The organism is Chryseobacterium sp. ON_d1, assembly GCF_006829085.1.
Taxonomy (GTDB): domain Bacteria; phylum Bacteroidota; class Bacteroidia; order Flavobacteriales; family Weeksellaceae; genus Chryseobacterium.
The window spans coordinates 173,014-230,684 of the sequence record NZ_BJTC01000001.1; the positions used below are offsets into that span (position 1 = coordinate 173,014).

Here is a 57,671-nt window from a genome sequence, read left to right on the forward strand (position 1 = left end):
TCAGGATTGTCTTCAAAGTTAATGGTATAGGCATTTTCACGGCCATACAGGTTATAAATACCGAAGGTCCAGGACCCACGGAAACGTTTATTGGAACTGGGTTCATAGGTGGCACTTAAATCCATCCTGTGATAAGCCGGCATTCTGTCTGCATTTCTGTTGCTGTATTGGAAGACGGTCTGTCCGTTCAGCTCATATTTTCCGGTAGGGAAGGTCACTGCATTTCCTGTGCTGTACACAAACAATCCCGAGAAAGTCCATTTGGGATTAAGCTGATAAGTGGCAACAATGGAAAGATCATGAGTCTTATCCATTCTGGCATTATACCATTCATTGTTATTGATTCCGTTGATCTTTCTTTCCGTTTTAGAAAGAGTATAGGAGATCCACCCTGTAAGCTTTCCACTTTTCTTTTTGGCAATAAGTTCCAGGCCATAGGCTCTTCCTTTTCCAAACAAGAGCTCACTTTCTACATCGGCTCCGGTGTCAAAGCCAATCTGGGCTCCGTTTTTGAAGTCGATCTGATTTTTCATGTCTTTATAGTAAACTTCAGCATTCACTTCATAATTATTATTCTTGAAATTCCTGCTATAGCCAAGGCTGATCTGATCCGCAATTTCCGGTTTTACCGTATAGCTGCTTCCAATCCACTGATCGGTAGGGTTTCCACTGTTGCTGTTGCTCAGGAGGTGAAGATTCTGGGTATTTCTGGAATATCCCCCTTTCACACTGCTGACTTCATTGATCCGGTAATTGGCGCTGATACGCGGTTCAAGATTCACATAGGTTTTCCCGAATTTTCCCTTCTCTAAGAATTTACTGTCGGTAAGCACCCCATTCTCATAGGTATTGAATGTGTCACCTCCCAATACACTGAACATAGAAAGTCTTGCTCCATAATTGATGGTCAGTTTTTCCGTTGCCTTATAATCATCATTGATGTAAACCGCATTTTCCCACGAATATCTCGGGTTTCTTGCAAAACTGCTCACTGTAGTACCGGAAGCACTGCTCGGGGTAAGTGTATGATAAATAGACTGCAGACCGAATTTTACAGAGTGTTTGTTTCCTGCAAACCAGGTAAAGTCCTGCTTAAGGTTCCAGTCACGGATTTTTGAATTTAAGTCAAATACGGTATCATCATTTTTCAGACTGATTTTATAATCGTAATTGCTGTAGATGAAAGATGTATTGGAAAACAATTTACTGCTGATAATACTGTTCCATCTCAATGTTGCTGTAGTATTTCCCCAGTCTGTATTGAAAGTATCTCCCAGCCCCAAAACATCTCTTCCGAAATATCCGGAAAGGTAAATACGGTTGTTTTCATTGATCTGGTAGTTGGCCTTCAGGTTAAGATCATAAAAGTACAGCTTATTGTCTTTATAGTCTTTACTGGTCTTAAGGAACAAATCTGCATATGTTCTTCTTCCTGAAACAATGAATGAAGATTTTTCTTTCTGGATAGGACCTTCTACACTCAGTCTGCTGCTGATCAGGCCGATTCCTCCGTTGACATTATAATCTTTATTGTTTCCGTCTTTCATTTTGACATCGAGTACGGAGGACAGTCGGCCTCCATATTGGGCAGGGCTGTTTCCTTTAATAATGCTGGCATCTTTCAGGGCATCACTGTTGAAGGTGCTGAAAAAGCCAAGAAGGTGAGAGGCATTGTAAACAGGCGCTTCATCCAATAATATCAGGTTTTGGTCGGTAGCACCGCCTCTTACACTGAATCCGCTGCTTCCTTCACCATTACTTTTAATACCTGGGAGAAGCTGTATGGTTTTCATAACATCCTTTTCTCCAAAAAGGACAGGAAGTTTTTCTATATTTTTAATATTTAATGTCTCTGCTCCCATTTGAGCAGATGTTAGGTTTTTATCCTTTTTTATAGCGGTTACAACTACTTCGTCTATGGCTTTTGTAACTTCTTCCTGCGGAACAAGAGGAAGGTCAAGCTTTATATTCTGATCTACTTTGATCTGCTGTTCAAAATCTTTGTATCCGGGATTTGAAATAATGATGGTATAGTTGCCTTCAGGCAGTGAAAGTGAATAGAAGCCATACTCATTGGCAACCACGTTGATGGAAGGGGCTTCACTTACTTTTACAGAAACTCCGATGAGCAGTTCTCCGTTTTTTTTGTCTTTCACGGTTCCGCTTACAGAATAGGTTTGCTGGGCCATTGCCACCGTGCTGAAGCAGAGTGCAGCAGTGGCAGCGGTAATTTTTAAAAAGGATGTTTGCATTAGTTTATTTTAAAGTAGTAGATCTCCTGTATATGAATTAATGTTTTGGTGATGTACGATTAGTTGAATGAATATGGGGGTTCGTTACATGTAAAGGTTTAATTATGAAATAAATCCATTGAAAAACAAGGTTTGCAGAAAATGTAAGAGCAAGGATACAATAAGATTGTTACATAAAAGGTAATATTATGCAGTGTATATTGATTTTTATGTTTACTTTTCACTGGTTATGTTAAAAATTACATTATTAACGGGATTTAGATGGATTTTATTACTGTTTGCTGTGAAAGTTCCCGCTTAATGGTATTTAAGCCCAGGAATTAACTTTCTACTTTATAAACCATTCTTATGGATTTCTGATCAAAATATTAGTCTTATATTGGACGGGAATTAAGTGGAAGAATATGGAAAATCTGAAAATTTGGCTAAAGAAAAATGGTTCTGCTACAGTACTTACAGTGTTGTTTATTGTCATATTTGTGAATAAAGATGCAAAGGCATGGCTGATGAGACAGGTTGCTTCCACCGGAATTCTCAATTCCACTATATCAGCATCAAAAGAAACACAAGAGATCTCAACAAAAGCTTCCTACGCTGGTTTTATATTGAAAAATGAAGATGGACCTATTATAGACCCTTCTGCTTTACAGAATAAAGTCATCTTCATTAACTTTTGGGCCTCATGGTGCCCACCCTGCAGGGCAGAATTTCCGTCTGTCCAGAAATTGTATGATCGGTACAAAAACAATCCGGATATGATATTTCTTACGGTGAATCTTGATGATAATGTTGCTTCAGGAAAATCTTATTTAAAGGAAAAAGGCTTCACAGTTCCTTTTATCGTTCCGGCTGGCAATATTCCAGGTGTGCTTTACAGTGGATCATTACCTACAACTGTTGTATTGGATAAAAAAGGAGAAATCCGTTTGCATCATAAAGGACTTGCCGATTACAGTAAAGATTCATTTTATAGACAGATTGAAGAACTGCTGAAAGAAAAGCCTTAATTTAATTTAATGATGACATTCTTTAGGCTATATGCTCCTGCAGAAATAGAAACTGAAATTCTGAGAGAAAAATAATTCTACAGAATTTCCCGAAGGCCATAATATATCCTTTCTCTGAAAGATTCAGGGTTATAAGCAACAGAAATGTCTCGCTGAAAAAAGAGTACTTTTACAAAATAAGAAATTGAACATGCATGACCAGTTAAGGACTCATATCGAAAAAATACTCCCCCTAAATGATGATGAATTTGAATTCATATCATCCTGTTTTACGCATAAGAAATATAAAAAACATCAGTTTCTGGTACAGGAAGGAGAAGCAGCTTCCTATAATTATTTCGTTCTGAAAGGCCTTCTGAAGCTGGTTTACTCTGATGAAACCGGAAAAGAGCACATTGTCGGATTTGCCATGGAAGATTGGTGGGAAACAGATTTTCCAGCTTACTATCTGGAAACTTTGGCGACAATGTCACTGGAATGCATAGAAGATACAGAGGTATTGTGCCTTAATCTTGGCGATTATAAAAGACTCTGTACCCAACTTCCAAAACTGGAACATTTCTTTCTTGAAAAAGCCTATAGGGGATTCATTTCTGCCCAGCAACGTACCATTTCCATGATGACCGTCGGAATAAAGGAACGATATGAACAGCTTTTGGAAAAATATCCCTCCCTTGTTCAGAGGGTTCCGAAGTCTCTCCTGGCAGCTTACTTAGGGGTTTCAAGAGAAACGCTGAGCCGTTTGCCTCTGTAAATATTGATAAAGCTCACAGCATAATCGTGATCTCGGTCACGGAAATTTACAGTATCTGTTATGCAATTTTGTCCTGTAACCTATAACAAATTCAAGACAATGGAAAAAAGAACAGTCAACCCATGGAAATGGCAGGATGGAAGAAGTTATTCTCAGGCTGTAGAAGTTAAAAATGTTGAAAGTACTTTATACTGCTCCGGACAGGCAGCGGTTGATCCTGACGGGACCTCCAGTAATAAAGATATGAAATCTCAGCTGGAACAGGCTATTGCCAATCTGGAAGAAGTAATCACCTCAGCAGGATATGAATGTGAAGGTATTGTCAGATTAAATGTCTATACAACTTCAGCAGAAGAACTCTGGCCTTATTTTCCTGTTCTTCAGGAATGGATTGCCAGGCACAGCATCCGTCAGGCATTAACAATGCTGGAAGTAAAAGGTTTATTTGAAACGTTAAAAATTGAACTGGAGGCAACCGTGGTCAAATAGATTATCATTGAAAATTAAAAGAAACCTTCTTATATATTAAGGAGGTTTTTTTGTCTTGTTAGAAAATATTATCTGAAAGATTGATAAATCTGATTTTTTCAAAAAAAATACAGGTTTTATATAAGAATAACAATCTTATGAATATAAATAAAAATTCCTAAATAGCTATGCTCATTATATAATCTGTGAATGAAATGCTGATAATGAAAATTGAGTTCATTGAAAAATTAACAATTATTTTTTATGAAACCTAGTTCCCTTTTGTGTGAAATTTATTATATTTGTTTTAATATAAAGTGATTATTTAAGTCAAATATTTAATTTTATCGTAATAATCTTAGCTTTATGTTTCAAAAATCATTTTAATATTAATCGGAAATTATTTATTATGAAACGTAAACTCATCTATTTTTTATTTCTTTTGACGGGAAATTGTATTTTCGTGAGTGCTCAGGTAGGTATTCAGACTTCCAATCCACAGGGCGTTTTCAATATTGATGCAGCCAAAGACAATCCGGCTACAGGAACACCTTCAGCGGCACAACAGGCCAATGATGTAGCTGTTACTGCCGCTGGAAACATGGGAATCGGTACTACTGTTCCTACGAATAAGCTTCATATCAATGGAACCGATCCGTTGCGAGTACAGGGGCTTTCTGCAGGAAATACCACTACAGATCCTCTGCTGGTAGTGGATGCGACTGGTGTTGTTAAAAGTATCGGTACATTAGGCGCTTTATCTATTCCAAATCCTGCGGTTTTCAGGCTGGAAACTGCACAGGCCAATTTCTTGCAGGCACAAGGTGCAGGCGGATCACAGGTAGTCCCTATGTCTGTGGTTAAAAATACCATTCCCGGCATGAGCTTTAACGCAGGAACAAGTACTATTACATTTCCTGCAGGAACTTATCAGATGACTTTTGTGTATGAAGCAACTCATAATGTAACAGGATGTACTATCAGCTCATATTTTATAGATTTCCCTCTTAACACAGGTTCTACCCGAATTCACAGTACGGCTTCACACTCAGAAGGAGCCCTTTCCAATCACGGAGGTACCATAACCTATGCTACCACTGTTCCAGCCAACAGAACATGGACGATAACTCTTGGAAGAGGCCAATCCGGTAACTGTGGAGGAGCAGGAATGAGTCTGGCTGCAACCTCAACCCAATTACTTGTTTTCCGTATCGGAGATTAATTCCTTTATAGTTCCCATATCAGGCATTATTCTTTCAGCAAAAATTCTAATAACACAAATACTGAAACACCGGCTTACGCTGGTGTTTACTGTTGTATGAAATAGTGCCTGCTGTCCATTTAAATGATCATTAAAATAAAGATTCCTTATATTTATACAGATAATCAATACTCATTACAAGGATGAATATTCAACTTTTTTCAAAAAATGCTTTAGTAGGCGGAGCCACTCAGGGAATTGGAGCAGGAGTTGCCATAGAACTTGCAAAATGCGGAGCCAGTGTAACCGTAATGTCACGCAATGAAGAAAAACTGAAAGCCTTTGTTTCTTCACTGCCGGTAATTAATCCGGAACAGGAACATGAATATCTGGTGGCTGACTTTTCAGACTTTGAAAATTATAAAAAAATTATAACAGGATATTTTAACGACCATTCGGTAGACATTCTTGTTAATAATACAAACGGTCCGGAGCCGGGTTTAGCACTTGATAAAACCCCGGATGATTATCAGAAAGCATTTGATCTTCTTTTTAAAACGGTTTGCGAAACAACTTTATTGGCTTTACCTCATATGATCCGACAGAAAAATGGCCGCATTATCAATGTTTCATCTTTGTCAGTAAAAGAACCGATCGGGAATCTGGCATTGTCCAATTCGATCCGTTCTGCAGTAATCGCCTGGGCAAAAACTCTTTCCAATGAGATTGCACAGCATAATATCACAGTAAATAATGTTTTAACAGGATATTTCGATACTGAAAGAATTCAGAAGCTGGTGGCCCATGAAGCCCTGCAAACCGGTGTTTCTGCAGAAGAAATAAAAAAAGCAAGAGAAAATAAGATTCCCATGAAAAGATTCGGACAGCCGGAAGAATATGGTCATCTTGTAGCTTTTCTGGCCTCAGAATATTCAAATTATCTTACCGGAACAAGCATTCCTTTGGATGGAGGATTGAATAATACCTATTAAAAACGACTATTTAAGAAGCCAATAAGTTTCTTAACCACAGAAAAGTTCACATAAGGCTTGGTTCAGAAAAGCTTAAGGGTTTAAAACTTTTGTACCTTTTGTGGTTTTAAAAATAAACAAGGTCCATGTAATAAACCCTTTTCCCCAGTTGTCCTATCTATATTGGAAAATATAATATGAGAAACTGGTCTTTTAAAAAATGGAACACTGTAGTAGGGTGGTTCCTTTTCGCTGTTGCGCTTATCACTTATCTTTCTACAATAGAACATTCTTTAAGCTTTTGGGATTGTGGAGAATATATCTCTTCGGCTGTGAAACTAGAGGTAACCCATGCTCCGGGGGCTGCTTTATTTCAGATTGTAGGGGCGGTAGCGAGTATTTTTGCTTTGGGAAACTCAGAACATTATTCTATTGTGATCAATGCCATGTCTGCGCTGTTCAGTGCATTTACCATTCTGTTTCTGTTCTGGACAATTACTCATTTTTTAAGACGCCTTTTACATAAAGATTATGCAGAAATTACAAGACATCAGGAGATCTCTGTTCTTTTTGCCGGAGTCATCGGGGCTTTATGTTTTACCTTTTCAGATACCTTCTGGTTTTCAGCAGTAGAAGGTGAGGTGTATGCAATGGCTTCTCTGTTTATTGCATTGTTAGTTTGGCTGATCACCAAATGGGAGAATGAATCTAAAGCTGCTGACAGCGAAAGATGGATTATCCTTATTTTCTTCATCATAGGGCTCTCTGTGGGAGTACATATGATGTGTATGCTGGCTATTCCGGCTATTTGTCTGGTGTATTATGCCAGAAATTATACCTTTTCCTGGAAAAATTTTATCATAGCCAATCTGATTACTCTGGGAATTCTTGCATTTGTATTCAAGATTATTTTTCCTCTGATTATGACCCTATTCGGAAAGCTTGAAATTTTCTTTGTGAATGGTTTAGGGTTTCCTTTTCATTCAGGAACAATTGCTGCGTTTGTTCTCATGACCTTAGTAAGTTATCTTATGATTAAGTATGCCAGGAAAACCAAAAAGAAGGTATATCAAACTGTAGTTTTATCCCTTGTTTACATGATCATTGGTTTCTCCTGCTGGCTGGTCATTCCCATCAGGGCTAATGCCAATCCCCCGATGAACCTTAATGATCCGGATACCGCCATCGGAATGAGAGATTATTATAACAGGGTGCAATATGGTGACTGGCCTACCATTTACGGTCAGAATTACACTGCATTTCTGGACAAAAACGGGTTGGAAAAAGATGAAGAGGGAAGCTACAAAAGAGAGATCACCGGAGATATTTATGAAAAAGATGAAAAAACCGGAACCTACAGAAAGACCGGTGAAAGATTCAACTATGTTTTTAATAAATCCCATATAAGTTTCATGCCAAGGATGTTCAACGAGGACAAAGAGGTAATGGCTAATTATATCTCTTTGTACGGAGCTCCTGATTTTACTTTCAATTATGATAATGAAGACGTGGCAGACAATCCTGAAGCGCACCGTATTTTTGATGAACTGAGAGCAAAATATGAAGGCGATTCTATCACCGCAGAAGACTATCTGAAAGTACAACCGTATGATCTGATCAAGGTACAGCGTCCTTCCTTTATCAAGAATATGGATTATTTCATTTCTTTCCAGAACGGATATTACTTTGTCAGATATCTGCTATGGAATTTTGTTGGAAGACAGAACGATCTTCAGGGGCACATGGAAAATACCAATGGAAACTGGATATCAGGCTTTTCTTTCATTGATAATGGCTTACTGGGGGATCAGGACCATATGCCTGCCCAATTTAAAAATGAAAGCACCGTGAAATTTTTCTTTCTTCCATTGATTTTAGGTTTGATTGGATTCTTTTTCCAGCTTAGCAGGGATTTCGGACGGTTTTATGCGATTCTTTCACTGTTTATTCTGACCAGTGTGGGAATTGTTTTCTATACCGGAGTAAAACCTTTTGAAGTAAGGGAAAGAGACTATGCAATGGTGGGTTCATTCTATGCTTTTGCCGTCTGGATAGGTCTGGGAGCAGGGGCAGTACTTTGGCTGGTTCAGTCTAAAGTTAAATCCAGTGCAGCAACTATTGTTCTGGGAGTAGTACTGTTAGGAATACCCTTTATGATGGGGTTTCAGAACTATACTCCGCACGACAGAAGCAAAAAAACAGCAGCCCGTGATTATGCCTATTCATTGTTACGTTCGCTGCCCAAAGACGATATTATTTTCATTTATGGTGATAATGATACCTTTCCGGTATGGGCTATTCAGGAAACGGAAAGATTCAGGGATGATGTGAAAACGGTCAACTTTACACTTTTAGCTACCCCATGGAACATTGACCAGGTGAAGAGAAGAACCTATCATGCAAAAGGAATTCCCGGTGAATTAACACATGAAGAATACAGGGATGGCGTAAATGACCAGGTGTTTCTGATGAAAAAAGAAGATTGGGAAGGACTTTTCCAAATGCTGAAAGAGCAGGGAGCACCGGATACCGCTTTTCAGGATTTCAGGAAATATCTGACTCAGGATTCTCTGACACTCAAAGAGGCCATTAAATTCCTTAAACTGAAATCATCCGAAAAAGACGAATTACTGAAGATGTATTTCGGAGAAAAGCAATATGAAAAGTACAATATTCTTCCGGTGAGTAAATTTATTCTGCCCGTCAATAAAGGAAATGCTGTCAAAGCAGGAATTATTACTCAGAGTGACCTTCCCGATGCAGTGGATCAGATTATGATTAATTATGAAGCTAAAACCCTTTATAAAAGCAACCTGATGATGCTGGATATGCTTGCGAATTTTGATTGGAAACGCCCTGTAAATTTCTCGTCAGGCGGAATGTATGACAGTGAAAATATTTTTTATCTCGATGAATATCTGCAGTTTGACGGCTTCAGTTACAGATTGGTGCCTATCCATACTCCTCAGAGTCCCGGTGGAGATAAAGGAAGAGTAGAAGCCAACTCTCTTTACCAGATAGTAAAAAACTTCAGATGGGGGAATTTCAAAGACCAGAGTATTTATTATGATGAAACGGCTACGTCAAATATTTTAGGCTACAGAATGTCTGTGAGCAGAGCTGTATCTGCACTCGTTCTGAACGGACAAAAAGCAAAAGCGCTGGAATTAATTGATCTTGCGACAAAAGAAATTCCTGTAGAGAAATATAATGAACCGCGTTCATCAAGCGCTATGGTTACCGGATATATTGTTGCAGGGCAGGAGCAAAAAGGACTTCAGCTGGCGGAAATGCTCAAAAAAGGAATATTTGAAGAATACGACTATTATCAGAATCTTTCCCCTTCATTTAAAGCAGTGGCCAAAAGGCAGATGAGGTCAAAGCCGATGGAATATGCACTCGTTGTTTCAGCCGTTACAGAAGCGTACAAAACGCTGGGACAGGATGAGAAAGCACATGCATATATTCTGAGATCATTGGAGCCTGTTGACAAAAAGTTCAATGTTTTTATAAAAGGACTCCAGCTGATGGGGAAAGAGAAAGCGGTGGAGGAATCTGAAAATGTCCGTCAGATCGCTCCTTTTTATCAGTATTTATTCAATGTTATGGAACCTTTTGATTCCTCTTATTCCAGGAAAAAGGAAAATGAGATAACCAATGTAATGATAAAAGTGACGCAGTAAATAATAAGCGAAAAGCCTTTAGATCATTTGTTTAAGGGCTTTTTTATTGAATCCAGTGTTGTTTAATCGGTAAAGCTCCGGATGACTTTATTGCTCTTTCTCAAATCGGAAGGTCTGGATTGGGTGAACTCATGAAAGGTATCGCTAAAAGCACTGATAGAACTGTAGCCAACATCATCGGCTATCTCGTTGATGGGTTTATCAGTATTTAAAAGCAGTTCAATCGCTTTGATAATTCTTAATGTCTTCAGATACTGTAAAAAAGAAATGTCCATATCTGTCTTGAACAGGCGTGACAAAGTGCGTTCACTCAAACCAAATTTACTGCTTACATGAGCCAGGGTAAGTTTTTCCCCGATATTCCATTCCAGATAAGATACAATTTTCATCATCTGCTTATTGTGAGTAGCCGGGAGGATAATCGGTAATGGCTGATTGTGGGTTTTGGGAAGTATTTTTTTTAACGCTACCAGAAATTCGAAGTTTTCGTCTTTTATGGTAACATGTTTCTCATCCCATATTTCAGTATATTTTATCATCTGGATCAACAGTTCAGATGCCGGATATATTCCCAGTCTGCTGTAAAAGGGATCTGAAACATCATCATAGGCATAAAAATAAAGGGAGCGCAGTACCGTTGCAGTATGCCCGATTTCTAAAATATGCTCCATTCCCTGTGGAATCCAAAAGAAGTGCCTGGCCGGTACTACATAGGTTCTGTTATCGATAGTGATATAGGCAATACCACCTTCTACATAACTCAGCTGTCCTTTTGTGTGTTTGTGAAAGGGAATCAGTTTTTCCGATTTTTCATGCATGACAAATACACTTTTATCGTCTTTATCAATGTCCGGAAGCGCAGCAATTAATCCCATAAAAAATACAATATCAATGAAAGTGCAAATATAAACCATTTGGCCGGAATCATGTAAAAGTTGACTATTTTAGATAAAAATAATCTCAGGATTGCCAATAAATTTGCAGAGCAATAATTCAAAAATTCAAATGAAAATTTATGTCGCCGGACTGCTGATGCTGGGAGTTTCCTACACCATATCGGCCCAGACAGGCAGTCCAACCAAGGATACCCTACGACTCTCCTTAAAAGATGCTTGGCAGAGAGCTGAAGAAAACAGCCGTCATATCAGAATCAATACCATCAACGCAGACATTGCTGAAGCCGAAGTAAAAGATGCCAAAAGAGAGCGTCTTCCGGAAATAGAGATCAAAGGGTCAGCCGAAAAGGCTTCCAACATTCCCATTTATGAGAACGGAATCTTTTCCAAACCCACCCAGCATGAAGTCATCCATACGCTGTACAGAGCGGGGGCAGACTTTTACCTGAATATTTACAACGGGAACAAGCTGAATCTTAAAATTAAGGAAAGCCAGACCCTTCAGAAAATTAAGGACATCCTGAAAGAACAGTCGGTTTCTGATATTCATTATAAAACAGCTGCACTTTATCTGGAGTTGCAGAAAACATTAATCTTCAGAAATCTTATTAAGCAGGATATTGAAGATCAGAAAACCCAGCTGAAAGAAATACAGGCGCTTTATAAAAACGGAGTGGTTTTAAAAAGTGATGTTTTAAGGATTGAACTTGAGCTTTCAAAAAGGAAAATGGCCTTGGTGACTATAGAAAATGATATTCTCATCGCTACACAAAAGCTTAATATTATTCTTGGAATTCCAGATGACCAGATTGTTATTCCGGAAGCACCATCTGAACAGTGGAATGAGAATACTTCTTATCATGAGTATTTGAAAATGGCGCTGGATCATTCTTTTGACTACCACGTTTCTGAGCAGCAGACCGCATTAAGTGTAATTAAACTGAAGCAGGTAAAAGCCAATGTAAGACCTAAAGTCGGGATGTATGGTGAATTCTATTACGCCAATCCACAGATTTTCCTGTATCCTTACAATCCTTATTGGTATTCGTTGGGAATAGTGGGAATAAAAGCTTCGTTTTCCATCTCTTCCCTGTATCATAATACGCAAAAGGTAAAAGCCGCCCGGCTGGAGTTTGAAAAAGAAGAGGAGGCGCATAAAGATACAGAGGATAAAGTAAGACAGCAGGTAAAGGAAGCCTATCTGAGATATCAGGAAGCTCTGGAACAGATCAAAGTGGCGGAAGCCAATGTAGCCCAGGCAAAGGAAAATGCACGAATCATCAAAAATACTTACTTCAGCCAGACTTCCCTTATTACAGAACTTTTGGATGCAGATATACAGCTTCTTCAGACAAAATTTGAACTTGAAGCAGCAAAGATTATGGCACAGAACAATTATTATTTACTACAAAACATCACAGGCATTTTATAATACAATGAAAAAAAAATATACCCCAACAGACCGAATGATCACGAAGATCACAGGATGGATTTCTGTTGTAATCGTTGCCGCACTTGCTGTCTGGGGCGGTTTTACCTTAAAGAATTATTATGCATATGAACAGACCAACGATGCCCAGGTTCAGGAATATGTAAACCCTGTAATTTCGAGAGCCGGAGGATTCATTGTCGCAGTGAAATTTGAGGAAAATCAGGAGGTAAAGAAAGGCGATACCCTTTTAATCATAGATAACCGTGAATATATCCTGCAGGAAAAGCAAACTCAAGCCGCTCTTCAGAAGGCCCGGGCTCAGCTGAAAGTATTGGAAAGTACTACAGGTACCACAGAAAAGGAAGCCGCTGCAGCAATGGCTCAGATAGATGCCAATAAAGCAAAGGTTTGGAAACAACAGCTTGATTATAACCGGTATAAGAAACTGTATGATGAAGAATCTACTACCAGACAGCGATTGGAAGATGTGAAAGCAACCCTGGATGTGAATGAAAGTGATTATAAATCGTCACAGGATAATTATGCAGCTTCGGTATCTAAGATCAATGATATTAAAGCAGAAAAAACGGTTGTTCTTGCGGAAATTGCCAGACTTGAAGCATTGCTGGACCGTCACAAGCTGGATGTAAGTTATACAGCCGTTACTGCAGCCTATGACGGAAGAATGGGAAGAAGGACTGTTGAAGTAGGGCAGATGATTGATGCAGGAGAAACACTCGCATTTATCGTCAATAATGAAACCGATAAATGGGTAGTGGCCAATTATAAAGAAACACAGATCAGGGATATGCATATCGGAGATCATGTGAAGATTGTTGCAGATTCCTATCCTGACAGAGAATTCAAAGGAACCATTATTTCACTATCCCCTGCGACAGGATCAAGTTTTTCCTTGCTTCCTCCGGATAATTCCACAGGGAATTATGTGAAAATTGTACAGCGTATTCCTGTGAGAATCAGAGTGGACGGGCAAAGAAAAGATATCGATATTCTGAAAGTGGGAATGAATGTAAATGTATATGCCAATAAAAAGCATTCCAATGGCTAAAAGACAGATGCCTTACTTCAAAAAATGGGCTCCGGAATGGCTGGTTAAGATCATCCTTTTTTCAATGACCCTTCCGGGAATTATTATCTTTTTTCTTCCGCTGTCCAATGTGAACGCAGCAGCAGGATATTACGGATGTGAGCCGGCTGATATTCAGTTTTCAGTGGCATTATTTTATGCCGGATATGTAGGATTTTACAGTCTGGAAAGAAGATTTTTCAGTTTCCTGGCTGCGAAAGAATATTTTCTTCTTTTTACCACACTGCAAATATTAGCCTGCCTGATATGCTATCTGACCCGGGAGATTTACATTCTGTTTCCGGTGCGTTTCATACAGGGAATGTTGTTTGCAGGAAATGTGAATCTCTCACTGACGCTTATTTTTACAAGATTGAGCAGTGAAAGAGCGAGGGAGATCAGCTTTTCAGTATTCTTCGGAATTCTGATTTGTGCTTTGCCTTTTAATAACCTGATCACTGCAGATCTCATTGATTCCTATAATTTTAATATTGTATATAAAACGGCCATATTCTCATACCTTCCGGGACTTGTTTTCCTGACACTTACCATGAGCAATTACAGAACCCATGCCAGGTTTCACTTGTATAAACTTGACTGGCAAAGCTTTGGGTTATTCAGTGTTATGCTTGTACTTATTGGATATATAACCATTTTTGGACAGGAATATTATTGGCTGGAAGATAGCCGGATTCTGGGAAGTGCCATTGCAATTGTTGTGCTCGCAGGTATTTCAGTATTTCGTCAGCAAGCGATTAAAAGACCTTATATCGATCTGAAGGTTTTCAGATACAGGAACTTTAAAGTAGGTCTGCTGGTCCTCTTTGTGATGTATATCTGCCGGTTTGCCTCAGGAATTACAAACAGCTATTTTTCAACAGAGCTGCATCTGGATCCATTTTACATGTCTTATATTAATATTTTCAACCTTGGAGGATTGGTTATTGGAGTCATTGTCGCATGCTGTATGGTTTTGCAGAAGAAAAATATACGGTATATCTGGGGGGCGGGATTTTTGATGCTGCTTATCTTCCATGGGGTAATGTATTATTCTTTTGATGTTCAGGCCGATGAGTTTAATTATTATATCCCATTATTCATTCAGGGACTGGGGGTAGGACTGATCATGGTTCCGACGGTTATATTTATTATTTCTTCTGTTCCTGCTGCCATTGGCCCTTCAGCTGCTGCAACAGCCCTGGCAATACGATACCTCGGATTTTGTATCAGCATCGCCCTGATCAATTTTTTTGAACTGTTTGAGAAAAGTCGTCACTATAATGCATTTCAGGATCATTTAAGTGCTGTGGATCCGGCTGTTAAAAATTTTCTTCATGAGCAGACCGCTAAACTTATTTCAAAAGGAATGCCTGAAGATAAAGCGGTAAAAGCGGCCAATAAGCTGCTGGTAGGCAGAATGAATGTTCAGGATCATGTCCGCTTTGCAATGGACTATTATGAAATAATGGTGTGGCTTCTTGCTGCGTCACTGTTATTGATTTTTCTTTTCCCTTACCTGAACCGTACCGCCCTTTACTTAAAGTCCCGCAGACTTTCACCTGCGTAAGGAAATGGTTTAACAAAAAGTATAGCTTGTCAGCTAATTTTATAGTAGAGTGCTGAGACTGTCTGAGAGGACAGTCTCTTTGTTTTGATAAAGAATAGATGACCACTTCTGGCCGGAATTGTATGTTTTTTGTCATTGCAGACAAAATCCTTTCTCTCTACATTTGTACTCATATAGAACGAGAGATGAAGAAAGAATGGCAAACAGGAATGAAAAATATAGTACTCTTAGCATTGCCGGAGGTACAGCTGCTTGATATTGCCGGACCATGGGATGTCTTTACATCTGCAAACCGTTTTCTGAGTGACAAACAGGATTTTGGGTATCATGTTTATCTGGTTTCCGGAACTTCGGAAAAGGTAATATATTCCGGTTCAGGAATGCCTTTATCATGCAGCCATACTATTTATAATATTGATTTCCCCATAGATACTTTACTTGTGGCAGGGACTGCATTGAGTGTGCTGGATGAGATCAGTCCCGATATTTATCATTACCTTCAAAATATTGCTCCGGAGGTGAGACGAATGGGGTCTGTCTGTGTTGGGGCGTTTGTCCTTGCCAAAGCAGGGCTGTTGGATGGTAAACAGGTCACTACTCATTGGAAGTTTGCGGATGCTTTACAGAAATCTTATCCAAAACTGGATGTGAATGTTAATCCTTTCTTTATCCGTGACAAGCCGATTTATACTTCAGGAGGTGTTTCTTCAGGGATGGATCTTGCATTGGCTCTGCTGGAAGAAGATTTTGGGAAACCTCTGGCAGTGGAAGTTGCCCGTCATCTTGTTCTGCATTTAAAAAGATCGGGAGTACAGTCTCAGTTTGGAAATGCATTACCGGAATATGAAATGATGTCTCCTTTTACAAAGAACGTCTGTGATCTGTTGAAAGATAAGCTTGGTAAAGCCATTACGGTGGAGTATATGGCAGAGTCCCTGAACATGAGTGTCCGTAATTTTTCCAGGGTATTTGTAAAAGAATCAGGAATGACACCCGGTAGATTTCTTGAAAAAATGAGGCTGGATCAGGCTATGAATATGTTGGAATATACTGATATAAGTATTGATATGATAGCTGATAAATGTGGATTTGGTCATGCTGTTTCTCTTCGCCGTCTGTTTCTTAAACATATTTTTCTTTCTCCGGCACAATACCGGAAAGCATTCAAAACGACAGAATAATAGTTTTTCTTATTGATTTTAAATAAAACTGATGATCATTAATCGTCAGCAGGGAAGACTTATATCATCATCTGAAAAATAATCATCTTAAATATAAAATTATGAAGCACGTACAAAACAGTAAGACAATGAATGTTGCATTTTTAATCTATGACCAGGTTGAAGCTCTTGATTTAAATGGTCCTTTAGATGTTTTTGTTAAAGCCAATGTAATACAACCTGGCAGTTATCATTGTTTTACTGTCGGAAAAACAAAAGATCCGGTTTATATGGAAGCGAATACAATGGCTCTTATTCCCACTTATGATATCCATACATGCCCTCAGCCGGATATGATTGTTGTTCCGGGGGCCAATCCTGAATTCATTATGAAATATATTCAGGACAGGGATTTTCAGGAAACTGTCCTGAAATGGATTAAAACCCATTATGATGCCGGGACCGTTGTATTTACGGTATGTACAGGAAGTATGTTGCTCACCGGAACAGGCATGCTTACGGATTGTGTTATCACTACACATCATATGCTGTTGGATGCTTTAGAGCAACATAATCAGGAAGCTGATGTGGTCAGCAATGTACGGTATGTTGACCAGGGGCAATTGATAACTACCGCAGGAATTACAGCTGGGATTGATGCCGCTCTTTACCTTGTTGGAAAGCATCTTGGGCAGAAAACTGCTGATACGGTGATAGAGCTTTTTGAATATCAGAATGCCAAATCTGAAAATTGAGTGTAAAAAATAGACGGATTTGAAAATTTCGCCGATCGGAGATCGGCGAAATTTATTTTTTTAGATGATGGATATTTTCGTTACTGGCGAAAACTGAATAGTTTAATACAAAGAGGTATAAAACCTAATGATATAGCAATATAAACCGCTACCCGGATAAAATTAAGGGTTTTCCAAAGTGATATTCTGCTTATTATTTCTGCTGAAACAGTAGGTGCTGTTGCAAGATTTTGGAATTGAATAATATTGGGTGCGAAAAATATTAAAGTCCAGACTCTTACCGCTGCATGAATGACAAATAAAACCAAAAGCCAGTTTCTTACCGGATCAATTTTCCAGCAGAAAATAATAGCAAGAATGAATGCTATTTCATGTAAAGAATGAAGTATGATCCAGAAAAACTTCAGGCTTAATCCTTCTCCGTCCAGAAGAAATCTGAAGGTATAGGGTGGGGAAGAAGACCATTTGGGAACAAATAGTAAAGTCTCGAAAATCTGAGCACCATTCATAAGAAAATAAAGCAGTGTGGTAATGCAAAGCCAGATTTCTGCGCGGGTTATATAAGGGGCAGTTAAATTTTCCATGGTTTTATATTTATGGGTTGTTGTTTAAATGATCAGCCGTTTCTTTCATCAGTACAGTTGCTGCTCTGAAATAACGCTCAATGGTTTCTATTTCCTTTTTGGAAAAAGTAGAGATTAAACTAACTGTTTTTTGCTGCAGCTCATCGAAAATAGGACCCAGTAATTTTATGCTGTTCTCAACATTCGGGATAATGATTACTTTTCTTCGGTCTTCCCTGATGAACTGTCTTTTAAGAAGGTTCTTTTTCTCCAGGCGGTCTATCAATCCGGTTACAGCACCGGTGGTGAGACCTGTCAGCTTAGAAATTTCACCTGCGGTAATCGATTCATATTGCAGAATGAGTCCCAGATATTTATGATCAGTACTGGAAAGTCCTGCTTTTCTGGCAATGGCCTCGTGCATGAAAATACTGGCATCGGAATAGGCTCTGCTCGCATCTCTGAAGTTTTGGGCATTATATTTAGTCATTAATTTGCTTATTTAATAATTATCTTAGTTGCTAAGATATAATTTGTTTTTTATTCTGCCAAACATTTTCATTACCCTAAACGACACTTTATTTGTTAACTATGATTATTACTGAAAAAATTCAATAAAAAAATAAATAACGTAATTGATTTATAAACAGATGTTTGACTTTTTTGAGTTGAAATTTATTACAAAAAAGCGCCGGAAAATTTGGAATTAAGGAGGGTTTTCCTATCTTTGCAGTCCCTTAAACAAAGGGATTTACTTGAAAAAGTAAGCGGCCGACTCGGTAGCTCAGCTGGTAGAGCAATACACTTTTAATGTATGGGTCCTGGGTTCGAATCCCAGCCGGGTCACTTGTTGGGACAAATCTAAAAAAGCTAGGTTTGTCCCATTTTTTTTGCTGTTTAATTTGTTGCTATTCTGATAGATAAGATGAATAGCAGAATTTAACCTTGGAGTTCGATGTTTATTGCCATCAAATTCCAAATATTCGGGGAACATCGAACTTATTATTTGTCTCTTTTCTTCTGTGTTGCCTTTCTGATAACGGATATCAAGATTAGCAATCTGTTTTAATCCAGATTTAAATAGATCCCTTATTTCTGAATTGACAGAAGATAAATTATTCAGCCTATTTTCTAATTGTTCAATTTTCACAGTACAATCATTTTTCAGAAAAAAATATTCATCTTCTTCAATTTTTCCATCAACCTTTTCTATAAGAGCTTTCCTTTTACGATGAGTTAATTCTTCAATCTGATTTAGCAGATTCGTTCTTCCTGATTCTGCGTTTTTGTTTGGGTGTTAAAATCTTCAATGAATGCTTCTGTAAAAATATCAATCATACCTTCTTTAGGAATTAAATACTTAAGTTGCTTGATGAAGATATCATTTGTAATTTCTGCTTTAAATCGGACCCCACAAGAGCTTGAGCAATGATAATAGTTGTAATACACTCCCATTTTCCCTTTTGATGCACTTCCGGTAAGCATTTTACCGCATTTATGACATTTCAGGAACCCACGTAAAGGCAAATTGTCAATTGAAACTACCTTGGGCTTGATTTGTCTTTTTCTACCATCGAGTATTTGCTGGACTTCATTGAAAATACTTTCTGTTATAAGTGGTTCATGCTGATCCCAAACAAAATGTGCTTTTTCATCTTTATGGGCAGGAACAAAAATTTTCCCACAATACAATGGATTTCTAATAGCAACCCAAAAATTATTTTTACTGAATCTGTATTTACCACATGCTTTAAGGCGTACCATTTTCCATATTTGTTCGGTATTGTATTTGTTGAGAATAATCTGTTCAAAAGCCCATTTCAATAAAGGACCTTCCACTTCGTGTATACCGATGTATTTCTTTTTGTCTTCAGTTATTTTATTGGCATATCCTAGAGGAGCGGTTCCCATATATCGGCCTTCTTTTTTAGCACGGCGCATACCATAGAAGGTATTTAGTGACCTGCGGTCATTCTCTACTTCTGGAGTGGCGAGATAAAATGCAAGCATTATCTTGTTTTCCGGAATGTCAAAATCAAGTGGCTATTCAATGGCTTCCGGCTCTACGTTGAAGGACCGTAGTAAATTGATCATCTGGTATGCATCACCTGTCTTACGGCTAAACCTGTCCATTTTGTGAATAATAATAGTAAAGCTGTTGTATTCTTTTTTATTTTCCGTAGCGCCTCTAAATATTTTTGCCACTCTGGTCTATTAAAAGTCTTAGCAGAGTAGTCCTCGATATAAACATTTCTTATAGTAATGCTTTTAATTTCGCAATACTTTCTCAGACGATCTTCCTGATCTCGTTGAGAATATCCTTTATCTGCCTGTTCGTCTGTGTATACACGTACATATAAATCAGCCTGTCTCATACCATCAGCATTATTGTTAGGGGTAATTCAATTTAAATACATTTGGTAAGATACTGATTTACTGTAATATTGCAATTATCTTAATGAAGTTGAGTAGTGTCTCAGCCTCTTCAATAGTTACAATTGTTCCTTTTTTTTCCAGTATTTTAACTACTTTTTCAGGAGTTAGTTTCCCCGGCTCTGTTCTTTCCATGTTAACTCTATTTCCCCTTAATTTATAGAGTAAGAGGTTTTGGAAATTACAAAATGGTTTTGTTTGGCTGTAAAAGGTTCTGTTTGACTGTAAAAGGTTCTGTTTGACGTTTAGTGAGAATTATTGAGTGTTTTAAATTGAAAAATTAAAAGTATATACTGTATTGTTGTTCAATTACACCTCAATTATAATCAGCTTATGTCAGGAAATATAACATTAGTTCAGGCTTATACCACTCTATTTGTGATTTATGAATTTCTGTTATCTGTTGTTAACTTTTAGAATGTACTAAAAACATGTAGAGTTGTAAATTTTTATTTCGAAAGTAGTTTCAAGTTCATCATAAGAAAAAGCAATAATTTGAAATTATTTTAAGAAAAAATGCAGGTGATATTATTCATGTTAAATATAATTCATAAATATTTTTATAATGATATGAAAAGGATACTTTTGCACAGTTAAAAATTAATAACAATAACTCAAATATAAACACTGCGTATGACGAAGTTCTACAATAGTGCATTATTTCTATGCACTATTTTAAGCGTATCTGCTCAAGAGGTTGTTTGGCAGAAAGAGTTCAAATCCTCAACACAGGATTTTCTTTCTCAGATTACAACTACTATTGACGGACAATATGTGATTTCAGGAAGTTCAATTCAATCCAAAAAAATTTCTACAGAGAATAACCAAAATAATGGTTACGATTTTCATTTGATCAAACTCAATCAGCAAGGCGAAAAAGTTTGGGAGAAATATTTCTCTGGTCAAAACCATGATTTTTTATCAGCAACTGTGAATACCCAGGAAGGTGGATTTATTGTGACAGGTACTTCCTATTCAGGAAAAGGTTTGGATAAAAAACAAGAGTCAAGAGGTGGGTCAGACATTTGGTTGATAAGGATCAATGAATTCGGAGATGAATTGTGGCAAAAAACAATTGGAGGAAGTTCTGATGAAGAAGCAAGATCTGTTATTCAAACTACCGACTTGGGATTTTTTGTTGTAGGAAATATTCAAAATTCCGCAAAGACTTACGGTTCAAAAGATGTTTTAGTTGTAAAACTGGATAAAGATGGAAAAGAGTTATCCCAAATAATCTTGGGGGGAAAAGGATTGGATGAAGTCGAAAAAATGATACCGACGAAAGATGGCGGCGCTTTATTAGGTGTTTATTCTAGAAGCAATTCAGGAGGAACCAAGAAAACTGAAAATTTCGGCGAAGGTGACTACTGGATCATAAAACTAGACAAAAACGGAAAAATAGAATGGGAAAAGAATTTTGGAGGGAAAGGCGATGATCATATCAGAACGCTGGCCTTAACTTCCAATGGGTTCATCATTGGTGGAGAATCCAGATCAGAAAGATCAGGGAACAAAACAGTAGGATTAGAAGAAGGATCAGACCTTTGGTTGATTTCTTTAAATGAAAGAGGAGATGAGCAGTGGCAAAAATCTTATAACTTCAAAAACCGTGATATTCTGATGAGTATGAGCGTTCTTCATTCAGCTAATGACACATCTACGAAAGGAATCTTATTGGGGGGCTATACCCAAGCCGAAGGTAGAATAGAAACTAATGATGAAACATTCTGGATGTTATACCTTGATCAGAATGGAAATGAGCAGTGGAGAAAACATGTAAAAGGAGAATCCAGAAAGAAGGAAGAAAGGCTTTCTGATTTAAAATTAAACAGAGATGGTTCTATTGTTTTAGCAGGAACCAGCGCAGAAGAACTAGGTAAGGAAAACTGGAAAATTGTAAAGCTGGGGGATAAACAGGTAGATCAGTTGATAGAAAAATATGATATCAAAATTTATCCAAACCCTGTATCAGATTATGCTTACGTAGAAATAGGTTTTGATTTCAAGGATGCAGATATTCTGTTGTACGATATGGGAGGGAGGCAGTTGCAAAGCCTGAAAACAAAAAATAAGGTGACCAAAATAAATACCCAAAATCTGATTCAGGGAGCTTATCTTCTTGTCATTAAAACGGATACAAATAAAACTGCAAATGCAAAACTCATAAAAAAATAAATATGAAAAGAAATAAAATCTTGGCATTATTGCTGGTAATAAGCACTGGAACAGGTATAATTGCTCAGGATAGGCCATCAGAAAGCTTATTTTTAATTGATAAGGTTTCAACAACTAATGATCTATACAAAGGAACCGTAAATGTAGATATTCCTTTATTTGAGTTTGCAGTAGGAAATTTAAAGCTTAAGAATGAAATAACTAACAGCTTTAAAGGATTTGATCCCAAATCGGACGAGAGTATTTATGGATTAAATTGGTATGGTAATTTATTTGGGCAAATTACAAGAGAAGTAAAAGGAAATTATCTTCTAACAAATTATTTTGTTGCAGATGAAGCTAATTACAATTATGGTATCATTGCAGGAACAGAAGAAGAGAGGAAGGAAGCGACAACAGATTGTATATTGCCAAAATCTAATTTAACTAATGGTTATAGTAAAAAGCAATTATTATTTGGAGCAACAAATAGCAATGTATCATCAGACTTTGATCCGGATAAATTTTATTTTGATTTTTTTGGATACAGTGGTTATTTTACATTTGATAATAATAGAAATCCTATAGTCTATTGTGAAAATGCCAAGTTAAAAATACAGTTAGTCTACCCTGTTGTTTCTAATAACAGCAATTCAATGTGTTATTCAGTAAGATCACCTCTAAATAATTCTACTAACATTGTAAAGGAAATTATTATAACTGATGATAAAGGAAATAAATTCTATTTTGGTGGAACAAATGATGAGTTGGAAATAAATTATTCGCAATTCGATATCAATGGGAAATATTATCTTGGTTCTAATATACGTAATTTTTATAGTGGTACAAGAGCAAATTTTATTATTTCATGGCAACTAAAAAAAGTAGAAACTTATAATGGAGATACAATCGTTGGTAAATATGAACAGCAAGGTAATCTAAATATTTTAGATCCATTTTTTGAAAAAACACTTATAAACTCTAATAATACAAATCTTGTTTTTCCTACTAACTTTCCATCACAATCTCAGTTGGATCAAGCTGGAATATACGTAACAAGATCTAGATCTGTTGATTATAGAACCTTTGTAGTCTCGCCATTTTATGCTACGGCAGTTATTAATACTTATACTAAAAGATCAGTTTTAAAGGAAGTAGAGGTACTGGGTAAGAATATTAAAATTAATTATAATTATTTTAAAGATAGTAATAATTTAATACACCTTAGTAGTATCAATTTAAGCAGTTTTGGAAATAATAAAAGTTTTACATTTAATCAAATCCCTCTGGGGGGACAAAATTACAGATACTTTCTGAAATCGGTCGAGGAAAATAATGGCGAGAAGTATTATTTTGAATATAATAAAACAGAATCTTTCCCTGACAAAAGCACTAATTTTATAAATGATTTTGGCTATTGGACTGGAACTAACACAATTAATAATGACAATAATTTTTATGATGCTACATCTTTGAAAAAAATTGTGTATCCGACCAAGGGATTTACAAGGCTCTATTACGAACCAGCAGATTATAATGTCGTATCGAAATACTCTTCACAATTACAAAAAGATGTTTTCACAAATCCTACTAATACTACAACTCATGCGCTTTTGAGATTGAAAAGTAAAATTGAATACGATGGAAATAAGCAATACCAAACATCTTATACTTACAAACTGAACAATGGTTTGTCATCCGGAATTTTTGGAGCAGCTTCCAAAAAAAGCCCGATAGTATATAGCCAAGTTCAGGAAAAAGTAAGTAATAAAGGAATGGTAGAATATTTTTTTGCAGATTATTATACAAATCCTGATGATTTAACTTTAAAAAACTTCTCTAACACGGATTTCGATAAACGGAAAGGAATCACGCGAGTAAGTAAAGATAATGAAAGAGGAAAGATTTTAAAGAAAAAAATATTCGATTCGAATAATACAATATTACAGGAGCATATTTATGAATACGAAAATTTTTTACGCCCAGAAAGCGAGCTTTTAGATGTTGATCCGCTTACATGTACTACTTGTAAGTTATCTGACGTTAATTATTATGTTTATACTGATATTTCGAAAGTTTTTAGTACAAATCCAACTTCCGCTTTTTCAATGTATGTACCTGTAATACCTTATTTACTAAAAAAAGAAAAAATAATCAATTACCTGGGTAATAAACAGCTTACAAGCGAGAAAACTATTAAATATAGAGAATCTGGTAATTTTTGGCATCCATATCCGGAACAGATTGAAACAACAGCAGCAGAAGGGACAACTATTAAAAAGAACCTTTATGCTATTGATTTGTATAAGTCAGGCCTTGCAAATAATATTAACAATGTGGGAGAAGATTATACACTTTATAATAATATGATAAGCTCTAATATTTTACATCCTATTATTGAAATTGAGAAAAACAAAGATGCTAAATTCTCTTTACGGGAGAATCTATTCTATCCTGTTTCATTTACTCATAAAAAAAGGAGAGACTCAAAACTTAATGTCTCCTTAAATAATTTTACAGATTATAATATCCCGGTAAATCAAACATTAGAAAATATCAGCTATGATGTATTGGATAATAAAGCGAACTATCTTCAAGTTACAGATAAATCTGGTATATCAGTTGTCACACTATATGGATATAAGCAAACTTTACCAATAGCAAAAATCGAAGGGGTAACGTACTCACAACTTATGCAGTTATTAAACCAACCTACTACCCCTATAGGTTATTTAAACTTAGACATCGTGAGTAAGTCTGATGTAGATTACAATAGTACATCAGAACAGGAATTAAAAGATGCTTTAGATACATTTAAAAAGAATCCTCTATTAAAAGGGTATTCCATAACTACCTACACTTATGATCCATTAAAAGGTATTACAAGCACTACAAAACCTTCTGGTAAAAAGGAATTTTATAAATATGATAATTTAAATAGGCTAGAACGAATATTGGATAATGATTTAAATATCATACAAGAATTCAAATACAATTTTGCGCCGCTAAAATTTTACAGTTCCGAAAAAAGCCAGCCTTTTACAACAACGAACTGTGCCCCGGGAACACTTCCGGTATCTGGAATTTATACTGTTCCGGAATTCAAGTATTCTTCTACTATAAGTCAGGATGATGCAGAGCAAAAAGCACAAAATGAATTAAATACAGAAGGTCAGAACTATGTAAATACACATTATAATTGTACACCTTATGTATGTACGATTACGCCAACTTATCTAGCCGATATTTATTATTCTTCTTTTCAGGAAATTTCTTTCGGGCATATAAAAGCTATTTTAAGTCTTCCATTAACTAACTCTAGTGGAGGCTCTGCCCCAAATTGGTCAAGCGGTGTTTTTATAGGAACCTTGGGTTCTTTATGTACACCGAATTCTTATAAAAATATAAGTGTGTCCTCAACTAATGGCTCTTGGAATGTTTCGATAGCACCAAGTGGAGGTGTAACTTTAACATCTATGGGAGGAGGAAGTCCTTCGGGATCAACAACATTATATTTTGAATACGATAAATAACAAATCATGAAAGGAATAATTTTATCAATCATCACGCTATTAGTAAGCACTTTTTCTCTTGCACAGACAACTACTGAAAATTTTATACAAACTAAAACTTATCTTGAACCAGTAAAAGATTCAAGCCTTACGGCTAAACAATCACGGATAATAGAGTACTTTGATGGATTGGGGAAAACAAAACAAATTATTAATGTAAAATCAACACCGTTAGGTAAAGATTTAGTAACTATTATCCCATATGATGACTTTGGCAGACAAGTTGATAATTGGCTGCCAGTCCCCTTAAACAGTTTAGGTGGGGCTATTCAGGATGGAATTCAAGGTGCGGTACAAACCTATCATAATGACAGTAGACCTTTTTCACATACTAATTTAGAGACTTCTCCTTTAGATAGAACATTGTCTCAAGTGCGTCCAGGAACGATATGGCAAACACATCCTGTACAGTTTAAATATGAAGCAAATGAGGACGGCGAGGTAAAAAAATATATATCCTCAACGAATTGGGTAAATAATGAAACTTCTTCAGATGTTATTGAATCCGGTTTTTATCCAGCAGGAAAATTGTATAAAAATAGCGTAATTGATGAGGATGAAAATAAAACGATAGAATATAAAAATAGTAAAGGGCAGGTCATATTGATAAAAAAAATAATAAGTCCTACAGAAAGTGCAAATACTTATTATGTCTATAATGAATATGACCAACTCGTATTTGTAATTCCTCCAAAGGCTTCAATTGTTGCTGATGTAAATTCTGTACTAAGTCAACTTTGTTATCAATATAAATATGATAATAAAAATCGCTTGATTGAAAAGCAACTTCCTGGTAAGGGTAAAGAATATATGGTTTATGATAAGGCAGACAGATTAATTTTATACCAGGACACAAATTTAAAAGAAAAACAAAATAAATGGCTTATCACTAAATATGACCAATTAGGTAGAGTTGCTTATACTGGATTTTTGAACGGAGGTGATAGAATAGATAGGCAAAACGATATAAATAATTTAGTAATAACAGAAACTAGAAGTACAACTGGCTTTACAAGCAACGGCATTACAGTTTATTATACACAGAATTATTTTAATAATGAAATCCCTACAATTCTTTCTGTAAATTATTACGATGTATATCCACAATATGATTTTAATCCTACTTTTCCTGCGGATATCTTAGGGCAACCTACTTTGACAGAAGCCATAGATAATAAAGGGTTTAGTACAATAGGTCTGCCAGTAATGAACTTAGTTAAGAATATTGAAGATGACAATTGGACTAAGAAATATATTTACTACAACAAAAAAGGACAACTTATAAGGTCATACTCGATAAATCATTTAGGCGGGCGAACTCAGATCGATTCAAAATTAGATTTTACTGGAGCGGTACAGCAAACAGTAACTTGGCATAAACGATTGAATGCTGACCCTGACAAAGTGATAACAGAAAATTTTACTTATGATCACCAGAATAGATTATTAACACACACTCATCAGGTTGATAATAATAGTGTTGAATATTTGGCTCAGAATAAATATGATGAACTTTCTCAAATAGAAAGTAAGAAAGTAGGGGGAACTTCTCCAAACGCTCCCTTACAACAGATAAATTATCAATACAATATCCGAGGGTGGATGACCAAAATTAACGATCCGTCTAATCTTGGAGGAAAATTGTTCGGCTACGAAATGAAATTTACGAATCCAGTTAATTCAAATATAGCACCTGGAAAATTTAATAGCAATATTACAGAGATCGATTGGAAAATTTCATCAGAGGATGTATTAAAAAGATATAATTATGAGTACGATAATTTAAATAGACTAAAAAATGCTTTCTATAAAGAACCTACAACAGGGAATAACAATTTCTTTGATGAATATATGACCTATGATCTTAATGGAAATATCGAAACTTTAAAAAGAACTGCACCATTAGTATTTTCTCCGACAGCAACAACAGTTGACGACTTAGAATATAAATATACAGGAAATCGTCTAACGAAAGTAATTGAAAACGCGTTAAATGATGCAGGTTATGAGGGAGGAAATAATATAATTGATTATGATCCGAATGGCAACATGACTACTATGAAAGATAAAGGTATATATGAGATTGATTATAATTACATTAATCTGCCAAGTACTTTTTCTATCACACAAAATGATCCGTTTGGAACTTCCATTAGTTTTTTCCTAAATTATTTATATAGAGCAGATGGGACTAAAGTACGTAAAACTTACACAACAGGAGGAGGCAAGGGCCAGCCAACTGTTAATAAAATGACTGACTATTTAGATGGTTTTCAGTATAATGGTACGGAATCTATTGCACCCTGCCCATGGTGCAGAACAGAATTTGCGTATGAAGAACAAGCTTTTAAAGGTCCAATTTTAGATCCAGAAATAACAAAAGGATGGACGCTTGGTTTTGTGTCAACTGCTGAAGGTTTTTATAGCTTTACTGAAAAACGTTATATTTATCAATACAGAGATCATTTAGGAAATGTTAGGGTAAGTTATGCCAAAAATAATGAAGGTGCAGTTGAAATTACAGGTACAAATAATTATTATGCTTTTGGAGCAAATCACATTGGAGGAGTAAAAAGTTTACTGGGGGGGTATCAAAACTATAAATACAATGGTAAGGAACTTCAGGAAAGTGGTATGTATGATTATGGAGCACGATTTTATATGGCAGATTTGGGAAGATGGGGAGTTGTAGATCCCTTAGCAGAATCGTATAGAAGACACTCTCCATACAATTATACTGTTAATAACCCGATCAATTTTACTGATCCTGACGGAAGATGGGTCAGAGGGGCTGGATTTTGGAACAACCTTACCAAATCAGATGCTAGAATTTATGCAGAACAATGGTCTGAAAAATTAGGTTCAGGCTTTTATAATGTTGCTGTTAACAAAGGAGATAATGGTACTTGGAAAGTAAGTTCTCACACACTAAATGTGAGTTACACAGATAGTTTTAATTCTAAAGGCTATATAAATACTCTTGCCGTTGGCTATTCTGAAGGTGGTGGATTAGGTACTCGTCCCTCAGCAATTAACCCTTGGGGGCCTACAATTGGATCAGTACCTGAATCCCGTGGTAAAAGTGATATTCAAATGCTAGTTTCTGAAAATCCTTTGGTTCAAGGAGCTGCAATAGACCTTTTGACTGCGGGGACGGGAAAAGTTATTAGAGGGCTACTTCAAAGTGAAAAGGAAGCCGTAAGGGTTGGTCATCTTACTCCATGGGCTGAGATGGTAAAAGAAGAACGAAGAGCTTTTCAACACAGTTACAAAAAGGCTGCAGAACTTGATCTTCCTGTTTGGCATGAAAAAGAAGCGGATATTTTACAAGAATTATTTAATAATAAGGTTAGTAATATCAGAGAAGCAGGAGCAAATAGCTTTTTTAAATCAAACGAATGGGTGAGAGGTGTTAGGACAACTGTTAATAGAACAGAACCAATAATTGGTGGAGAAAAATATTATTATTATGAAACAATTCAAGGTAAATTTGTCAGTGCAGGAAAAATGCCTTAACTAAAAAAAAAGATATGTCACAATATATAGATTCATATTACTTGGTTGAAAACAGAACTTTGGAAGTTATAAATACTTTTTTTTCGAAGTATTTGCCTTCGGGAAAAGAGGAACTAGCAATGGATTATCCCTTTCCACAATATTCTGATACACCTCAAACAATATATCATTCAGTTAAAGAATTATTACTATATCTGGGAAACAATCCTGATTCTGAATATATTATTTATTTTAAAAATAAAGATGAATTATCAGAAATTAAGCAAATTGTTTTACAATATACTGATGATGGAAAATTAATATTCGGTGTATCAAGTATCGGAAATGATCCTTCATCAAGCAAAAGTATTCAACTTTTTAGAGAAATTAAAAACTTTTTAAACTCTCATAATGCCTGTGCTACAATTGAAGAACCACCGCCAACAAATTCATTGGATTTTGTTGACTTTTGTGATGAAAGATATAGGATTTAGGTATTAGTATAGATGTAAGATATACTATTTATTTATGACCAAAGAAATTTTTATCTTAAATAATTTTTATGGATTAAGATTTATAGTATCGAATGAAAGCGGACTGTTATACAAATAACAGTCTGTTTTTTTATTAGAAGATGGTAATTTGAGTGTTAAATCAAGATTAGATTATAGGAGCAATATTGACCACTAAATTCTAATTAAAAGTGAATTTAAATTGATCACCTTTGTTTTTGTAAATTATAAATTTGATGACAAAACTAATTTAATTTAATTGATGACAGCATCTTTTTTATCCTCTTCTAAATAATCAATTTTTTATAATCTATCAAAGATATTTAAGTCAAGGTAAATCGTCATGATTTTTGATTTTTGAAAATGTACAAAACTCTTTTCTTAAATTTTTACGGTTTTCTGTAAAAACAAAGAAATCTTAATTTTCTAAATGTTTGCTAAGTTTGCATTTTTTTATCTGATTTAAAATACAATCTCACTATTGTTTTTCTCTGTGGTAGTAAATTTTTCGGCAATAATATATGGTTGATTAAGGAAATAATTATCTGGAGATATAATTTCGTTCCCGAAAATTAAGACTTTCATATTGCTATAATTACTTTCGTATTCATCTTCGATCTGAAGCTGTAGATTTTCAGATTTACAAAGTGTTTCGAATGGGCTTACCAAAATTTTAGGTAAATTGATGTATTCTGCGTTACTTTCCACATCAGTTAAACCTTTAAACCTTTCAGGAATTTCTTTTTCTCCAAACAGATCTTCCGTATTCCAAAAAAAGTCTTCCACATATTTCCAAGAACCTATTTCCTTTTGTAGTAGTTGATAAAATTTCCCTAGAAACTGGAATTTATTTTCCGGTACACCAGTTATCTTGCATTGAATTTCTGTGCTTTCAATTATTTTTAGCAGCGGATGATCTTCGTAAAGATTTATTTTCAAATAAGGCATCAGATTTCCTGAATCAAAATTTTTAAAACCAAAAACATTTTCTGCATTTATAATCCATTCAACTTCTTTTTCTGTCTCATCAATCAAAGTGATTTGAAGTTGAAGCTGAGAATTCTCTACTTCAAAAATTAACTTTTTTAAATATATGAAACCTTGTGATGAAAAATTTTCTGAATTCGTTAAGGTAATTAGTTTTTCCATTATTTTATTATTGATTAAAATAAAAATATTAAAATATTGTAAGTCTTACAACCATTTCATATCGATGTAATAGTGAGAGGATCTTTGAAATAATAAATCCCAACTCCCGTCAGGATTTATTATCAGATCATCCCTTTACAGTGTGGTGGAAAGTTTCAAGAACCGTAATCCTTTAATTATTGGTATTTCTGTATTAATACTGATGATGATCACCGCCATATTATATATAAACCGATTTCTATATTCTTTAAAGTAACTGCGCTCAATATAAATGAATTGGGACTATCTATTTTTATAGCAGCGGTTTCTGTTTTATGATTTATAAATATGTCAAAAGAAGAAAAATAATCTTTTAAAAGAACGAGCTTTAAGACGGGGTGTTTATCTGGTAATATTATTTTTTTTAGTGACTGATATCATTTCCTGGAATTAATAATTTATTGCTGAATTGACGACCGGTGTAATCAGCAAGGCGCTATACAGGTATATTTTTCTCTCGCTCTTAATCATTTTTACAAAAAAAGTAAAATATTGAAAGTAACAATGCAATAAACAGGTGAAACTGTAAAATCGGGTGGCGAAAGAATAAATTCTGGAGACCATTCGATTTCAGGGTTTTTGAAAGAATATTCATAGTTATTAACTTTATTTTTTTTGTTTAAGCACTGAATAAATGGGTTGTAGCAATAGCTTTGAGAGATCAATATCCCATAAAGGCTGGCTTTTATTAACAACAACCCATGTTTTGCTGTGGATGTCAAATTGTTCAATAAAGCAGTGGTAAACCCATTTTGAAATGGTAATCCGGGTATTTTTTCCCTTGTGTCGCACTAAACAATAAAGTGAATAGGTTGATTCGGTATTGGGGGATATTATTTGAGAGAGAATCTGTTCTTTGAGGAAAACAGTTCTTCCCATAGCAGTCCATCCTGTCAATCGTTTGACTCGTCCTTTACTGGATATAACAAATCGGTTATCAAAGCCTGGGATGGTTTTCCAGTGTTCTCCGGGAAGATCTTTTAGAGACAAGTTCAGACATGCGGGAGGATTATCGTGATCAATAGTAGGTTTTCCTAATTTTTTCCACAGATCATTATTAAACAATTTGCGCGAAGGGTTTTGATTGTCAGTTACTATAAAGTCCTCTCTTGTAGGAGTATAAGATTTTAAAAACCAACGGTAGCTGCCTGCTGTTAAAAATTGTTTATTGATAACATCCATAATACTTTCCGGAGCAATACCCAGTTTTTTTCTGCAGCATACATAGTTTCAAAATCAGATAGTAGTTCCCCTTCAATACTGTACTGGCTCACGGCCTGACTGTAAATAACTTTTCGGTTTCTTGCTCTGTTTTTTTCAAACATACTGAGCCGCATCTCATGGGATGAAATTTTCTCTAGATTCTTGTAATATATATGAAGCCTGTTCTCATCTTTAGTGCTGATAAGAATGGATCGGTCACTGTACTCAAACTTTTCAATAAAATGATAATACACAAGACGTATTACGGATTTCCTGTACTTATGGCCGTCTGATTATAAAGTGCAGTGGACACTATAGTTATAATTCTGTAGGTACCTGTTAGAATGTTTTACAAAAATCAGTTTCATGATCAGTTCCGGCATTTTCCATTCTTTGCCGCTTGGAAGAGGAACAAAACGTTCTAGGCTTTTTACACGACCATAATTGGAAATCATATAGTTTTCATAATTCTCAATAGGCTTCCATTCTTCATTCGGAAGATTTTTTAAAGAAGTATTGTATAAAACTTCTTTTACATATTGGTCTTCAAATTCAGGAGGCAGTTTCATAAGTTCAATTGATGAAAAAAATTAATAATACTGAATAACAAAAATAGAAAACTCAGTTTAAAAAAATTTAGATATGGTATCTAGACCCTATATTGGATACGATAGATAATAACGAGCAATGGTCCTGTCATCATTACTATTATTACCACTATAAAAATAATTTCTATATGCTAAGGAAACTGAATATTCTATAAACGACATGTTTTGTCGTTTACGTAATATATTTTTGTTAAATAAATATAGATTATATGTTGTAAAAATAATTGTAATCATTTTAATTATAATAAAAGCAAATGTTTGTCGTTTCTTGAAAAATGTTAAATTTGCAACGTTTTAATAAAACTAATCACTAACTCAAAAAACAACAATACGGGAATGAGAAAAATCTATCTCGGAGTGCTTACCTTATGCGCTTTTATGGGCACTTCCGCCCAGGAAGTGGTATGGCAGAAAGATATTAAATCCTCTACTCAGGATTTTCTAAGCCAGGTTACCACAACCATCGACGGGCAGTATCTTATCACAGGAAGTTCTATACAGTCTAAAAGCCAATCGCAAGTGGCTGGCAGTCAAAAGCAAAATAACGGTTACGATTTTCATCTGGTAAAGCTAAATCAACAGGGAGAAGAGGTCTGGGAAAAGTATTTTTCAGGATCAAACCATGATTATTTGTCAGCAACTGTTACTACACAAGATGGTGGATTTTTAGTAGCAGGCACCAGCTATTCTTCCAAAGGGTTGGATAAGAAAGATGATACTAAAGGGGGCTCCGATATCTGGCTGATCCGGATCAATGAATTCGGTGATGAACTATGGCAGAAAACATTAGGTAGTTCTTCTGATGAAGAAGCAAGAGCAGTTATTCAGACTACTGATTTAGGATTTTTTGTTGCGGGTAACGTACAGAGTTCTTCAAAAGGTTATGGTTCTAAAGATGTCTTCATTACCCGACTGGATAAAGATGGAAAAGAGTTATCCCAAATAATCTTGGGGGGGAAAGGATTGGATGAAGTCGAGAAGATGATTCCAACGAGAGACGGAGGAGCACTACTTGGAATGTATTCCAGAAGTTTGCTGGGAGGAACAAAGAAAACTGAAAACTTTGGTGAGGGAGACTATTGGATCGTGAAATTGGACAAAAACGGAAGGGTAGAATGGGAAAAGAATTTTGGAGGGAAAGGAGACGATCATTTGAGAACCCTGGCTTTAACTTCCAATGGTTTCATTATCGGCGGAGAATCCAGATCTGAAAGATCAGGCAATAAAACTGTTGGATTAGAAGAAGGATCAGACCTATGGCTGATATCATTAAATGAAAGAGGCGAAGAACAGTGGCAGAAATCCTACAATTTTGCGAATCGTGATATTCTGATGGGTATGAGTGTTCTTCATTCAGCCGATGACAAATCTTCCAAAGGAATTTTATTGGGAGGCTATACCCAGGCAGAAGGAAGAGTAGAAAACGATGATGAAACTTTCTGGATGCTGTATTTGGATCAGAATGGTACTGAGCAGTGGAGAAAACATGTTAAAGGAGAATCCAGAAAGAAAGAAGAGAGGTTATCTGATTTAAAACTTAACAGGGATGGTTCAATTGTTTTGGCAGGAACCAGTGCTGAAGAACTGGGGAAAGAAAACTGGAAGATCATAAAGCTGGGAGACAAGCAGGTGGACCAGCTGATTGAGAAATACGATATCAAAATCTATCCAAACCCTGTATCTGATTATGCTTATGTAGAAATTGGCTTTGACTTCAAGGAAGCAGATATTCTTTTATATGATATGAGTGGAAGACAGCTTCAGAATATTAAAACCAAAAACAGAGTGACTAAGATCAACACCCAGTCACTTATTCAGGGAGCATATCTGGTGACGATAAAAACTGATACCAATAAAACAGGTAATGCAAAGCTGATCAAAAAATAAAAACTAATTATTTTCATGAAGAAAACTACAATAGCTATAATTTTATTATTAGCTACATTAAATAATGCTTCAGGGCAAACTACAGTCAACCAGTATGATCCAAGTGTGAAAAATGTTCCTACGTCTCCTGAAGTTGCATTGTTAGGACGATTTGGAGATATTCCAGTAGGTCATTATACCGGAACAGCAGAAGTTTCAATACCTCTTTATACTCTTAAAATAGACAATATTGAAATTCCATTAGCTTTAAGCTATCATACGTCAGGTATTAAAGTTGCTGACGAAGCTACATGGGTTGGCCTCGGGTGGAATTTTTTACCCGAAGGAACCATTACACAGGAAATTAGAGGAAGCGAAGACTTTGTAACAGGAGGAGATGGTTTTGCCAGCACATCGGGTTATAGTATTTTTAAAAGTAACTTTCCCACTGTACTTTCAGAAAATCCAATGTACAGACTTCAATACGGAGCAAACGACTACAATTCAGGCCTTCTTCCAGGAGGCTCACAGCCATCTACAGATGACTCTTATGATATTATAAGCAGTTTAAAAAATAAAAAAGGACAGCCAGATATTTTTTCTTATAATTTTTATGGATACTCAGGTAGATTTTTTTACAATCCGGAGAACAATAGTGAAATACTTTTTTTAGAAAGTAACGATGATGTGAAATTCTCCAGAAATACGGACGGCTGGATAGCGACTACCAACAAAGGTGATAAATTTTATTTTTACGCTATTGAAAAATCAACAACTGATCAGACCAGCACAGCTGACTTATCGTATACTTTTAAAGTTAGCCGAATTGAACTTGTAAGTGGTAAAGTTGTTACATTCGCATATCAGGATGAAAGTACCTATCAGCAATATCCTACACAAGTTGTACATCTCACTAATTTTACAATGAATCCTGCTTTAAACAGTAGCTCTAATGCTGTAATTAACGATAAAAAAACATTAATTAGGATAGAAACTGAGGATACTAAGATACAATTCAATTTGGATAACAGGGAAGACATTCGCCCCCATTTTACTGCTACGCCCATCAAAAAATTGAGTTCAGTCGATATTCTGTCAAAACACAGTAATAAGAAGATTAAAAGTTTTGTATTAAATCAAGATTATTTTCCAATTAATTCCATAAATAATACACCTGAAGAAGGTTATAGAAATAAGAGATTAAGATTAAATTCTATTCAGGAGGTCAACTATGATCAAATGGGTAATTCTGTCCCGACGTCTATTCCTCCTTATACATTTGAATATGACACATCCAAAATAATGCCTGATAAGATGAAAAGTTCAGATTTTTATGGGTATAGTAATGGTGAAGGGAGTGAAAATCTTCTTCCTGATTTAACCTATTTTGATTACTTTAAAACTGCCCCCTATAAAAATTACGGGCTAACACCAAGTTCATATTTAGGGACTATGAGATATACAAATGTCAGTTGTGTTACAACAAATATATTGAAGAAAATATCTTACCCTACTGGAGGCCGTACTGAATTTGAGTACGAATCCAATACATTTACCAACCAGTTTATACCCACTATTACTCAATTACAAACTGGTAATAAAGCTCAAAGTATAACGCACAGGGGGGCAAGTACAGAGCCAGGAGGATCTATTACAAAGCAAAGTACTTTATTTAAATTACCCAATAATATTATAAAATTTAATAATACCATATATGACGGCTATATGGGTCCCCTATATCCTGAGGTTCACTATGGTGACTGGACGGAGATCGCTAAATGTAAAATACAGTTTCGCAAAAGAAAGACCATCAATGGGCAGCCTGTTGATACTGTAATTAAAGAATGGAAAGTAGATGTTCCTGGAAGTGTATTTGAACAAACACATCAAATGACCTGGAGTGAAGAAATAACAGTGCCAGTAGATACTGATCCTACTACAGAATATTATGTATTTGTTGAGAATGGTATTAATTACCGAAGTACTGATGGAAGTCATAGAGCTGTAGTATCAAGTGATATTTCATATTTTGATAATACGAATATTGATACTTCTATATCTTATGGAATCGGTTTAAGGATAAAGTCATTAAAGAATTATGAAAATAATACATTATTGTCACATAAAGAATATACTTATAATGGTGGGAGATTAATTTATGCTTTTAATCCTATAAATCTTATCAGTGGTGCAACATCTAAATCCCAGCCTTCATCAACTACTGGGGGATGTCCTAGTGAATCTATTTCAATATTTAATGACATTTCAATCAATTCCAGTGATTTCGGAGTAGGGGGAAATAAATCTTTTGGCTATAGTGAGGTTATTGAGAAAGACATTAGTGTCATTGACGGAACAGCTAAAGGTTACACGAAATATTATTTTACCAATATCCAGGGAACTTACTTGAAGGGTATGCCGAAAGTAGATGTTCCTTCCAATGGAGAGAATACATTGATAGAAATATTTGACCAGAATCAAAATAAGCTGTCATCGAAAATAAATAATTATGATAATTTACCCAATACCTATGGGGTATACCCGTCATTTGGTATCGTTAAAACATCAACCGGTATCTATGACCCAAGTAATAATTTTTACCCCTATCAATTTAATTCAGGTTGTCCTGTGATTGGAGTATCCTACACGGGAGACAATTATCAAAATCCGTTGCCTGTCACTAAATATAAGTTTTTGGTGAGTCCTCTTATTACAGGTAAAAGAAGGCTTAAATCCACCATTGAAACTACATTTTTAGGAACCTCGGCTTTGGTGAAAAAAACAGAATTGACTTATAATGCCTCTGGAAATCTGGATATAAGTAAGCTTACAACCTCTGACAGCCAAATTATCTATACCGATTATGATTATGCCAATGATTGGGGAAATACCCGTTTGATTAATAAGAATATGACTGGTATTCCATTATCTACAAAGGTTACTTCGGATAATAAAACCCTAAGCTTTATACAAACCAAATATGATAGTCAGGACAACTACCTTCCGACTTCTGTCCAGTCGTATGATATCAAAGCTGGCAGCTGGGATACTGAAGTTAAATATGATAAATATGATGATAAAGGAAATCTCCTGCAGTATACTACAAAGAGTGGGGTTCCGGTTTCTTTAGTTTGGGGATATAATAAGACGTATCCTATTGCTAAAGTTGAAGGGCTTACCTATGAACAGATTGGAGAAGCAGCTTCGGCTCAGTTGGCAGATATTCTTACAGCTTCTGAAAAAGATGCTAATCCCGCATTTTATAACATGCAGCCAGAAGATGCAGAAAACCAGCTTGTTAATAAATTGGATGCTTTCCGTACTTATTTCAGGCTGTTAAACTATAATATTACTACGTACAGTTATGATCCTTTAGTAGGGGTAAGGAGTATTACTCCGCCATCAGGAATCAGAGAGCGCTATATTTATGATGCTGCTGGCAGGCTTGAAAAAGTTGTTGACATGGATGGCAAAGTGTTGAAAGAGATGAAATATAACTATAAAAACTAATACCGTTGAAGAAACTCATAATTCCAATCGGTGCTTTGATGATATCAGGTTTTGTACAAGCCCAGTTGAGCACTACAGAAAACTATACTTACAGTAAGACATATCTTGATTATGATACCAATAATCAACCCACTAAAACAACTGAAACTGTTCAGTATTTTGATGGATTGGGCAGACCCAAGCAAATTGTCAATATAAAAGCATCTCCTGCAGGAAAAGATGTCGTAACGACAATTCCTTATGATGGATTTGGAAGGCAGGTTGATACATGGCTTCCGGCGCCAATGAATACGTTAAACGGTGGAATTCAATCAGGAGTACAGGTGGCAGCCCAGACTTATTATGGTGATAATACACCTTTTGTTCACAAAAATTTAGAAAATTCCCCTCTGGACAGAATTTTTGAACAAAAACAAGTGGGTACGGCATGGAGTACAAAACCCGTGAAATTTGAATACAATGCAAATGCTGATGGCGAAGTAAAGAAATATAATGCGGTTTTTAATTATAGTACTTTCGAAACATTGATTACGGTTTCTGCTCCTTATACAGCCAATCAGTTATATAAAAGTACAGTAACGGATGAAGATGGAAATAAAACCATAGAATTTAAAAATGGTAAGGATCAGGTTGTGATGGTAAGAAAAATGATCAGTACAACCGAAAGTACCGACACATACTACGTTTATAATGATTATAATCAATTGGCTTATGTTTTATCTCCTAAGGCAGTAGATCTTATTAAAAACTTAAGCCCTGGAACACAGGTCCCAGATACTGTTTTAAATACACTTTGTTATCAGTATAAATACGACGGAAAGAATCGTTTGGTTGAGAAAAAACTTCCGGGAAAAGACGTGGAATACATGGTATATGATAAGGCAGACAGGCTGATACTGACCCAGGATGCTAATCAAAGAGCTGCTTTTAGTTGGCTTATCTACAAATATGACGTACGAGGCAGACTTATCTATACTGGAATTCTAAACTCAAACAACACTCGGACCGGAATGCAGAACCAGATTAATGATGTTGTTGTAGTTGAATCCCGAAATACAGCTGGTTTGACGGCAAACGGCATGGCATATTATTATACCAATACATACTTAGGTTTGGATACGCTTCTTTCGGTTAATTATTATGATTCTTGTCCATCTCAATACTTGTTTAATCCAACTGTTTCAAATATTCTGGGAGAACCTGTACTTACAGAAACTCTTAGTACAGATGGAAGAAGTACAAAAGGGCTCCCTGTGTTAAGTCTGATAAAGAATATTGAAGATGATGGCTGGACAAAGAATTATACGTATTATGACGTCAAAGGGCGAGTAATTGGAAAGCATTCTATCAACCATTTGGGAGGATATACCAGAACAGAATCTAAACTGGATTTTGCAGGGCTCCCGAAACAGACCATTACCAAACATAAGAGATTAGAAACAGATACCGAAAGAATTATCACAGAAAACTTTGAGTATGATAATCAGAATAGGCTTTTGGTACACAAACATCAGGTTGACAGTAACCCAGCAGAATATCTGGCTCAAAATACATATAACGAAATTTCTCAGTTGACATCTAAGAAAGTTGGAGGTATTGCAGTAGCCTCTCCGCTTCAACAAATAGATTATCAGTATAACATTAGAGGTTGGTTGACAAAGATCAATGATCCTTCGAATCTGAATGGAAAGCTGTTTGGCTATGAAATAAAGTATCAAAATCCGGTAAATCCTCAGAGCGTAGGAAAATTTAATGGTAACATTACTGAAATTGACTGGAATAACGGATCGGAAAATCTTTTGAAACGTTATAATTATGAATATGATGCATTGAACAGGTTAAAAAATGCTTTCTATAAAGAACCACCTACAGGAAATAGCGGTTATTTTGATGAGTATCTGAGTTATGATGCAAATGGTAATATCATGACATTAAAAAGAAATGCTGCTCCCATATCCCAGGGAACTACGTTTGTGCAGGTAGATGATCTTAGCTATCAATACACTGGAAACCGTCTCGATAAGGTTATAGAGTCAGCAATGAATGATACAGGATATGAAGGGGGCAATAATATTATTGATTATGATTCAAATGGGAATATGACCACCATGAAGGATAAAGGAATCCAAAGTATTGTGTACAACTATCTCAATTTACCTAGTACTTATACAATCAGTCAGAACAGTCCTCTTGGGGTGGCCACTGGTTTTGGGTTAAATTATCTCTACAGAGCTGATGGAACAAAAGTCCGTAAAACTTATAGAAGTGAAGGCGGTAAAGGAAGCACAATGATAACCACCAATATGACAGATTATCTGGATGGTTTCCAATACCAGTATTCAGAAATATCAACATGCCTTTGGTGCCGGACAAGTGTTGCATTTGAGCAGGAAGCTTTTAAAAACCAAAGTGATACCAATGCTCTAAAGCCGATTCAGCCCTCGTGGATACTAGACTTTGTTTCTACGGCGGAAGGATTTTACAGTTTCACAGAAAACCGCTATATTTATCAGTACAAGGATCATCTTGGAAATAGCAGGGTAAGTTTTGCTAAGGGAAGTACAGGAACTGTAGAAATAACCGATACTAATAATTATTATGCATTCGGAATGAACCATATTGGTATCAACAAAGGATTTTTGGGAGGTTACAAGAATTATAAGTACAACGGGAAGGAAATACAGGAGTCAGGAATGTATGATTATGGCGCAAGATTTTATATGCCAGATCTTGGAAGATGGGGGGTAATTGATCCGCTGGCTGAAAAAGGACAAAACTTTTCTCCTTATAATTATGCCATTAATAATCCAATACGATTTATTGACCCAGATGGAATGTGGATAAGTATTTCGGATGGACAGAATACATATCGTTATGCAAATGGTCAGGCGCAACAACAAATTGAAGGGAAATGGTTAGCGGTTGAAAATAAAGCATTATCAGAAAACGTACTTGCAATTATAGATGGTTTAAATAAAATATCAAGTGGAGGTGATGCAGGGAATAATCTAATATCTTATTTTGAAAATGATAAGAATAATGCTAGTATTATTTATGACAAAGGAAATGCAGGAGATGCGGGTAAAGATAGTTCAGATCCTATTAAAATAGATCCAAAGGCAACAGCAAAAACCCCTACGACTCAGGGGCTTATAAATTCACCATTCTTTGTAAGTCTTAGTCATGAACTTGGGCATAAAAGAGATGAAAGCAATTATTTGTTATTTGGGCAATGGTACGGGGTAAGCAGAGGCGAAATTTTTGCTTCCCATATAGAAAATATGATACGTGCGGAAAATGACTTGCCTCTTAGAACATCATATAGAGTAGATCCTACAGTTGTTGGAGGATTAGATTCAAAAACAGTCTTAATTGATTGTGCTGGAAATAGTTTTTATTATAAGTCAGCCAGCAATCCTTTTGAATATAATGGACGTAATGGGAATGAAGGCGAAGATAGAGGAAATGCTGCAAGATCAGCATACGGCTCTGCACCTCCATCAGTTTTACAAAAAAGATATAACTACTATGATAATGTTAAACACACAAAGAAGAAATAGTACTTTTACTGTTTTTTTTGCCTTATTCTTTTTACAATTCTGTCATGCTCAGAATCAGTCAGTTAAGAGTTTTTTTGAGAATAAAAAGAAAAATTCTTATAAACATTGTATTCAAGAGTCAGGTATTAGTACAATTAAAAATACAAATGAAAATAAAACGTATATAGAGTTAGTGATTAACGGTTGCAATCATGAGGGAGGCATTTTTAACAATTTTATAGATGGAACCAGCACTTTATTGGCTTTATTACCCAGTACAGAAGATATTACAATTTTTAATTGGAAAAAGTATGACACCTATATTCCTGCTCCGACTGTTACAATAATGCAAACAGATAAGCTTAGTGTAGTGGAATTTACATACTACGATGAAGAAAAAAATGCCTATGATATTCCTTTAAAAAGGAAGGTCTATGAAGAAAATGAAGGAAAATTTAAAAATGAACTTATGTACGCTAAGTCCAAGTTAAGTGGTACCAAGATTGACAATGATTTACTTAGATATGAAAGAAATGACTACTATATTATAAAACGGTTGAAAGGAAAATACACGTTTTTTACTATTGTTGATGGGCAGGTGAAAATGGTGAAATAACTTCATTATTACCAATAATAAGCAGGAGATATAAAAACTAAATCAGGAACAATTACCAAAATACAAGTTTATTTATATAGGAAAGAATAAAAAGCATTATACAATACAAGAGTCAAGTTTTGAAAAAACAGGTTAAATAATTTCGAAAATAAGTTCACCAGTTTTAAACTGATACTACAATGAAATTGATAAGTAAATACAAATCCTAAATTAAAATTTAGGATTTTCTCTTATTTTTATTTTTAAACTCTTTTTGTAAACAATCAATTTCTAATTCTATTTTTTGTAATTCTTTTGCGTCCAATTTTGTGAAAAGAAATAATATATCGATGCCTAAAAAGTTGCTAAGTTTTACTATATTTTCAATTGTTGGATTTGTCAATCCTCTCTAAAAGAAAAAAATAAGAGCTTTTTTACAATGGGTATATGCCAATTTAATGCTTGATACTGCTCTTGAACATGGTTGTGACTTTGATAAAAAATCATTTGACGCTATTTATGAATTACCAGATGATTTAAAATCTATCTACAATCAGTTAACCCAATCAACCAAAGATCTTCTAAATTACAAAAATGGTAACGATCTATTTAAAATTTCTCAAGATACAATAGATAAAATTACAGATAAATATATTCACATCTCTTCAAATTGGGATGTATCACCAATTTCTGGTGATACATCCCAAACTACTCCAGTAAAAATAGATAGTACAGAGTCAGAGTTAATAGGATCACCAGATGATATTATTAGAGTGTATCGTCCTGCAAAAAACTGGATTAGAAAGATATTATTTCAAAACACAACTATATCTAATCCCATTCATCAGACAGATGGAAATTGGAGCCATTACTGTAAAACGGCTGTTGTCTTTGTTTCAGGTGGGAAGAATTACCTATTCGCCCAATCCTCTTCAAAATATTGGTTTATATCAAGATATGAAGAAGAAAACAACATAGTATATTAAGTTGACAGAAAGAACTATTCAAAATTTGCAAATAATTTAACAAGCGGAGATAATCACTCCGCTTTTTATTTTAGTATGTTAATAAGGTAATTGTGAAGATATAAGTTGGTGGAATAACCTTACATGAAGACAGTTTCTTAAAAGGTTTATATAGTGAGAAAATATTATTTATATTATCTTAAAATCTCACAAGGCCATAAAAGTGTTTAAGAAGATTACATCAGATTAAATATCAGGTATCAAGAGTACATAATCGTCTCAAATCTTCTAACAAAGAGTTCGAGTTTTGTACCAATGAGGTCACTGAAAGAGACAACTATTGAGTTGTCTCTTTTTTTATGAGTATACATGATTTTTTTTCATCATGTTAATGATGGCTGAATTTTTAAGCCATCTGTCCTAAAGCTGGTAATATTGGGGGAAAGATTTAATACTGTCTTTAATTATTTTAGAGTAACTATTTACTGCTTTTTAAATTTTCATACTTAATCTCAGCCTCTTTATCCAGTGGTTCTCTCTTTAAATAGATTTTCAAAAATTCAAGGGCTTTTTCCTTTTGATGAGATAATCTATAAGCTTCGCTCAGGTTGTAATAAGGTGTGGCAGAATCAGGAAACTGAGCAGTAGACAGCTGAAACAGATCAATTGCCTGAATATATTTTTTTTCGAAGAGGAACTTTTGCCCGTATCTTTCTATTAAATTCTCTTTAAGGATATATTTTTTGTGTGAATCAGCTTCTAACTTTTTTATTCCGGCAGAAAGACCATTTTTTTCCACTGTTCGGATAACATCTTTTGTATAGAAAAAGTTATCTGTTGCATTTGTACTTCCGGTTAATTGCTTTTTAATGAGATTGGAAACTTCCCAATAATTTTCAACTTCTCCGTTTGTTAAAATTACAACAGTATAGCCAGACTCCGGGAAAATCATCAGTTCATTTGCTATTCCGAAATGTCCGCCTGTATGTCCAAGCATTCTTTGACCGTTTAAAAAACTCTCAACAATACCATAAGCGTAAGAACCTTCTTTATATTTCACTTTACCAGTGGAATACAGCTGTGTAAATTCTTTCTTCAGTAATGTGTTTTGTTGAAGAGCCATGGAAAATCTCAACAGGTCCTCTGCTGTCGAATATCCTCCACCTGCTGGCGTGCCTTTGGTTACATTGCTATACATATTGTTTTTCCAATGCCCTGGTTTTTCCAATAACATTGTATATCCTATTGCCATATTCGGGATTGCCTCTTCCAAATCATAAGAATCTGTATCCTTCATTTTTGCGGGTTCGAAAATGTAAGTTTTTACATAATCGGAATAACTTAATCCAGAAACTTTTTCAATGATCAGTCCTAAAACCATGTATCCCGAATTGCTGTATTGAAAACCTTTCCCAGGAGAAAATAGTAATTCCTGATGTGCGTAAAGCGGCAAATAATCGCTAGCTGTTTTAAACTTTTCTTTCGCTAGTTTGTCGTGTTCGGCCCAAAAGTTTCCCATTCCGGAAGTATGTGTCAATAATTGATGGATGGTAACGGAATCGGCTACTAGTTTATTGGGGAATTCAAATAGATATTTACCAACTCTGTCATTTAGCGAAATCTTTCCCTTTTCTACCAATTGCATAATGGCTAAACCCGTAAACATTTTATTCATAGAAGCCAAATTAAATTTGGTATTTACTTTATTGGGAATTTTGTCGGCTATATTAGCGTATCCGAAGGCTTTCTTATAGATCGTTTTATCACCTTTGGCAATCAAAACAACACCATTAAAGTAATTCTCTTTCTCAAGGATATGCAGTTGTTTTCTTATGAAAGACAGGTTAACTGATTGTCCAAAAGTTAATGTTCCCCAAAGTATAAATAGTAATCTTACCAGAAAGTATCTATTATAAAAAAAAATATAGTGGTTGTTCATTATTTCCTTTTTCTTTTTGTCGTAATTATTGAACAGTCATTATCTAATTTTGCCAATCAACCAATTGTTATATCCATGCGACTATAAATTTTTTTAGCTCATGCAGAATTGCAGTTGCTGCAAATTCTTTAGTTGATAAATACAAAATTATAGATACAGATACCTTGAACATTGTATGAATGTAAACCATTAAACAAAAAGCCAGAGCATATCTTTTGAAACATTAATATTTTTGAAAAATACGGTAGGAACAACCCCCGTTAGCGCTTTGAATTCCCTGTTAAAATGGGGCTGGTCAAAAAATAAATTTTCGTGCGATAAAGAAATGAATTTTTCATTGGTTTGAAGAGAAGAGGTAACTTGTCTGAAGCGATGTATTCTTTTATACAGAGATGGAGACTTTCCTGTATATTTAAAAAATATCCTATGGAGATATTGCCTGGATATACCCATTGATCCAGCAATATCATTTAATTTCCATCCTTCTTCAACTTTTTGCAGTATGTTTCGAATCGTTTCGAGTTTCGGAGTACAAAGTTTGGAGATAAGATAATTTTCTAACATATTGGCCTGTTCATCTTTGTTATTTATTTTAAATAGATCTTGAATTTTAGTCTGATAATCAGGGTACGGTTTGAAATTCTCCAAATGGTCCCTAGTTGATGATAAAGAAAGTTTAGGGAAAAAATGAAAAATTGCAAGGGGTTTGAAATATATTGTAAGTTCATTTCTAGGTTCCTCGTAAGTAACGTTAACGGGCTTGGAAATGTTATAGAATAGAAATGAATCGATCCTTTTAATGGTTGATCTCCTTATTGTGATTTTGTCTTTTTCAGGAATTAACTCTGTGTCCTGACAAATCGTTGCAAGGCAGAAATTACTGGGAAATGTCCAATATTGATTTGATTTTAGGGTATCAAGCTCAGAAATAAAATAAAACCCCTCAATATATTGGCTTAATAGATCTGATTTTGGTTTATAAAAAGTGATACTCATATAATTTTCATTTTTTTCAGAGGACTTTAATATCCTCCTACTTAGTCTGTCATTGCGGAAGCCTTTCATTCTACATGGCAGAATTTAATACGCACTTATATTACAAAAAATATTTTTAGATCAATTATCTATCTTAAAATAAAGAAAATTTCTCTTTAATTGATATAATTGAGATTAACAAAAAGATATCAGAGAATGACGAAAAAAAATAACATTCAACCAAAAATAATGTTCCTACAGTAAATCTGATATTCTTAAAATTTTAGACTTTCAGAAAAAGAGCCAGTTAAACAATTCAGCTGGCGATTTAAATTCAGCAGGAATGCTGGTAAATGGAAGAAAATATTTTTAGTGTGACTACAGTAAGCTGTAAAAATTTTGAACGTACTTTGGTGTGCCCGGCGGGGTATAAAATAAAAAGGACCAGAAAGATTTCCGGTCCTTTTATAATAAAATACTTACTTTTTGGGATTCAGATTTTTCCAATCACTGCTTGTCCAATAACGTGTGTCATCAATATTATATTTTTTTTCACCTTTATAGGCTGGCTCAGATGCTCTTTTCTTAAAAAAATAATTTTTTATTTCTTTTGAAATATGTTCACGATCATATGAGTTGGTATAATTGGGGCCAACCCATTTAAGGGCAAAAGAATCCTGTATTCTTTGTCCTATATAGCAGGTTGCATCATAATACCATTGAGAGCTCTTTTCCGACTTTAATTGTTTTTTTACCAGATTTTTAGTGATTACAAAAAATGATATTCTATTGAAGTCTGAACTATACATAATCGTGTCAATAATGATTTGTGTGGAATTATCATACTCCCCGGAATGAAAAGATTCTCTATGCTCTTCAATAAGACGGTGCATCTGACTAACTAATTTCAGGCTGTCTGATGCATACTTTTGGGACGTTGCCTGAGTTCCGGATTTGTATTTCTCCGGTGTATTCCTGAAAAGCCTAAAATCATACCCACTGATGTAAACAATATAAATAATAAGCGCTAAAAGAATAGCTCCGATAATAATTATTTTTTTGTTTTTTTTCATAGACTAATCATTAATGGTTACAATCTGTACATTCCCAGGAACTTCCGTTCCATTCGTAGGTTCCTTCCTGCAATTTACTGATATCTTTGAAAAATGTATCAATAAAATGGTCTGTACTTGATCCTGTATTGATATAAGTATCTTTATCACTTATTCCTTTTTCTTTTTCATTGGCAAGAAAACCGAATCCGGTAATATTCCAGGTATCTTCGTGGATAAACTGTTGGGTTTTAATATTAGGATCCACCTCCAGACTTCCGGCCTGGAAAGGATCGAAATCTGCCACAAGAGTTATTTTAATCTGTTTCTGCATCTCTGCTGGAAGTGTAGAAACATATTCTTTTAATGCTTTCACATACCCTTTCCCATAAGCTCCACCCATACTATGGGTAACCACTTTAATCGTTTCTATGATCTCTCCGGTACTTGAGTCTCTTTCGAGGTTTTTAATTATTTCTGCAGCATCTTTTTTACCTTGGTCAAAACCTGTATTGATCCTGTTTTCAACGGATATATTTACATTTTTTGCAGCGAAAAATGTATTGCTCCAACCTCCAAGTCCCCCATCTCTGTAGATGGCATTGTAATCATTCAAATGTCGCATTGTAGCCATATCAAAACGTTTATAGAGTGGGAGAGGTGCTCCTCCTTCTCCTATGCTAAGATGTCCTATCAGGGTACCACTTGTCCAGTAATCAGGAGTACCGCCGTTACCACTGTGCTGTCCGTTAATAAAAATAACTAAATTTCCATCCGGGTCCACGGCATTTACAGGAGTATTATTGGCATAGCTGTAAGGAGATTTGCTTAAATAAAGCTCTCCTTTGCCATCGGCTGAGCCCCATCTTCCCAGTTCAGGCATGTACATTCTTGCTCCGTAATCATACATTTTAGTGTCTGTCTGAAATTCTTTTCCATTATATTTATACTGATATGAAGCTGTTGCTGACAATCCGGAGCTGTTTTCATTGTACTTCAACCCAAAAGGATAGTAATTATTTTCTTCTAGGACTTCTATATTGCTACCGTTATGAAAATAACTTAACCTTACATTTCCTAAATGGTCTGTATAGTTATAGATATATTTATTTCTTACAAAATCATAATATCCTTCCGAAGTTGGAAAAAACTGTAATGCCGTTATAAAATTACCTGTTTTGTCTTTAAAGGTTTGATATTGAAAGCCATCCAGGTAATCTGTTGTTTTTGGGGTTAACTCATTGGCACCACCGAACGGATCTGATATTGCCTGGTTATATATTTTTTTCACTTTTACTCCATCGGCCCTGTAGAGGTAAGCAGAATTTTCGGGGATTAAGCCTGTCGGGGTTGATAATTGTCTTGTGAATACCAATGAGGAAGGGAGATTGAGATGGTTATAATTAATCTTTTTAATTTCCTTATCCAGCTGGCTGGTCATATTGGCATTTCCATCATAGCTGATGATATTTCCACCGCCGGGGTATCCGGAGAAATTTTGTGAAGCATCATTTACAGAAATCAGTTTATTTCCGTAATAATTAAGATTCAGATCGTCGATGTACTCGCTGGTGGCTTGATCGGATTCGTTTCCTGTTCTCATCAAAGAAGTGATATTTCCGTTAAGATCATAGGCCGCCTCCTCTGCGAATGTATATTTCATAGGAATTGTAGTATCCGGCTCAAGATAAAGACCTGAGACCAGTCTGTTTAAATTATCATACCGGTAATAATATCGTTTTAAAATACCGTCATTTGCCGTTTTCCAGCTTATATCCGTAATATCGCCATTGTATTTGGCTTTAGAATAAGAACTGGTATGGGGATCATGATATTTGATTTCGTATCCAAACAGCTTCCCACTGAGATTTCCGGGGTCATTGATTTTAGTAAGCCATCCTCTGATATTATAAGTGTAATTGATATTCTGCAGATTATTACCTACCTTTTTACTGGTTAACTGTGAAAGTTCGTTATAGGTATTGTCGGCCAACAGTTCGGGAGCATTTCCATCTACCTGGTGATAATGTTTTTTCAATCTGTTTTGAGAATCATATTCGAAGGTTTCAGCAATTACTTTTTCTGTATCAGCTGCAAGTCTTTTATGCTTAATGACTGTTTTTTGCAAAGCTCCTGCAAAATCCAGTTTAGATTCTGTTCTTGTATAACCCAGTAAGTGGTTAATAGAATGTACAGCGATAAGTCTTCCTCTGAAATCGAAATAAGAATAATTTTTGGTCCAGTTATCATCCTCAATATTTTTTATCAGATTCATTACTGCAAGTCCTTTAGTACTTTTCCCATCTGTGCTGATATTATCCGTTAAAACAGGCTGCTCCTGAATATTGGGAAGGAAAGACGGGTTGAAGCTATATTGTGGATAAGTATCATAGTATCTTACACTGAGAAGTTTGGTAATGGAGGAAGGGTAGGTTGAAGAGCTATTATCATAATACACACCCATCCCGCTGTTGGTAAAGCTTACGGAAGCTGTTCTCAGTGTATTATTGCTTCCTTTGGCATTTACATTGGTCTGCTCTGCAACTCTTCCTGTTCTGCCATAACTTTGTGGGCTTGTGTAGATACCGGTATAAGCAACTCTTCCCAACTGATCATATTTTGTAAACATCCACTGTTTCAGGGCACCAAGATTCGCATCCTGTGTCATTACCAAACGGTCCTGCATATCATAAATCTGGTATTCCCAGCCTTTTCCTGGGAGCTTTTTCTCTACCAAACGGTTTCTGCCATCATAATTATACTGATAACATAATTCACTTAATAGATCATCGGTTAAACTATCTCCGGGGTTTGCCTCATAAGTATTAAAGAACTCATAGACTGCCTTAGGAGGAATAATTAGAACAAGCTGATTATATTCATTATAAACATAATAAGTATCTGCATTTTCTGTATCACTTATTACTTTTCTTGTCAGAATCAGTTGTTCCTGCCCATTTTTGAATTCAATGGTTTTGTTTCCGTCTTCATCTATGGTCATGTTTTTATACAATTGATGGGTTCCGAAATCATTTAAGCTCCAGATCACACTGGATACAGCAGTATTACCGGACCAGGTGGTAGTGGCCGTGAACTTTCTTACCTTATCATTTACCGAGTTTGTCTGATATTCAAATTTTACAGGTTTACCCTGCCATGCAGTCCCTATCTGTTTTTTTTCTAAAATTCTGTCTAAAGGCGAGCTTTCCAATAGCTTCTCTGTAAAAGCCTTTTCTCCGGTATATATACTGGTGGGATCTCCTACGGGAAAATCTGTAAGACCCTGCGCCTGTTGATATATCGCTCCATTAGTTGTGGAAGCTTGTGGCACTGCGAGATATTCTCTTGTCTGCCGTCCCAGTGCATCATAAACAACAGGAGTGACCATATCTTTTCCTGAAGGAGAAGCTTTTACATTGACAATTTGTTTAGATCTTCCCAATCCGTCAATATATTCCACAGTCTCCTGAATTTTGGGCGATTGCCCGGCAGGGTAGTCGAGATATGTTTTTGTCTGGATATAGTTTTCCGTATTAGTGACTTGTCCGTATGCAAGTCCTGCTAGAAGTATGGCACCTGCAGGTATTATATTTTTTCTCATAATTTGAATCTGGTTATTATTGTTTGTAATTGTATTGGTATTCTTTAGAGATTTTGTAGGCATAGTTACCGTTGCTGTCTTTTTCCATGACTTTTACTTCTTTAAGCCTATTGGTATAAGGGTCGTAGATATATTTTTCTCTTACACCGGATGGCGAAGTGATGGAAGTAACACCTACCAGCGGATCATAGGTATAAGTGGTGATCTGGTATCCGGATACTGCCGGGTTCTTTCTGAAGTTGTCCAATGCAGTCAAAAGAACTTCTTCTGAAGCAGCATCTACATCGGCATTGGATTTCTGGCATATTTCCAGGTTATCATAGCCCGAAGCATTAACTCCAAGTCCCGGAAGACTCAAAAAAACCGTATAATCCAGTCCTTCAATCTTTGCAATGGGCTGTGTTTTATTATATCCGTATAACAAGGTTACCGGAACACCAAACTTTGTAGTGTACTGCAATAAATTTCCCTTATTGTCATACTGGTCATATTTAATCTCTTCAGTCCATTCATTATCAGGAATCAGTGCATTCATATTTGTTTTGGAGATCCCCGAAGGAAACAGCTTCTCATGATGCCACCACACTTTGCTGAATCCATAGTAAGTTCTTGCAATTATTTTATTATTTTTATATTCTTCTGTTTTCACAGGAATTCCAATCATATAATTTTGCAGGAAATCTCCGGTATATGAATAGGTGAAATCTTTTCGGTCTGTGGTTGCATCACTGTATTTGTTTTCAACAGATTTAAGGTTGTTATATCCGTTGATATCATAATATTTAAATGTAGTTTCCTGAGTTAATTTTCCACCATCCTCTAAAATTGTTGTTTCACTTTTCTTGTAATTATTATACCACCTGTTGGGGAATATGTATTTTCCTACTGCATATGCATTCAGGTTATCTGTATAATAGGCTGTTCCAAAATGATTTACAGGAATATAATCCCGATTGATTACATAGTTATTGATAAACTGGTAATCTTTATAGTCATAACCCCAACGGGAAAACCGTTTAACACCATACAGACTGTTGGATATTTCTCCTTCATATTGATCTGACATTAAGTTGGCAAACCAAAAGTATTCGCTGTTAGGAGAATAGGAATTGAGCTCACCCAGTAAAGGCTGGGTAAACCAATCTTCCATAGTGATATATTTTTTTATTTTAAACCTTTTACCATTGGTAATTTCCGTTACATCACTGTAGCTGATGAAGTCTCCCTGAAATCTGTTGAGATCATATATTTTGTTCGAATTGATTTTCATATACCGATCAATATAGAAAGAGCCATACGGACCTCCACCTCCGCAATTGGTATCCTGTCCTGCATCATATACAGATGAAACATGCCCTCCAAATTCATCATTCAAAGAAAATAAAGAGGAAATAGCTCCAAAAGTGATGTTGTTATTGATCGAATCATATTCTGCTATAGCATATTTATATTCTTTTGTGATCATATCACCAGTATTGCTCAAGAGCTCTATTCTTTTTGTTCTTACCCCATAGAATTCGGATTCTACAGGAGTATTAGAATCCTTAATTACGGTATTGGGCTCATACAGAATGTTCTCTATTCCGCCAGTAGGGTACTGAATTGATGCCATCAATCCATATGTAGATTGAGGAAAGTGTGGGCTTCGGTCACTGGAAGGAATTCCGGGAATTGGCCAGCCTTCAAGAGGAGAATTAACTACCGTGAAAATAGGTTGAGCTTTCTGGACATATTCAGTAGGAAGAAAACTGCTGCCCGCAGTACCATTATAAATTCCGGCAAGATCCTGAGTATATGAAAACCTTGCGGGTAGCTGAGGTAAATTGTTATAGGTAAAAGTATATTTCTGGTCCAGGCTTTTTCCGATGGAAACCTTATTGAGAAAGTATCTTACGGAATATCCCCAGTTATTATAGGCTGCTCCATTATTGTTTCCAAATTTCTGATAATCAAATTTAATTTTATTAACGATGACATTTCCTTGGTTTTTAATTTCTATATGATCCAGAAGTTTTTCAGTCATGATATCTTCACGATCCGTATACAGGTAGTCAACCGTAAAATCCTGCGAAGAAACCTTAGTAAGATATTTGGTATCAAAGATTTTATATCTTGTGCAGGTGTTGGGGGCAAACAGGTATTTTAACTGATGGTTCCAGCATGGTGCATCTCCAGCATAAGTCTTGTTTTTTATAGTGATGGTTTCGCTTTTATCTTCCGTATAATAATTACTTATGCTTCCGTATGTAAAGTTAATAATATTGGAGGCGTTGAGATCTTCAATCTTAGTCAGGAACCAAGCTGTTTTCTGCTTAGGCAACGGAGCTATTTCATCATTACACTGGGTATCATAGGTCGTATATTCTATCGTATTATTGTTCCCGAAATAATATCTGTTACCATTTTTCAGGGTGATTGTAAAGCTTGAATAGCCGCTTCCTACTTCTATTTTCAGTTTTTCCGAGTAATTAATTTGAAGAACCTGACCGTTTACAATCACAAAGCTTCCGGTTAAACCGAAAATATTATAATGAAAAATATCCGATTCTCCGTCTCTGCCTGCTGTATTATTGTTTTCCAGAGCATCAGCAGTTTCCTTGATTACCAGATATTGGTCTAAAGTATAGCTGCCTCCCTCTAATCCTGTAACTTTGGAGCCGGCATATTCATCCGGTTGTCCTCTTACTGTTCTGTATATAGCTGAAGTAAAATTGTCACTCCATAACAGTCCCGTTCTTGCTCCCCAGTCATTTATCTTTAAACCATTACTTGAATAGGAAAGTCCTATATTGTAATTTAGCTCTCCGGATTTCAGACTGGCAAGGTCTATTGAAGTATTATATTTTCCTTTGTTATCCACACCGGATTTGTCACCATATTTCCCCAAAGAAGCAACTGTGGCAGTCGGGGTTATTGCTTTGTCTACTGTAACATTGGAAAGGCTGGTTTGGGCATAATGAATTTGCAATCCTATACAAAATAACAGAACTGAATAAATAGGTTTATTCATGATTTTTAGTTTCTATAATTTATGGTTTATAATTGTATTGGTACTCTTTTGAATTTTTGTATATATAATTTCCATTACTGTCTTTTTCCATCTGTTTTGTTTCTTTAAGACGGTTGGTCACAGGGTCGTAAATGTACTTTTCTGTTATGCCGGACGGCGAGGTGATCGAGGTCACACCTACAAGTGGATCATAAGTATAGGTCGTGATGGGATAACCTGAAACAGCAGGATTTTTTCTGAAATTATTTAATGCAGTCAGAAGAGTTTCTTCTGAAGCAGCATCTACATCGGCATTGGATTTCTGGCATATTTCCAGGTTATCATAGCCCGAAGCATTGACTCCGAGAGATGAGAAGCTTAAAAAAACAGTATAATCTAATCCTTCGATCTTTGCAATAGGCAGTGTTTTATTGTACCCGTATAACAAGGTTACCGGAACGCCGGACTTTGTGGTGTACTGCAATAAATTTCCCTTATTGTCATACTGGTCAAATTTGATTCCGTCAGTCCATTCATTATCGGGAATCAGTGCGTTCAGATTTGTTTTGCTGATTCCTGAAGGAAATATTTTTTCATGATGCCACCATACTTTGCTATATCTGTAATAAGTTCTTCCGGTAATTTTATCGTTTTTAAATTCCTCGGTTTTCACAGGAATTCCTACCATGTAATTTTGTAAGAAATCTCCTGTATATGAGTAAAATAAATCTTTTCTGTCTGTAGTTGTATCACTGTATTTATTGGCAACTGATTTAAGATTATTGTACCCGGTGATATCATAATAGCTGTATTCGGTTTCTTTTGCTATTTTTTCTCCGTCATCCAGGATGGTGGTTTCTGTTGTTTTGGTTTTATTAAACCATTGGCCAAGTAAAAGATATTTAGCAACTGAATAGGCTTTAAGATTTTCGTCAATGTAGGCTATGTTATTCGAAAACTCGTTCATAGGCACATAATCTCTGTTGATCGTATAATTATCAACTATTTTATATATTCGGTACTGATAATCATTCACAAGATATTTCTTCACCAGATAACCGTTATTTATTGTGCCAAAATAGTTGGCAAAATTGAGATTACTATTCCATCTCAGATTACTTAAAGGATAAAATAAGGAATGATATCCTACAAGATCAATCGCAGTAGCTTCTTCCCAGACACTGTAAAAATTAGAAGTATATGAGCTCTGATTCAGTACCTCGGTTACATTTTCATAAGCAATAAAATCCCCGTAAATATTATTATCATATTTGCTGTAAGAGTTTATTTTATAAAAATTGAATATTGCCTGTCTGATATAGCTGACACCTGGACCACTACTTGAAGAGGCGCAATTAAAAATAATACCGTCAACGGGAGTTGTAAGAAATCCTCCAAATTCATCATTATACATTTCCACTGCATTGAAATAACGGGATGATGGCTTATTTTCAGAAACCAGTTTGTTTACATTATTAAATTTAAACTTGTCGTAAATATAATTTTTTACAACTGGCTGGGTACCGTTTCCATCCAGAGTGATTGTTTTTGTTCTTACACCATAATAAGGAAGAACAAGATTGCTTATTGTATCTTTTATGATTTTATTCTCTTCATATTCAATTGATTCCGTTCCTTTTGTCGGAAATGTTATTTTTTTTAATAAACCGTATTGGGAATGTGGAAAAGATGGAGTTCTGTCTCCGTACGGAATAGAAGGCATAAATGATCCTCCGGCCAATAAAGGATAGAGCTTTTGAACAAACTCTCCCGGTAAAAGACTGGTATTGTTTTTACCGTTATAGAATCCCATTAAATCAATATTATTACTGAAACGTCTTGGAAGAAGTTCCGGATTATTATATTGAAACTGATAAGAAACATCGGAATTCATGCCGGTTTTAACTTCTTTAAGAAAATACCTGATCTGAATTCCTTCCTGATGAACCGGTACACTTAAATTGCTCCCGTATTTGTCATAGCTGAATTTTATTTTATTAACGACGCTTCCGAATGTATTTTTGATATCAATATGATCTAAAAGCTTTTCATTACCAATATCTTCCCTGTTATTGTAATAAAAATCTATGGTAAAGTCATCGGATGTTATTTTTGTAAGTACTTTAGTTTCAAAAATTTTACTTCTTGTACAGTAAAAGGTTTCCATGATCTGAGGCACGGGAGGTACAGGATTTCCCCAGGGATCTACACAGTATTCATCTCCCGGATAAGCTTTATTTTTTACTAAAAAAGATTCATTATAATCATCTACATGTTGTGAACTAATGCTAGCGTATTGAAAGTTGATGGTTTTTGTATCCATACTTTCAATCTTTGTGAGAAACCATGCACTTGTTGTTTGCATAGGAGTTGCATATTCTTCCCGGCATAAGGTATTATAGGCTGTTTTTTCCAGCATTTCGTTTTGTCCGTAAGAGTATTTTGTACCATCATCTGTTGTAATGGTAAAACTGCTTAGGGAAGCTCCTGCTTCTATTTTTATTTTTTTGTTGTAGTTGAGTTGAATTACTTCGCCATTTACAATAATAAAGCTACCGGACAATCCAAAAATATTGTAATAAAAAATATCGGATTCTCCGTCTTTTCCAGAGGTATAGCCACTGCTGCTGGATTCATACATGTTTCTGATGGTCTTGTATTCTTCAAGGCTAAAGCCTCCGCCACTTCCCAGTTCATTTACTTTTTGACTGGAGCCATCTGCTATTCCCCGGACTACCCTGTAAATAACAGATGTAAAGTTATCACTCCACAATAAACCAAGTCTTCCACCCCAGTCATTTAGTTTGAGGCCATTACTGGAATACTGCAGATTCATGCTATAACTCAGGTTACCTGTTTTTAAGTTAACCAAACTGATATTCTGGTTGTATTTTCCTTTGTTATCTACAGAAGAACTGTTACCATATTTTCCAAGTGAATATACTGAAGCAGTCGGAGTGAGGGCATTATCAATATCGACACTATGCAAATTATAGTTCTGGGCAAAAAAATCAGCCTGTCCGGTTATTAGTATGATAACGGGTATAATTATTAGGAAAAACTTCTTCATCACCTTATTTCTTTATAAGTTTAGCATTCGCTGTTTTATTCGCATCTGTTTTTATCACAACAACGTAAGCTCCCTGAATCAGTGCCTGTGTATTAATCTTTGTCACCGTATTCTTTGTTTTAATACTTTGAAGCTGTCTTCCACTCATATCATACAACAGAATATCTGCATCCTTAAAATCAAAGCCAATTTCTACATAAGCATAATCAGAAACAGGATTCGGATAGATTTTGATATCGTATTTTTCAATTAACTGGTCAACCTGTTTATCTCCCAGCTTTACAATCTTCCAGTTTTCTTTTCCAAGCTCTTCTGCGCTGGTTCCGGCCAGTATAATAGAACCGTCTCTGTTGAGTTTCAAATCTGAAAGCCTTTCTTCCTTCTTTCTGGATTCTCCTTTCACGTGCTTTCTCCACTGTTCATTTCCATCCTGATTCAGATACAGCATCCAGAACGTTTCATCATTGGTTTCTACTCTTCCCTCAGACTGAGTATAACCTCCCAATAAAATTCCTTTTGAAGATTTGTCATCTGCAGAGTGAAGAACACTCATTCCCATCAGAATATCACGGTTTTTGAAATTGTAAGATTTCTGCCACTGTTCATCGC

37 protein-coding genes, 1 tRNA gene and 1 pseudogene (2 of these 39 only partly in view) are annotated in these 57,671 nt (G+C 35.5%); 21 read left to right on the forward strand and 18 right to left on the reverse strand.

The window, feature by feature from the left end; genetic code table 11:
- Positions 1-2,252: the 5' portion of a TonB-dependent receptor gene (locus tag CRS_RS00790; protein WP_142722199.1), read on the reverse strand. It extends 79 nt beyond the left edge of the window; the window shows 2,252 of its 2,331 coding nt (coding positions 1-2,252); it begins with the start codon at positions 2,250-2,252; the stop codon falls past the left edge of the window.
- Between the two features lie 404 nt (positions 2,253-2,656).
- On the opposite strand from CRS_RS00790, the gene CRS_RS00795 reads away from it, so the two are divergent.
- The 6 genes from CRS_RS00795 (at position 2,657) to CRS_RS00820 (ending at position 10,336) form a co-directional block, all read left to right on the forward strand.
- Positions 2,657-3,259 (forward strand): TlpA disulfide reductase family protein, encoded by a 603-nt coding sequence (locus CRS_RS00795; protein ID WP_142722200.1) that lies wholly within the window; start codon positions 2,657-2,659, stop codon positions 3,257-3,259.
- A 190-nt stretch (positions 3,260-3,449) separates the two neighbouring features.
- On the forward strand, positions 3,450-4,013 hold the full coding sequence (locus tag CRS_RS00800; RefSeq protein ID WP_142722201.1) for a Crp/Fnr family transcriptional regulator: 564 nt from the start codon (positions 3,450-3,452) through the stop codon (positions 4,011-4,013).
- A gap of 99 nt (positions 4,014-4,112) precedes the next feature.
- On the forward strand, positions 4,113-4,502 hold the full coding sequence (locus CRS_RS00805) for a RidA family protein (RefSeq protein WP_142722202.1): 390 nt from the start codon (positions 4,113-4,115) through the stop codon (positions 4,500-4,502).
- Between the two features lie 388 nt (positions 4,503-4,890).
- Positions 4,891-5,703, forward strand: a complete 813-nt coding sequence (locus CRS_RS00810; protein WP_142722203.1) for a hypothetical protein — start codon at positions 4,891-4,893, stop codon at positions 5,701-5,703.
- A 182-nt stretch (positions 5,704-5,885) separates the two neighbouring features.
- Positions 5,886-6,674, forward strand: a complete 789-nt coding sequence (locus tag CRS_RS00815) for an SDR family oxidoreductase (RefSeq protein WP_142722204.1) — start codon at positions 5,886-5,888, stop codon at positions 6,672-6,674.
- A gap of 176 nt (positions 6,675-6,850) precedes the next feature.
- Complete coding sequence (locus CRS_RS00820; RefSeq protein ID WP_142722205.1) at positions 6,851-10,336, forward strand: DUF2723 domain-containing protein; 3,486 nt, start codon at positions 6,851-6,853, stop codon at positions 10,334-10,336.
- Between the two features lie 62 nt (positions 10,337-10,398).
- On the opposite strand, the gene CRS_RS00825 is transcribed toward CRS_RS00820, so the two are convergent.
- On the reverse strand, positions 10,399-11,211 hold the full coding sequence (locus CRS_RS00825; RefSeq protein WP_142722206.1) for an AraC family transcriptional regulator: 813 nt from the start codon (positions 11,209-11,211) through the stop codon (positions 10,399-10,401).
- A 130-nt stretch (positions 11,212-11,341) separates the two neighbouring features.
- On the opposite strand from CRS_RS00825, the gene CRS_RS00830 reads away from it, so the two are divergent.
- From CRS_RS00830 to CRS_RS00850, 5 genes are all read left to right on the forward strand, one after another.
- Positions 11,342-12,664 (forward strand): TolC family protein, encoded by a 1,323-nt coding sequence (locus CRS_RS00830; protein WP_142722207.1) that lies wholly within the window; start codon positions 11,342-11,344, stop codon positions 12,662-12,664.
- A 4-nt stretch (positions 12,665-12,668) separates the two neighbouring features.
- Complete coding sequence (locus CRS_RS00835; RefSeq protein ID WP_142722208.1) at positions 12,669-13,733, forward strand: HlyD family secretion protein; 1,065 nt, start codon at positions 12,669-12,671, stop codon at positions 13,731-13,733.
- Entirely contained in the window at positions 13,726-15,318 is a 1,593-nt protein-coding gene (locus CRS_RS00840) for a beta-carotene 15,15'-monooxygenase (protein ID WP_142722209.1), read from the forward strand. The genes CRS_RS00835 and CRS_RS00840 overlap by 8 nt, the downstream gene beginning before the upstream one ends.
- Before the next feature lie 209 nt (positions 15,319-15,527).
- Entirely contained in the window at positions 15,528-16,499 is a 972-nt protein-coding gene (locus CRS_RS00845; RefSeq protein WP_172616968.1) for a GlxA family transcriptional regulator, read from the forward strand.
- Positions 16,500-16,600: 101 nt separating this feature from the next.
- Positions 16,601-17,233, forward strand: a complete 633-nt coding sequence (locus tag CRS_RS00850; RefSeq protein WP_142722211.1) for a DJ-1/PfpI family protein — start codon at positions 16,601-16,603, stop codon at positions 17,231-17,233.
- 80 nt (positions 17,234-17,313) lie between these two features.
- Here CRS_RS00850 and CRS_RS00855 read toward each other — a convergent pair whose 3' ends face one another.
- Both CRS_RS00855 and CRS_RS00860 read right to left on the reverse strand, forming a co-directional pair.
- Entirely contained in the window at positions 17,314-17,817 is a 504-nt protein-coding gene (locus CRS_RS00855; protein WP_142722212.1) for a transposase, read from the reverse strand.
- 10 nt (positions 17,818-17,827) lie between these two features.
- The gene (locus CRS_RS00860; protein ID WP_142722213.1) at positions 17,828-18,286 is read right to left on the reverse strand and encodes a MarR family winged helix-turn-helix transcriptional regulator; all 459 of its coding nucleotides are present in this window, start codon (positions 18,284-18,286) and stop codon (positions 17,828-17,830) included.
- Between the two features lie 283 nt (positions 18,287-18,569).
- Here CRS_RS00860 and CRS_RS00865 point away from each other — a divergent pair.
- Positions 18,570-18,642, forward strand: a tRNA-Lys gene (locus CRS_RS00865).
- 408 nt (positions 18,643-19,050) lie between these two features.
- Here the strand turns inward: CRS_RS00865 and CRS_RS24625 are convergent.
- From CRS_RS24625 to CRS_RS24725, 4 genes and pseudogenes are all read right to left on the reverse strand, one after another.
- Positions 19,051-19,806 carry a recombinase family protein gene (locus CRS_RS24625; protein ID WP_228451135.1) on the reverse strand — a complete coding sequence of 252 codons (756 nt, stop codon included), beginning with the start codon at positions 19,804-19,806 and terminating at the stop codon, positions 19,051-19,053.
- A 33-nt stretch (positions 19,807-19,839) separates the two neighbouring features.
- Positions 19,840-20,001 (reverse strand): hypothetical protein, encoded by a 162-nt coding sequence (locus tag CRS_RS24630; RefSeq protein WP_228451167.1) that lies wholly within the window; start codon positions 19,999-20,001, stop codon positions 19,840-19,842.
- A 23-nt stretch (positions 20,002-20,024) separates the two neighbouring features.
- A pseudogene (locus tag CRS_RS24635) lies at positions 20,025-20,171 on the reverse strand (hypothetical protein); the annotation flags it as partial.
- A 58-nt stretch (positions 20,172-20,229) separates the two neighbouring features.
- Positions 20,230-20,364 carry a hypothetical protein gene (locus tag CRS_RS24725; RefSeq protein WP_262711764.1) on the reverse strand — a complete coding sequence of 45 codons (135 nt, stop codon included), beginning with the start codon at positions 20,362-20,364 and terminating at the stop codon, positions 20,230-20,232.
- A gap of 498 nt (positions 20,365-20,862) precedes the next feature.
- Here CRS_RS24725 and CRS_RS00875 point away from each other — a divergent pair, with 498 nt between their 5' ends.
- The 4 genes from CRS_RS00875 to CRS_RS00890 are packed head-to-tail and all read left to right on the forward strand — an operon-like array spanning position 20,863 to position 29,944.
- Positions 20,863-22,404, forward strand: a complete 1,542-nt coding sequence (locus tag CRS_RS00875; protein WP_142722214.1) for a T9SS type A sorting domain-containing protein — start codon at positions 20,863-20,865, stop codon at positions 22,402-22,404.
- Between the two features lie 2 nt (positions 22,405-22,406).
- Complete coding sequence (locus CRS_RS00880) at positions 22,407-25,916, forward strand: DUF5977 domain-containing protein (RefSeq protein ID WP_142722215.1); 3,510 nt, start codon at positions 22,407-22,409, stop codon at positions 25,914-25,916.
- A 6-nt stretch (positions 25,917-25,922) separates the two neighbouring features.
- On the forward strand, positions 25,923-29,471 hold the full coding sequence (locus CRS_RS00885; protein ID WP_228451136.1) for a DUF6443 domain-containing protein: 3,549 nt from the start codon (positions 25,923-25,925) through the stop codon (positions 29,469-29,471).
- 14 nt (positions 29,472-29,485) lie between these two features.
- Positions 29,486-29,944 carry a hypothetical protein gene (locus CRS_RS00890; protein ID WP_142722216.1) on the forward strand — a complete coding sequence of 153 codons (459 nt, stop codon included), beginning with the start codon at positions 29,486-29,488 and terminating at the stop codon, positions 29,942-29,944.
- Between the two features lie 480 nt (positions 29,945-30,424).
- Here the strand turns inward: CRS_RS00890 and CRS_RS00895 are convergent, their stop codons facing one another.
- The 3 genes from CRS_RS00895 to CRS_RS00905 all read right to left on the reverse strand — a co-directional run bounded on the left by CRS_RS00895 (position 30,425) and on the right by CRS_RS00905 (position 32,922).
- The gene (locus CRS_RS00895) at positions 30,425-31,111 is read right to left on the reverse strand and encodes a hypothetical protein (RefSeq protein ID WP_142722217.1); all 687 of its coding nucleotides are present in this window, start codon (positions 31,109-31,111) and stop codon (positions 30,425-30,427) included.
- A gap of 645 nt (positions 31,112-31,756) precedes the next feature.
- Positions 31,757-32,332 carry an NUMOD4 domain-containing protein gene (locus CRS_RS00900; RefSeq protein WP_142722218.1) on the reverse strand — a complete coding sequence of 192 codons (576 nt, stop codon included), beginning with the start codon at positions 32,330-32,332 and terminating at the stop codon, positions 31,757-31,759.
- 314 nt (positions 32,333-32,646) lie between these two features.
- Entirely contained in the window at positions 32,647-32,922 is a 276-nt protein-coding gene (locus CRS_RS00905; RefSeq protein ID WP_142722219.1) for an NUMOD4 domain-containing protein, read from the reverse strand.
- A 375-nt stretch (positions 32,923-33,297) separates the two neighbouring features.
- Here CRS_RS00905 and CRS_RS00910 point away from each other — a divergent pair, with 375 nt between their 5' ends.
- The 5 genes from CRS_RS00910 (at position 33,298) to CRS_RS00930 (ending at position 43,457) form a co-directional block, all read left to right on the forward strand.
- Positions 33,298-34,848 (forward strand): T9SS type A sorting domain-containing protein, encoded by a 1,551-nt coding sequence (locus tag CRS_RS00910; protein WP_142722220.1) that lies wholly within the window; start codon positions 33,298-33,300, stop codon positions 34,846-34,848.
- Between the two features lie 15 nt (positions 34,849-34,863).
- Positions 34,864-38,337 carry an RHS repeat protein gene (locus CRS_RS00915; protein ID WP_142722221.1) on the forward strand — a complete coding sequence of 1,158 codons (3,474 nt, stop codon included), beginning with the start codon at positions 34,864-34,866 and terminating at the stop codon, positions 38,335-38,337.
- A gap of 5 nt (positions 38,338-38,342) precedes the next feature.
- Positions 38,343-41,897, forward strand: a complete 3,555-nt coding sequence (locus tag CRS_RS00920) for a DUF6443 domain-containing protein (RefSeq protein WP_142722222.1) — start codon at positions 38,343-38,345, stop codon at positions 41,895-41,897.
- Positions 41,872-42,492, forward strand: coding sequence for a hypothetical protein (locus CRS_RS00925; RefSeq protein ID WP_142722223.1), 621 nt, complete (start codon positions 41,872-41,874; stop codon positions 42,490-42,492). The genes CRS_RS00920 and CRS_RS00925 overlap by 26 nt, the downstream gene beginning before the upstream one ends.
- A 437-nt stretch (positions 42,493-42,929) precedes the next feature.
- Positions 42,930-43,457: a hypothetical protein gene (locus CRS_RS00930; RefSeq protein ID WP_142722224.1), complete on the forward strand. Its 528-nt coding sequence runs from the start codon at positions 42,930-42,932 to the stop codon at positions 43,455-43,457.
- A gap of 457 nt (positions 43,458-43,914) precedes the next feature.
- On the opposite strand, the gene CRS_RS00935 is transcribed toward CRS_RS00930, so the two are convergent.
- From CRS_RS00935 to CRS_RS00965, 7 genes are all read right to left on the reverse strand, one after another.
- Positions 43,915-45,375: a serine hydrolase gene (locus tag CRS_RS00935; protein ID WP_142722225.1), complete on the reverse strand. Its 1,461-nt coding sequence runs from the start codon at positions 45,373-45,375 to the stop codon at positions 43,915-43,917.
- A 189-nt stretch (positions 45,376-45,564) separates the two neighbouring features.
- Positions 45,565-46,371, reverse strand: coding sequence for a helix-turn-helix transcriptional regulator (locus CRS_RS00940; protein ID WP_172616969.1), 807 nt, complete (start codon positions 46,369-46,371; stop codon positions 45,565-45,567).
- Between the two features lie 458 nt (positions 46,372-46,829).
- On the reverse strand, positions 46,830-47,423 hold the full coding sequence (locus CRS_RS00945) for a hypothetical protein (protein WP_142722227.1): 594 nt from the start codon (positions 47,421-47,423) through the stop codon (positions 46,830-46,832).
- 10 nt (positions 47,424-47,433) lie between these two features.
- The gene (locus CRS_RS00950; RefSeq protein ID WP_172616970.1) at positions 47,434-51,003 is read right to left on the reverse strand and encodes a DUF6443 domain-containing protein; all 3,570 of its coding nucleotides are present in this window, start codon (positions 51,001-51,003) and stop codon (positions 47,434-47,436) included.
- Between the two features lie 16 nt (positions 51,004-51,019).
- Entirely contained in the window at positions 51,020-54,013 is a 2,994-nt protein-coding gene (locus CRS_RS00955; protein WP_142722229.1) for a hypothetical protein, read from the reverse strand.
- 19 nt (positions 54,014-54,032) lie between these two features.
- Entirely contained in the window at positions 54,033-57,062 is a 3,030-nt protein-coding gene (locus tag CRS_RS00960; RefSeq protein WP_142722230.1) for a hypothetical protein, read from the reverse strand.
- A gap of 4 nt (positions 57,063-57,066) precedes the next feature.
- A protein-coding gene (locus CRS_RS00965) for a T9SS type A sorting domain-containing protein (RefSeq protein WP_142722231.1) crosses the window boundary here: on the reverse strand, positions 57,067-57,671 show its end. Its footprint extends 982 nt past the window's final position; 605 of the gene's 1,587 nt are visible here — the last part of the coding sequence; the start codon falls outside the window, past its right edge — the gene reads right to left on this strand; the stop codon is at positions 57,067-57,069.

Coding starts and splice junctions, on each gene's coding strand:
- CRS_RS00890 (WP_142722216.1), top strand. CDS start 29,486: ATGTCACAATATATAGATTCATATTACTTGGTTGAAAACAGAACTTTG.
- CRS_RS00875 (WP_142722214.1), top strand. CDS start 20,863: ATGACGAAGTTCTACAATAGTGCATTATTTCTATGCACTATTTTAAGC.
- CRS_RS00895 (WP_142722217.1), bottom strand. CDS start 31,111: ATGGAAAAACTAATTACCTTAACGAATTCAGAAAATTTTTCATCACAA.
- CRS_RS00950 (WP_172616970.1), bottom strand. CDS start 51,003: ATGAGAAAAAATATAATACCTGCAGGTGCCATACTTCTAGCAGGACTT.
- CRS_RS00945 (WP_142722227.1), bottom strand. CDS start 47,423: ATGAAAAAAAACAAAAAAATAATTATTATCGGAGCTATTCTTTTAGCG.
- CRS_RS00825 (WP_142722206.1), bottom strand. CDS start 11,211: ATGGGATTAATTGCTGCGCTTCCGGACATTGATAAAGACGATAAAAGT.
- CRS_RS00850 (WP_142722211.1), top strand. CDS start 16,601: ATGAAGCACGTACAAAACAGTAAGACAATGAATGTTGCATTTTTAATC.
- CRS_RS00960 (WP_142722230.1), bottom strand. CDS start 57,062: ATGAAGAAGTTTTTCCTAATAATTATACCCGTTATCATACTAATAACC.
- CRS_RS00900 (WP_142722218.1), bottom strand. CDS start 32,332: ATGGATGTTATCAATAAACAATTTTTAACAGCAGGCAGCTACCGTTGG.
- CRS_RS00910 (WP_142722220.1), top strand. CDS start 33,298: ATGAGAAAAATCTATCTCGGAGTGCTTACCTTATGCGCTTTTATGGGC.
- CRS_RS00805 (WP_142722202.1), top strand. CDS start 4,113: ATGGAAAAAAGAACAGTCAACCCATGGAAATGGCAGGATGGAAGAAGT.
- CRS_RS00830 (WP_142722207.1), top strand. CDS start 11,342: ATGAAAATTTATGTCGCCGGACTGCTGATGCTGGGAGTTTCCTACACC.
- CRS_RS00810 (WP_142722203.1), top strand. CDS start 4,891: ATGAAACGTAAACTCATCTATTTTTTATTTCTTTTGACGGGAAATTGT.
- CRS_RS24725 (WP_262711764.1), bottom strand. CDS start 20,364: ATGGAAAGAACAGAGCCGGGGAAACTAACTCCTGAAAAAGTAGTTAAA.
- CRS_RS00800 (WP_142722201.1), top strand. CDS start 3,450: ATGCATGACCAGTTAAGGACTCATATCGAAAAAATACTCCCCCTAAAT.
- CRS_RS00935 (WP_142722225.1), bottom strand. CDS start 45,375: ATGAACAACCACTATATTTTTTTTTATAATAGATACTTTCTGGTAAGA.
- CRS_RS00795 (WP_142722200.1), top strand. CDS start 2,657: ATGGAAAATCTGAAAATTTGGCTAAAGAAAAATGGTTCTGCTACAGTA.
- CRS_RS00840 (WP_142722209.1), top strand. CDS start 13,726: ATGGCTAAAAGACAGATGCCTTACTTCAAAAAATGGGCTCCGGAATGG.
- CRS_RS00930 (WP_142722224.1), top strand. CDS start 42,930: ATGCTTGATACTGCTCTTGAACATGGTTGTGACTTTGATAAAAAATCA.
- CRS_RS24625 (WP_228451135.1), bottom strand. CDS start 19,806: ATGCTTGCATTTTATCTCGCCACTCCAGAAGTAGAGAATGACCGCAGG.
- CRS_RS00940 (WP_172616969.1), bottom strand. CDS start 46,371: ATGAGTATCACTTTTTATAAACCAAAATCAGATCTATTAAGCCAATAT.
- CRS_RS00955 (WP_142722229.1), bottom strand. CDS start 54,013: ATGAATAAACCTATTTATTCAGTTCTGTTATTTTGTATAGGATTGCAA.
- CRS_RS00820 (WP_142722205.1), top strand. CDS start 6,851: ATGAGAAACTGGTCTTTTAAAAAATGGAACACTGTAGTAGGGTGGTTC.
- CRS_RS00925 (WP_142722223.1), top strand. CDS start 41,872: ATGTTAAACACACAAAGAAGAAATAGTACTTTTACTGTTTTTTTTGCC.
- CRS_RS00885 (WP_228451136.1), top strand. CDS start 25,923: ATGAAAGGAATAATTTTATCAATCATCACGCTATTAGTAAGCACTTTT.
- CRS_RS00835 (WP_142722208.1), top strand. CDS start 12,669: ATGAAAAAAAAATATACCCCAACAGACCGAATGATCACGAAGATCACA.
- CRS_RS00815 (WP_142722204.1), top strand. CDS start 5,886: ATGAATATTCAACTTTTTTCAAAAAATGCTTTAGTAGGCGGAGCCACT.
- CRS_RS00845 (WP_172616968.1), top strand. CDS start 15,528: ATGAAAAATATAGTACTCTTAGCATTGCCGGAGGTACAGCTGCTTGAT.
- CRS_RS00915 (WP_142722221.1), top strand. CDS start 34,864: ATGAAGAAAACTACAATAGCTATAATTTTATTATTAGCTACATTAAAT.
- CRS_RS00880 (WP_142722215.1), top strand. CDS start 22,407: ATGAAAAGAAATAAAATCTTGGCATTATTGCTGGTAATAAGCACTGGA.
- CRS_RS00855 (WP_142722212.1), bottom strand. CDS start 17,817: ATGGAAAATTTAACTGCCCCTTATATAACCCGCGCAGAAATCTGGCTT.
- CRS_RS00905 (WP_142722219.1), bottom strand. CDS start 32,922: ATGAAACTGCCTCCTGAATTTGAAGACCAATATGTAAAAGAAGTTTTA.
- CRS_RS00860 (WP_142722213.1), bottom strand. CDS start 18,286: ATGACTAAATATAATGCCCAAAACTTCAGAGATGCGAGCAGAGCCTAT.